The organism is Mesorhizobium sp. WSM4820 (assembly GCF_055811075.1).
Genome location: NZ_JBVVQN010000015.1, coordinates 108,531 through 165,220, shown reverse-complemented (window position 1 = coordinate 165,220; position 56,690 = coordinate 108,531). Strand labels below are relative to the sequence as shown.

The window sequence follows — 56,690 nt, the reverse complement described above, 5'->3', positions numbered from 1 at the left end:
CTTCTCCCACAGGGGGAAGGAGGCGTCCTTCTACTGCAAACTCGAGCCGAAATCCTCGTTCTCGCGTGCCAGCGCCATTTCGGTGATGGCGATCAGCGTTTCGGCGCGTGTCTTCAGGTCCGCCGCTTCGAGCAGCGCCTGTTTCTCGGCCGGCCCGTAGGGCGCCATCATCGACAGCGCATTGACCAGCATGGCGTTTTCGGCGCGGCTAACGCTTTCCCAGTCGGCTTCAAGATCGTTGGCCTGCAAATAGGCGCGAAATGCCTTGAGCAGCGCCGGCCGGTCGATCTCGGCCTCGGCCTGATCTTCGTCGAGATCGGTGAGAAAGGGGGCAAACCGGCACTGGCGGAAGGGCGTCTTGACCACAAGCTCCTGCACGATGCGGAACCGGCACACACCTTGCAGCGAAATCAGGTAGCGGCCGTCGCCGCTCTCGGAAAGCGCGATGATACGGCCGGCGCAGCCGACATTGCAAAGCGCCGGCTCGCCGTCGGGACGCCGCGAGCCGTCGAGGCTGGGCTGTATGACGCCGATCAGCCGCGATCCGGCGATCGCCTCATCGACCATCTCCAGATAGCGCGGCTCGAAAATGTTGAGCGGCATGCGGCCGCCCGGCAGCAGCAAGGCGCCTTCAAGCGGGAAGATCGGCACCGTCGGCGGCAAATCCGTATCGAGCCGGTAATGCGCGTTTCCCGCCTGCACTTCAAACCTCCGCTCGCTCCCTCGAGAAGCGCATCAAGCCCGCCCATCCCTTCGCAACCTGACCCAAAATCGTCACCAGGCCCAAAATCGTCAACAGGCAAAGAACGGATCGGTCAGGCCTCCTAATCTGGCGCAGCCGTTGTCGACCGCAAGGCCATCAGGCAAAAACAGCTTGGTGCTGCGCTCAGGAAAACAGCAGCGACGACAATTTGCGCCGCGCCGCCAGCGTTGCCTCGTCGGTCATGCCCCAGGCCTCGAAGAACTGCAGCAACTGCGTCTTGGCGCCGTCGTCGTTCCACGAGCGATCGGCTTTGACGATCGCCAGCAGATTGTCGGCTGCGGCCATGCGCTCGCCGTTGGCGTTCTGGATCATGGCAAGCTCGAAACGTGCCTGATGATCGCCGGGGTTCTCAGCCAAGCGCCGCTCGAGCTCGGCCGGATTGCCAAGTGCTTGTGCCTGCGCGGCGAGCGCCATCTTGGCGCGCACCGCGGCGAGCGGCGGCGCATCCTTTTTTGCTTCCGGCGCCCGCGCCAGCACGGCTTCGGCACCCTCGGCATCGCCGGCTTCGAACAGCAGATCGCCCAGCCCGGCAATCGCCTCGATCGTCTCCGGCGCCTGTTCCAGGATCGCGTCGAAAATGTCCGCCGCGGTCTGCACATCGCCGGCGGCGCGCGCCTCCGCGGCCGCGGCAAGCGCCTCGGCCACCTGCGGCGCACCATTGCCCTTGCCGCCGACCTTCTGGATGAAGGCGGCGATCTGGCTCTCGGGAATGGCCCCCATAAAACCGTCGACCGGCTGGCCATCCCTGAATGCGATGACTGCCGGTATCGACTGGATGCCGAGCTGTCCGGCGATCGAAGGATGGTCGTCGATGTTCATCTTGACCAGCTTGACCTTGCCGCCGGCGGCGGTGACCGCCTTTTCCAGCAGCGGCGTCAGCTGCTTGCAGGGCCCGCACCATGGCGCCCAGAAATCGACCAGCACCGGCTGACGGCGCGATTCCTGGATGACGTCGGCGGCAAATGTGGCGGTCGTCGTCTCCTTGATGACGTCGACAGCGACAGGCGGGTCGCCAAGCGCGACTTTCGCAGGCGCAGCCTCAGTGCCGCCATACTGCACAGTGGTGGCATACTGTCCGGCATTGCTGCCAAACGGGCCGCCAAATTGATTGTTGTCGCTCATCTCGTGCCCTTTCGGTCGCCGCCCGGCCGCCTGCCCGGCGCAACATCCTTAATTCTCGCTCAGAAGTCGGTTTATCGTCATCCATGTGGCGATCATGCCGTGACTTTCAAGATAGCAGCATCATGCCCGGTTGCCTCGACGAATTTGACCAGGTCGGCGGCGGCGATCGATGTCGTTGCCTCGTTGGTCAGCGGATGGGCGTTGATGACGGCATGGTGCATCAACTCCTGGTCGAGAACGACCTTGACCCGCAACTGCGTATCGTTGATCAAGCCGAACACGGTGACCGCCCCCGGAACGACGCCGAGAAGCTCCATCAGCATCTCCGGCTTGCCGAAGGACACGCGCCCGGCGGCGCCGATGATTTGGTGGATCTGCTTGAGATCGACCACCGCCTCCTCATCGACGCTGACCAGGAAGAAATTGTCCTTCCTGTCCTTGAGGAACAGGTTCTTGGTGTGCCCGCCGGCGATTTCCCCGCGCAGCGCCTGCGAATCGGCGACCGTGAACAGCGGCGGATGGCGCAGGGTCGAGACCTCGATCCCGAGATCGGCAAGAAAGGCGAAAAGCTCGGCTTCGGTTTTCGGCATGTCGTTTCTGTCGGACTTTCTTGTTGTCGCGCGTCTGGATCATGCCGTTTACGGCCAATGACGCCGCCGAGACAAGACCGTTGCGCAGCAAGGCTGCCGATTGCGTTGCTGTCCGGGCCAGGGAAGCCTGGTTTACGTCGCCGGGTGCGGCCCAAAAAACCTGCGATTTCCCTGTTGCAATCGCCGCGCCCTTCAGCCATATAGGCTCGGCTTGCGGCCCAAAAGCCGCGCGAGCGGGTGTAGCTCAGGGGTAGAGCACAACCTTGCCAAGGTTGGGGTCGAGCGTTCGAATCGCTTCACCCGCTCCAGTTTCCCGAAAGGGAATCAAGCATCGAAAAGCCGCGGTTTGCCGCGGCTTTTTCGCGTTTGGGCTGCACGGCATCAGCCGGCAGACGGAGGCGAGCCTGGACGACACTCCGGGCGAAATTGCTGACGCAGCCGAATAAAATCGCAAATCTTGTGTGCGCGGCGGCGCATCGTAGCGTCGAGATTCTTGGTCGGTTGGCGGGCTGCTTCATCTGTTCGGCCGATGTCGTGGGCCAAGAAAAAGCCGACATTCGAGTCCGATCCTAAGGGATCCCCTGGAACGGTCCTGCCCCTACAGACGGTCCAGAGAGCACCACCGGCCTCAGGGCCGGTGGTGCATTGTTGCGTGGGCGCCAAACCAAACCGTGACCGCCTTGGTGTTCGGCGCCCGGGTCCCGGCCATGTCCTGTGCATCGACTATCGGGCGCCCGCGCCTCTGCGAAAATCCGACGGCGACATGCCGGCCAGCTTGCGGAACGACTTGTTGAAGGCGCTGAGCGAGCCGAAGCCGGAGTCCATGGCGACGCGCAGCACATTGGCGTCCTGGTGCATCAGCAGCGCCTGGGCGTAGCTGAGCCGCAACAAATTGACATACTCGTTGAGCGTCATGCCGGTCGACTTCTTGAAAACGCTCATGGCGTATTTGGGATGGATGTCGGCCGACGCCGCGATGTCGACGCAGTCGATGTCGTAGAGGAAATTCTCGGCGATGAAGTCGCACATGCGCCCGACATTGCGCAGCGATTGCTGGTCGAAGGGGCTGCCTGCTTCCTGCTCGATCGGCGTTTCGGGGACCAGCCGGTAAGGTTCGAAGCGCACCCGCTCCAGCCGCAGCAAGAGTTCGTTGACGGCGTGCTCGGCCTTGCCCGCATCGCCCGAGCGGACATAGCGGTTCCAGCGCTCGAAATTGTCGCTGTCGGACCGGTCGGTGGCATTGGTCACCAAGGTCGCGCCGGTCATCAGCCGGTTGCGGACGTCGGCGGGCAGGTGCAGCCGGAAGAAGTGCACCAGCGGCAGATGCGCGCCGGCATAGACGGCATCGTCCGACGCATCGTCCATCTGGTGGGGCAGGCCGCCCCAAAACAGGCACATGTCGCCGGCCGAAAGCGCGATCTCGTGCTCGTCCATGCGGTAGTGCACGGCGCCGCGGACGATGAAATTCACCTCGACCTGGGCATGCCAATGCGGCTTCAGCATCACCAGGGGCTGGGTGTGAAACATCTGCAACAGCAGCGGCAGGCCCTCCACGCTGCTGGCGCCAGGCTGGTAAAACGGCCTTTCCGGCATCTTACTTTCCGCCCATTCTTTATTCCCTTTGTCGCGGACAAGCCTTCGCCAGCGCCTAGTCTAGCCATGCTCGCGAAGAGAGAGCAAATGAAATGGGAGGATTTCAATGCGCATCACACTGACCTGCGCCGCGTTCGCGCTTGCCCTGGGCTCAGCCCCGGCCTTTGCGCAATCCGGCGAAATCACGATCTGGAGCTGGAACGTCGCCGCTTCGTCGCTGAAGGCCACCATAGAAGGTTTTAACAAGCAGTTCCCCGACATCAAGGTCACGGTCCAGGATCTCGGCAACCAGCCGACCTATGACAAGTCGATCGCCGGCTGCGCCGCCGGCGGAGAGGGGCTGCCGGACATCGTGACGATCGAGAACGGTGAGGCCGAGAACTACTGGAGCCAGTTCCCGGACTGCTTCGTCGACCTCCATACGCTCGGCTATACCGCCGAAGACCAGGCAAAATTCCCCGATTTCAAGCGCACCGAGCTCGAAGTGGAAGACAAGGCCTATGCGATGCCGTGGGATTCCGGCCCGGTGGCGATGTACTATCGCCGCGACTTCTATGAGAAGGCCGGCGTCGACCCGACCTCGATCAAGACCTGGGACGATTTCATTGCCGCCGGCAAGAAGATCCAGGAGGCCAATCCCGGCGTGACGATGACCAACGCCGATTTCAACGGCGACTCCGAATTCTTCCGCATGATCGCCAACGAGCAGGGCTGCGCCTATTTCGCCGCCGACGGGCAGTCGATCACCGTCAACCAGCCGGGCTGCGTGGCGTCGATGACCAAGATCAAGGAGATGAAGGACGCCGGCATCATCACCTCGGCCGATTGGGGCACCAAGATCACCAACAACACCGCCGACAAAGTCGCCAGCCAGATGTATGGCGGCTGGTACGAGGGCACCATACGCACCGAGTCGCCCGACGGCAGCGGCAAATGGGGCGTCTACCTGATGCCGAGCCTCACCGCCGACGGCCCGCGCGCCGCCAATCTCGGCGGTTCCTCGCTCGCCATCACCTCGGTGTCGAACAACAAGGAAGCCGCCTACGCCTACCTGAAATACGCGCTCGCGACCAATGAGGGCCAGATAGCGATGCTGAAGGGTTTTGGCCTGGTGCCGTCGCTGATCTCGGCGCTCGACGACCCCTATGTCTCCGAAGGCCAGCCCTATTGGGGCGGCCAGGCGGTGTGGAAGGACATTCTTGGCACCTTGCCGAAAGTCGTCCCCAGCCGCGGCACGCCATTCCAGAGCGACGCGGAAATCATCGTCCGCGCAGTGCAGACCAAATATCTCGGCGGCGGCTACCCCGACGCCAAGGCGGCGCTCGACGATGCCGCAAGCCAGATCGCATCGGCGACCGGCCTGCCGGTCGAGGAGTGATCTGAACGCGACTCCCCTTCTCCCCTTGTGGGAGAAGGTGGCCTCGCGAAGCGAGGTCGGATGAGGGGTGTTCCAGGGAACACCAACGTCTCATTCCGTCCAGCACCCCTCATCCGTCTTGGCGCTGCGCGCCAATCCACCTTCTCCCGCAAGGGGAGAAGGCAAGGCAGGCCGGTAAACCTAGAAACGGGAAGCGAAGGAGGCAACGATGCGCTATCAGAACGCCACGGCGTACCGCTTCCTCGCGCCCTATCTGCTGATCTTCTCGATCTTCTGGCTGTGGCCGATCATCAACTCCTTCCTGATCTCCTTCCAGGCGACGCGCACCGTGCCGTGGCGGTTCGCGCCGACCTTCAACTGGGGCCGGCTGATCGGCGACCCGGCCTTCTTCAACGCCTTGAAGAACACGCTGCTCATCCTCGTCATCCAGGTGCCGGTGATGATCACTTTGGCGATCGTCATGGCGGTGCTGCTCAATTCGCCGCTGCTCAAGGCCCGTGGCCTGTTCCGCTTCGCCTTCTTCGCTCCGGTCGTGGTCGGCGAAGTCGCCTATTCGGCGGTGTTCCGGCTGATGTTCAATCTCGACTACGGCATCATCAACAAGCTGCTGAACAGCGTCGGCCTGCCGCGTATCGACTGGTTTTCCAACGTTACCCCGGCGATGGCGGTGATCATGATCGCGGTGACCTGGCGCTGGGCCGGCTACAACGCCATCATCCTGCTCGCCGGCTTGCAGTCCATCCCCCAGGATGTCTACGAGGCGGCGACGCTGGACCGCGTCAGCAAGCTCAAGCAGTTCTTCTACATCACCCTGCCGCTGCTCAAGCCGATCATCGTGTTCTGCGCCGTGCTGTCGATCATCGGCACCATGCAGCTGTTCACCGAACCGTTCCTGATCACCGAGCGCGGCGGGCCGGGCGGCGGCACCGAAACGCTCGGGCTGCTGCTTTACCGCCAGGGTTTCAGGTCGCTCAATTTCGGCTACGCCTCGGCCATCGCCTACACCATGGCCGGGCTGGCGATCGCCATCTCGCTGGTGCAACTGTGGCTGACGAGGGAGCCGAAATGAGCTCACGTTCCGCTTCGAGCCGTTCCTCCTCCAGCCGCTCCTCCTCCAGATTGGGACGCAGCATCGCGCTGCATCTCTTCCTGACGCCGCTGGCGCTGATCTGGCTGTTTCCGCTGTGGATGATGGTGATCTTCTCGACCATGCCCGACAGGGGCATTTTCAGCCCCAGCATCGAGCTTTTGCCGCACGGCAGCTTCCTCGACAACGTCAACAACCTGCAGCGCGACACCAATTTCATCGGCGCCATCGGCATCTCGATCTCGGTGGCGGTGACCTATACGTTCCTGTCGGTGCTGCTCACCTCGATGGCCGGCTGGGCGCTGGCGCGCTACCAGTTCTTCGGCAAGGGCGTCGTCGTCGCGATCATCCTCGGCACCATCACGCTGCCCTATGCTGTCGTGCTGATCCCGCAATTCATCATGGTGGCGCGCGACTTCAAGCTCGCCAACACCTGGGTGGCGCTGATCGTGCCGCCGCTGTTCAATTCGCTCGGCGTGCTGTTCATGCGGCAGAGCTTCTCGATGATGCCGGGCGATCTGTTCGACGCCGCACGCGTCGAGGGGGTCAAGGAATGGCGGATCTTCCTGTTCGTAGCGCTGCCGCTGGCGCGGCCGATGCTGGCGGCGCTCGCCATCATCCTGTTCCTTGCCTCCTGGAACAATTATCTCTGGCCGCTGCTGATCAATTCCAAGCCCGGCGCGATGACGGCGCCGGTGGCGCTCGGCACGCTGATCGGCCTCACCAAAGTGTCGTGGGGCGGCATCATGGCGGGCGCCGTGATGCTCACCGTGCCGATGCTCGTCGTGTTCGTGCTCTTGCAGCGCCATTTCGTCGCCGGCATTGCCGCCGGCGCCATCAAATAGGATCAGCATGGCAGCGGTCACACTCAAAAATGTCGTCAAGCGCTTCGGCGTCTTCGAGATCGTTCACGGCGCGAACATCGACGTCGAGGACGGCGAATTCGTCGTCTTCGTCGGCCCCTCCGGCTGCGGCAAGTCCACGCTGCTCAGGATGATCGCCGGGCTCGAGGACATCAGCGGCGGCGAGATCGCCATCGGCGGCAAGGTAGTGAACAATGTCGAGCCGGCCGACCGCGGCATCGCCATGGTGTTCCAGTCCTACGCGCTCTATCCGCATATGAGCGTCGAGCAGAATCTGAGCTTCGGGCTGAGAATGAACGGCAACCCGAAAGCTGACACCGAGCGGCGGGTGAAGCGGGCCGCCGAGATCCTGCGCATCGCCGAGCTGATGAAGCGGCGCCCGCGGCAATTGTCGGGCGGCCAGCGCCAGCGCGTCGCCATCGGCCGCGCCATCGTGCGCGAGCCGCAAGTGTTCCTGTTCGACGAGCCGCTGAGCAATCTCGACGCCGAGCTCAGGGTGCAGATGCGAGTCGAGATCTCGCGCCTGCACAAGGAGCTCGGCGTCACCATGATCTATGTGACGCACGACCAGACCGAAGCAATGACGCTGGCCGACAGAATTGTCGTGCTCAACGCCGGCAATATCGAGCAGATCGGCGCGCCGCTCGATCTCTATGACGACCCCGCCAACCGCTTCGTCGCCGGTTTCGTCGGCTCGCCGAAGATGAATTTTCTGGCGGCACAAGTGGTCGGCAACGACGGCAATGCAACGCTCCTCGAACTCGCCAACCATGGCGGCGCTCGGCTGCAGAAACCGCTGTCGGGCGCCCCGCCTGCGGTCGGCGCCGAGGTCGTGCTCGGTGTGCGGCCGGAGCATTTCTTCGAGGCCGGCGAAGGCGATTGCGACATCGCCGTCAAGGCCGATGTCGCCGAGCACCTCGGATCGGTGAGCTACGTCTATGCCAATGCCGGACCAGAGGAACTGATCATCGAGCGCGAGGCGTCGCGGCAGCGGGCGACTGGCGACCACATGGTGGTGTCGATCAAGGCTGGCCAATCGCTTCTCTTTGACAAGTCAGGTGCTCGCATTCGCTAGTGCCCAAAAGCATGCCCTCGGGCGTGAACCGCGCAGCGGTTTGGGACAACGCCATGCACACCAGGACACGAAGTTTTTCTTTCACCAACTCGCGACGCCGAGGCGACCCCAAGGAGATCCAGGAATGACGTCCGAACCACAAAAGATCCGCTGGGGCATTCTCGGGCCCGGCACCATCGCCAAGGCCTTTGCCGGCGGCGTCGCCCATTCGCGCACCGGCACATTGGTCGCCATTGGTGCGCGCAATCCCGGCAAACCAGGCTTCGCTGAAAACTTCCCCGGTGCCCGCATCCTCGACGGCTACGAGGCTCTGCTCACCGATCCGGACGTCGACGCAGTCTACATTTCGACGCCGCATCCCAGCCACGCCGAATGGGCGATCAGGGCGGCCGAGGCCGGAAAACATGTGCTTTGCGAAAAGCCGATGGGGCTCACCGCTTTCGAGGCCGACGCGATGATCCATGCAGCGCGCAGGGCCGGCACCTTTCTCGGCGAGGCCTTCATGTACCGGCTGCATCCGCAGACGGCAAAGCTGGTCGACCTCGTCAGGTCCGGCGCAATCGGCGAGGTGCGCATGGTGAAATCGAGCTTCGGCTTCGCCATGCCTGGCTTCATGCCGGAGCACCGGCTTTATGCCAACGATCTCGCCGGCGGCGGCATTCTCGACGTCGGCGGCTACCCCGTTTCGATGGCGCGGCTGATTGCCGGGGCCGCATCGGGAAAGCTTTTCGCCGAGCCGGACAAGGTGGCGGGTGCGGCGCATCTCGGCCAGTCCGGCGTCGACGAATGGGCTTCGGCGCTGCTGCATTTTCCCAACGGCATCGTCGCCGAAGTCTCCTGCGGAATCTCGCTCGCCCAGGACAATGTCCTGCGCATCCTTGGTACCAAAGGCCGCATCGAGGTCGCGGATTTCTGGTATGCGAGCGGCAGGGAAGGCGGCACCGGCGAGATCCGCATCATCCGTTCAGGCGGTGAGGAGGTGGTCGAGGTCAGGGAAAACCGCTGGCTCTACGCTTTCGAGGTCGACGCCGCCGGCGAGGCGATCCTGGCCGGAAAGCAGGAGTTTGCCTGGCCGGGCATGGGCTGGGCCGACAGTCTCGGCAATCTGCGTGTGCTCGACAAATGGCGTGCCGCCATCGGCCTCGAATACGAAATCGAGAAGCCGGAAAAACGCGTCAACACCATCTCCGGCCGGCGGCTGCGCTCCGGCGGCACCACCATCCGCAAGCGCGAAATTCCGGGCCTGCCGCGGCCGGCCTCGTGCCTGGCGCTCGGCTTCGAGGATTTTCGCACCTTCTCCTCCGGCATGATCCTGCTCGATGCCTATTTCGAAGCCGGCGGCAACGTCTTCGACACCGCCTTCATCTATGGCAGCGGCTACACCGAAACGCTGCTCGGCCAATGGCTGAAAAACCGCGGTGTGCGTGAGCACTCGGTGGTCATCGGCAAGGGCGCGCACACTCCGCTCTGCTATCCCGATGTGATCGGCAAGCAGCTCACCCAGTCGCTCGACCGGCTGCAGACCGATCATGTCGACGTCTATTTCATGCACCGCGACGATCCCGACGTGCCGGTCGACGAATTCGTCGACGCGATGGATCAAGAGGTCAGGGCTGGCCGCATTCGCGGTCCGTTCGGCGGCTCGAACTGGACGAGGGAACGCATGGACGAGGCGATTGCCTATGCCGAGCGGACCGGCAAGCAGAAGCCTGGCGCGCTTTCGAACAATTTTTCGCTGGCCGAAATGCTGGTGCCGATCTGGCCGGGCTGCGTCACCTCGTCCAGCGATGACTGGAAGGCCTGGCTGACCGCCCGGCAGATGCCCAATTTCGCCTGGTCGAGCCAGGGAAGGGGTTTCTTCACCGGCCGCGCCGGGCGTGACCAGCGTGACAATGAAGAGCTGGTCCGGGTCTGGTACTCCGAGAAGAATTTCGGCCGCCGCGACCGCGCGATCGAGCTCGCCAACAGGCTGGGCAAGAGCCCGATCCATGTCGCGCTCGCCTACGTCCTGGCCCAGCCGTTCCCGTCCGTCCCGCTGATCGGACCGCGCACGCTCGACGAACTGGAGGACAGCCTGCAGGCGCTCGACATTGCGCTTTCACCCGACGACATCGCGTGGCTGGATGGCGGTTCGGATCAGCACCGACGCACGGGCTGAGGGGGGCATCGCTGCCCTTTCCTTCTCCCCTTGTTGTAGAAGAAGGGGAGGCGCGCGTCCTGTAACTCTCCGACTTGCGATCGAACGGCGACCACGGCTCTAATCATCGGGATCGTTTGCACCGCGACTACACTGTTGTTTGAATTAGCTTTTCTATTTCTTGAAAAGCTTGTTGCTTTCCTACATACTTCGCAAACCGGCCACGCAAGCATGATAGAGGTCGAGCTCCACAAACGGGGGATGAGTCATGACCGAAGCTGAAGGCCATGTACGATTGACCTCGGGCGACGAAGCCGATGGACGCGATCATGTCAGGCGCATCCCCGACATCATTTCGCTGGTGAAGGACTCTTACGGTGAATTGCGCCCGGCGGAGCGGCGCGTCGCCGATGTCGTGCTCGACGACGTCAAATTCGCGGTCGACGCCTCCAATGCCGTGCTCGCCCAGCGCGCCCAGGTCAGCGAACCCACGGTAACCCGGTTCTGCCGCGCCATCGGCTGCGAAGGGGTTCGCGATTTCAAGCTGAAGCTGGCGCAGAGCCTGGTCGTCGGCGCGCTCTATCTGAGCAAACCGCCGCCGGTGAGCAGCGACAATGGCATGCCGTTCTGGAATGCCGTGTTCGGCGAGGCACGCCGGGCGCTGCAGGAGGCCGAACGGCAGCTTGATCCGGCGCAGCTGGTGAAAGCCGCCGAGCTCATCGCCAAGGCGCGCCAGGTCACGGTGTTCGGCCTCGGCGGCAGCTCTTCGGCGCTGGCGCAGGAGACCCAGTACCGGCTGTTCCGCTATGGCATCACCGTCAGCGCCCAGTGCGACCCCTATCTGATGCGGATGACCGCCTCGACCCTGAAACCCGGCGACCTGGTGATCGCCATTTCGGCCACCGGACGCACCCGCGAAGTGATCGAGGCCGTCGAGCTCGCCAAGCATTACCGCGCCAACGCGATTGGCGTGACCGCGCCCGACACCGAGCTTGCCCGCGCCTGCGACGTCAGGCTGACGGTGGCGGTGCCCGAATATCCCGACACGCTGAAGCCGACCGCCTCGCGCTTCGCCTTTCTGGCCGCGATCGACCTGATGGCGGTGGCGGCCGCATACAAGCTCGACGGCTCGGCCCGCGAAACGGTCCGCCGCATCAAATACAACGCCCAGATCCACAGGACGGGCAAGGAGATGGAGCCGCTGGGAGATTGAGCAGCGCGATCTTCCTTCTCCCCTTGTGGGAGAAGGTGGCCGAGCGAAGCTCGGTCGGACGAGGGGTGCTCCAGCTTGGCACCGATGGCATTCCGTCCACCACCCCTCAACCGTCTTGGCGCTGCGCGCCAATCCACCTTCTCCCACAAGGGGGGAAGGACAGAAGCGGCGGCGACTCGAAGGAGAAAAAAATGCTCGACATGGCACCCTCAAAACAGGCGGCCAGCTGGCTTTCCTCTCTCTCCCGCGCCCTCGAGGCGGGGGACGCCGCGGCCGCGACCGATCTGTTCGTCGAGGATTGCTACTGGCGTGACCTGCTGACCTTCACCTGGAACATCAAGACGATGGAAGGCCGCGCGGCGATCCGCAACATGCTGGACGCCACTCTGGCGGCGACCAAGCCGACTGCCTGGCAGCTCACTGGCGAAGCAAGCTCGCACGAAGGCACGATAGAAGCCTGGTTCAGCTTCGAGACGTCATCGGCGTGGGGCCATGGCAACATGCGCCTGCAGGACGGCAGATGCCGGACGCTGTTCACGGCGATGAGCGACCTCAAGGGTTTTGAGGAGCGCAAGGGACCGGCGCGGCCGCTGGGTGTCCGCCACCAGGCCGATCCGGACCGCGAGACCTGGGCCGAGGCGAGGGCGCGCGAGGCGCGTGATCTCGGTGCCATTGAGCAGCCCTATTGCCTGGTCATCGGCGGCGGCCAGGGCGGCATCATGCTGGGCGCGCGGCTGCGGCAACTCGGCGTGCCGGCCATCGTCATCGAGAAGAATGCGCAGGCCGGCGATTCCTGGCGCAACCGCTATCGCTCGCTCGTGCTGCACGATCCGGTCTGGTACGACCATCTGCCCTACATCCCGTTTCCGGAAAACTGGCCGGTGTTCACGCCCAAGGACAAGATGGGCGACTGGCTGGAAATGTACATGCGCGTCATGGAGCTCAATTACTGGACCTCCACAGAATGCATCAGCGCGTCCTACGACGAAGCCAAAAAAATCTGGACGGTCGAGGTCGACCGCGCCGGCGAGCGCATCACGCTGATGCCAAAGCACATCGTCTTCGCAACCGGCGCCTATGGCCCGCCGCGGCCGATCGACCTGCCGGGCGCCGCTGCGTTCCAGGGCGAGATCCTGCATTCCAGCCAGTATTTTAGCGGCGAGACATTCCGCGGCAGGCGCGTCGCGGTCATCGGCGCGGCAAGCTCGGGGCACGATGTCGCCGTCGACCTCTGGGAGAGCGGCGCTGCGGTGACCATGATCCAGCGCTCGCCGACGACGGTGGTGAAGTCAGACACGCTGATGGAGGTCGGCTTCGAGATCTTTTCGGAAAAGGCGCTGGCCCGCGGCATCACCACCGAAAAGGCCGACATGATCGTCGCCTCGACGCCGTTCGCGCTGCTGCCGCAAAGCCAGCAGGCGCTGTACGACATCATCAAGGCCCGCGACGCGGCCTTCTACGACCGCTTGCGCGGTGCCGGCTTCGCCATCGATTTCGGCGACGACGAGACCGGGCTGCTGATGAAGGCCTACCGCACCGGCTCGGGCTACTATATCGACGTCGGCGCGTCCGATCTGATCATCGACGGCGCGATCGGCATCCGCAGCGGTGTCGAGATCAAGTCGCTGACGCCGACCGGAATCCTGTTCGACGACGGCAGCGAATTGGCGGCCGACGCGATCATCTCCTGCACCGGCTATCAGTCGATGAACGAAACCGTGGCTGCGATCGTCTCGCGCGAGGTCGCCGACAAGGTCGGGCCGTGCTGGGGGATTGGCTCGGGCGTGAAAGGCGACCCCGGACCATGGCAAGGCGAATTGCGCAACATGTGGAAGCCGACGGCGCAGGAAGCGCTATGGTTCCACGGCGGCAATCTGGCTCTGTCGCGCTTTTACTCGAAATATGTGGCGCTGCAGATCAAGGCGCGGATGGAAGGTATGGCGACGCCGGTCTATGGGGCGCCAGGGCGAAACTGTAATCTCCCCCCTTGAGGGGGAGATGGCCGGCAGGCCAGAGGGGGTCGCCGCGCGTCGAGCGCCAACCTCTGTCCGTTGCGGGAAGGCGAACCCGGTCGAACGACCCCCTCTGTCGCCTTCGGCGACATCTCCCCCTCAAGGAGGGAGATCACTCTGGAGATCACCCACGCCCGAAATGCCGGCTCACCACATCGACATGCGTCTCATGCGCATGCGCTTCGAAGCGCTCGGTATCGCCAAAATCGTTAGCCGCCTCGTTCGGCCACCAGGTGCCGCCAATCACGATGCCGTCCGAGACCAGCCGCTGCTCGGCGATCAGCGACGCGCCGACCGCGTCGACAAAGGTAAAACGGCCCGGACGCAGCCGCAGCACCGCGATGTCGCCGACGGCGCCGACCTTAAGCGTGCCAAGCTCGGGCCTTGCGATCGCCTCGGCCGGCCGTTGCGTCGCCGCGCGCAGCACCTCGACCAGCGGCATGCCGAGCGCCAGCAATTTCGACATGCAGACCAGAATGTCGAAGGCCGGACCGTCGACGCAGTAGAGATGGACGTCGCTGCTGATCACGTTCGGCGCCAGCCCTTCGCTGAGCATCGCCCTGGCGACCGCGAAATCGAACGAGCCCATGCCGTGGCCGATGTCGAAGATGACGCCGCGCTCGCGCGCCAGCCGCATGTCGGGGCGCACCACGCCCGAGGCGAAGACCGGCGCGTTGGGAAACGGCCTGAAGCAGTGGGTGAGGATATCGCCCTTGCGCAGCCGCGGCAGCACTTCCGAGCGGCCGGGCGGCGGCTCGTCGATATGCGCCATCAGCGGCAGGCCGGCCTGGTCGGCGGCCTCGAGCGCCAGATCGACCGGCGCGATGCCGCTGCTGCCGCCGGCATGGCGGCCCGAGCGCACTTTTACGCCGACGACCACGTCTGCGTGCTCGCGCGCCGCCGCCACCGTCTCGCGCGGTTCGCAGAGCCTGAGATCGCTGCACTCGCCGACCGAAACGGTCTGCGAGAAGCCGAAAATGCCGGCAAAGGAAATGTTGACATAGGCCAGGATGCGGACCTTTGAGCGCTCGATAACGTGGCGGCGAAAGCCGAGGAAGTTGCCGGCGCCAGCGCTTCCGGCGTCGATGAAGGTTGTGGTGCCGCTTTTTGCAGCGAGGCGGTCGGCATCGACGCCAAGCGAGGTGCCGCCCCAATAGACGTGGCTGTGCAGGTCGATGAGGCCGGGTGCGACGATGGACCCCGTCGCATCGATGACGCGCGCGGCGCGCTCGAAGGGAATGTCGGCATCGATCGCGGCGATGCGGCCGTTGGCGATCGCCAGATCGCGTTGCGCATCGAGGCCGGATGCCGGATCGATGAGGCGGCCACCCTTCAGCAGGAGATCAAATTGCATCTGCGTCCGGCTCCTGTCTGTTCTCATTCAACCGGCCTGTCCGCGCAAGTCTCATACAGACCATGTCGGAAAGCAACATTTTTTCGGACTTCATGTTGCTTTATTACAGGAGCGTCGTAAGCGTAAGCGTAGCGCCACCGATCTCCCCCCAAGCGGGGGAGATGTCCGGCAGGACAGAGGGGGGCGCTGTCCCGCCGAGTTTCCGCAAGGTTCTGCCCGGCAGCAGCATTTTGGAAGGAGGGAAGCGGTGCCATGCTCCGCCAAGCCACTCACCGGTCGATCCGCGTCGACAGGATGATCGACGACGATGTCCGCTCGACCCCGTCCATCGCGCCGATCTCATCGAGAAGCGTATCGAGGTCCTTGATCGACGGCGCGTCGACGACGACGATCATGTCGAAATTGCCGCTCACCGAATGCAGCGTCCGCACCGGCGGCAGCGCCTGCAGGCTGCGCACCACCTTGTCGGCAAGCTTGGGCGTGACGGTGAGCAGGACATGCGCCCGCACCAGTCCCTGTTCGTAGTCGGGTGAAAGCCTGACGCCATAGCCGGTGATGATGCCGCGCTGTTCCAGCCGCTCGATCCGGCTTTGCACCGTCGTCCGCGACACGCCGAGCCGCCGCGCCAGCTCGGCCGTCGAGGCCCGCGCATTCGCGCGCAGCAGGGAGAGCAGGGCCTGTTCGGCGTTGCTAAGCACTTTAGACGAACCTCATCGGCATACTGTTCAATTTGGCACGTCGTTTCGAACAGTTCAACGCTTCCTTTCGACAGGCAAGCTGCGATTCTATCCGCTCTGTGAAAGGCAAAGCGAGGGAACTGTCATGAACAACATCATAATTGTCGGCGCCGGCAAGATCGGCTCGACCATCGCCGAGATGCTGGCTTCCACCGGCGACTATCACATCACCCTCGTCGACCGCTCGGCCGCACAGTTCGGCGCGGCCGAATTGCCCGAAACGGTCGAGACGCGGGAACTCGACATCGAGGCCGCCGGCACGCTCGAAACGGCCCTGGCCGGCAAGTTCGCGGTGCTCAGCGCCGCCCCCTTCCACCTGACCACGCGCATCGCCGAAGCGGCGGCCAGCGCCGGCGTCCACTATCTCGACCTGACCGAGGACGTCGTCGCGACGCGGCGCGTCAGGCAATTGGCGCGTACCGCCAACAGCGCCTTCATCCCGCAATGCGGGCTGGCGCCGGGCTTCATCTCGATCGTCGCCAACGATCTCGCCGGCCGCTTCGACACGCTGGAGAGCGTGCGCATGCGGGTCGGCGCGCTGCCGCAATACCCATCCAATGCGCTGAACTACAATCTGACCTGGAGCACGGACGGCGTCATCAACGAATATTGCGAGCCTTGCGAGGCGATCGTCGAAGGCGAGCTGATCGAGGTGCCGCCGCTGGAGGAGCGCGAGGAATTCTCGCTCGACGGCGTCACCTACGAGGCGTTCAACACCTCGGGTGGGCTCGGCACGCTGGCCGAAACCTTGAAGGGCAAGGTGCGCACGCTGAACTATCGCACCATCCGCTACCCCGGCCACGCCGCGATCATGAAGGCGCTGCTCAACGATCTCGGCCTGCGCCACCGCCGCGACGTGCTGAAAGACATTTTTGAGAGCGCCCTGCCGGCGACGCTGCAGGACGTGGTCATCGTCTTCGTCACCGTCAGCGGCCGCAAGAATGGCCGCCTGCTGCAGGAGACCTACGCCAACAAGATCTACGCCAGGCGCGTCGGCGACAAGGTGCGCAGCGCCATCCAGATCACCACCGCCTCCGCCATCTGCGCGGTGCTCGACATGCTGGCCGACGGCAGCTTGCCGGCGAAGGGTTTTGTCAAGCAGGAAGACATCGCGCTCGACGCCTTCCTCGCCAACCGCTTCGGCAGCGCCTACGCGCAGCACGAGATGGTTAGCCGGCTTGCGGGTTAGGTGTGTAATCTCCCCCCTCGAGGGGGAGATGTCGCCGAAGGCGACAGAGGGGGTCGCCTCGCGTAGAGCGCTAACCTCCATCTGTCACAAAGAGGTCGCATCCTGTCGAACCGACCCCCTCTGGCCTACCGGCCATCTCCCCCCTCAAGGGGGGAGATCACCCGCTCAGCCACCCCGCCTCTCAAACATGCAGCGCGTGCCCAAGCGCTTTCAGCGCCGCCTCCTGAAAACCTTCACCTTGGGTCGGGTGGGCATGGATGGTGCCGGCGATATCCTCCAGCCGCGCCCCCATCTCCAGCGCCAGGCCGAACGCCGTCGACAGTTCCGACACGCCCTGGCCGACCGCCTGGATGCCGAGCACCAGATGGTTGTCGGCGCGGGCGACGACCCGGACGAAGCCATCCTCACTCATCTTGGTCATCGCCCGGCCATTGGCGGCGAACGGAAACAGGCCGACCTTGATCTCGCCGCCAAGCCTCTTGGCCTCGTCCGGCGACAGGCCGGCGGTGACCAGCTCCGGATCGGTGAAGCAGATGGCGGGAATTGAGCGCTTGTCCCAGCTGCGCTTGTGGCCGGCGACGATCTCGGCGACCATTTCGCCTTGCGCCATCGCCCGGTGCGCCAGCATCGGCTCGCCGGTGACGTCGCCAATGGCAAAGATGCCGCGCATCGAGGTGCGGCACTGGTCGTCGATGCGGATGAATTTACCCGCCATATCGAGGTCAATCTGCTCCAGCCCCCAGTCTTCGACCACCGGCTTGCGCCCGACGGTGACCAGGATCCTGTCGGCAGCGATCTTGCCATTCTTGCCGGTCGCCGTTTCGACCAGCAAAGCATCGCCCTTGCTCGACAGGCCCTTGGCCTTGGCGTTCACGAGCACCTCGATGCCGAGCTCGGCGAGCCGCTTCACCACCGGCCGGGTCAGCTCGGCATCATACTGCGCCAGCACGCGCGGCAAGGCCTCGACCACGCTCACCTTCGCGCCCAGCTTGGCGAAGGCGATGCCGAGCTCGAGGCCGATATAGCCGCCGCCGACGACGGCAAGCATTTCCGGCACTTCGCTCAGCGCCAGCGCTTCGGTGGACGAGATCACCGCGCCGCCAAACGGCAGGAACGGCAGCTCGACCGGCGCCGAGCCGGTCGCGATCACCACCATCTCGGCGCGGACGACCTGCATGCCGGTCTCGGTCTGGACCTCGACGGTCTTGCCGTCACGGAATTTCGCCCAGCCATGCACGGTCTTGACCCCGGCCTTCTTGAGCAGGCCGGCAACGCCGCTGTTCAGCCGGCTAACGATACCGTCTTTCCAGGCGAAGGTCGCTTCGAGATCCATCGACGGTGTGGCGATTGAAATGCCGAGCGGGCTCTTGCCGCTCGCCATGTGCGAGATTTTCTCGAACTCCTCGGCCGCATGGATCAGCGCCTTGGACGGAATGCAGCCGACATTGAGGCAGGTGCCGCCCGGCTTGCCGAACTCTACGATCACCGTATCGATGCCGAGCTGCCCGGCGCGGATGGCGCAGACATAGCCGCCCGGACCGGCGCCGATGACGAGCAGCTTGCAGGATATTTCCTTCATGTCGACACGCTCTTTTTGGCGAAGAAGGGCCCCCTCATCCGGCCGCTGCGCGGCCACCTTTCTCCCCGGCGGGGAGAAGAGGCTTGCACCAGCCTTGGAGACCTCCTCTCCCCTCGGGGAGAGGGTGGCCGTAGCGAAGCGGAGGCCGGGTGAGGGGGCCTTTGCGACCGTTCTCATCATCTCAATCCACGAAAATCAGCGCCGGGGTCTCCAGCAGCGTCTTGATCCGCTGGATAAACACCGCTGCGTCCCAGCCGTCGATGACGCGGTGGTCGAAGCTGGAGGACAGGTTCATCATCTTGCGCGGCATGAACTGGGTGCCGTCCCACACCGGCCGCATCATCATCTTGTTAACGCCGAGGATCGCCACTTCCGGATAATTGATCACCGGCGTCGTCGCCACGCCGCCCATGGCGCCGAGCGAGGTGATGGTGATCGTCGATCCCGACAGCTCGTCGCGCGCCGCCGTGCCTGATCTGGCCGCCTCGGCGAGCCGGAAAACCTCGGCGGCGCAATCCCAGATGTCGCGTGCCTCGGCGTGCTTGACCACCGGCACCACCAGCCCCGAAGGCGTCTGCGCGGCAATGCCGATATGGACGCCGCCATGCTGGTGGACGATGCCGGCCTCGTCGTCGAACAGCGCGTTGATATTGGGCTGGTCGGCGATCGCCTTGACCATCGCCCGCATCAGGAACGGCAGCAGCGTCAGCTTCGGCCGCTCCACGCCGCTGCGCTTCTCCTTGTTGAGCGCCGCGCGCAATTCCTCCAATGCCGTAACGTCGATCTCCTCGACATAGGTGATGTGCGGGATGCGCGACTTGGCCAGCGCCATCTTCTCGGCGATCTTGCGCCTGAGCCCGATGATCTTGATGTCCTCGACGGCCTCGTTGCGGGCGAGGCCGGAGACCTTCGCAAGCTGCGGTCCGCGCGCCAGGAAGGCGTCGATGTCCTCATGGAGAATACGGCCGGCCGGCCCGCTTCCCCTGACCTGTCGGAGATCGACGCCGGCCTCCTTTGCCCTGAGGCGGACGGCCGGCGACGCCAGCGGCTTTTCACCTTCGGGGCGCGGCGCGGCGACGGGCGCAGGACCCCCACCCCTAACCCCTCCCCACAAGGGGGAGGGGGATTCCGTCGCCGATGCAACCTCACGCTCAGAGACTTTTCCGGGCGGGGACGGGTGCGGTGCCGCTTTGACACTGGCTTCGGCGGCCCGGGCGCGTCCCCCTCCCCCTTGTGGGGAGGGGGCAGGGGTGGGGGTACTGCGGTCGGTGCTCTTGGCGGCCGCCTCGCCGCCCGGCTCCGCAGCTGCCTTCACATTGCCCTCGCCGGCCACTTTCAGGCGTACAATGGGCGAGCCGATCGCCACCGTGTCGCCGATCTCCGCACCCAGCCAGACGATCTCGCCGTCGACTGGCGAAGGAATCTCGACCGTCGCCTTGTCTGTCATGACGGCGGCCAGCACCGCGTCCTCGCGCACCAGATCGCCGACCTTGACCTGCCACTCGACCAGCTCGGCCTCGGCGACGCCTTCGCCGACATCGGGCAGCTTGATCACATATTCGCCCATCGTCGTCTGGCCTCCCCTTTTAGGCTTCCATCGTTTCGACGAGTGCGCGGCCGAGCCTGGCCGGACCGGGAAAATAGTCCCACTCCTGCGCATGCGGATAGGGCGTGTCCCAGCCGGCGACCCGCACCACGGGCGCTTCCAGATGGTAGAAGCAGTTTTCCTGCACCAGCGCCGACAGCTCGGCGCCGAAACCGGATGTCAGCGTCGCCTCGTGCACGATCACGCAGCGGCCTGTCCTGTTGACCGAGTCGACGATCGTCTCGAGATCGAGTGGCAGCAGCGTCCTCAGATCGATGATCTCGGCGTCGATGCCGGTCTCCTCGGCCGCCGCCTGCGCGACATAGACCATCGTGCCGTAGGCCAGCACGGTGACCGCGGCGCCCGGCCGGCGGATCACCGCTTTGCCGAGCGGGACCGTGTAATGCCCGTCGGCGACCTCGCCGAGCTCATGCTTCGACCACGGCGTCACCGGGCGCTCGTGATGGCCATCGAACGGGCCGTTGTAGAGCCGCTTCGGCTCCAGGAAGATCACCGGATCGGGATCCTCTATCGCCGCGATCAGAAGACCCTTGGCGTCATGCGGATTGGACGGCACAACGACCTTCAGGCCGGAGACATGCGTGAACAGCGCCTCCGGGCTCTGGCTGTGGGTCTGGCCGCCAAAAATGCCGCCGCCGGTCGGCATCCTGACCACGATCGGGCAGGTGAAATCGCCGTTCGAGCGGTAGCGCAGCCGCGCCGCCTCCGAGACGATCTGGTCATAGGCCGGATAAACATAGTCGGCAAACTGCACCTCGACGCAAGGTTTCAGGCCGTAGGCGGCCATGCCGATGGCCGAGCCGACGATGCCCGCTTCGCTGATCGGCGTGTCGAAGCAGCGGCTCTTGCCGTATTTCGCCTGCAGGCCTTGCGTGCAGCGAAACACGCCGCCGAAAAAACCGACATCCTCGCCGAACACGATGACGCGTTCGTCTCGCCCCATCGAGACGTCCATGGCGTCGCGGATCGCCTCGATCATGGTCCGTCTTGGCATGGTCAGACCCCCGCCTGCTGACGCTGGCGTCTGAGATGCGGCGGCATCTCGCCATAAACGCCCTCGAACATGTCGCGCGTCGAAGGCTTGCCGCCGGCATGCAGCGTGCCGTGGCGCTCGGCATCCCTTTGCGCCGCGATCACCGTTTCGAGGATTTCCGCCTCGGCCTGGGTGTGGCGCTCGTCCGACCAGACGCCGCGCTGGATGAGGTGGTTCTTCAGCCTGACGATCGGATCGCCGAGCGGCCAGGCGTCGGATTCGGCCTTCGGCCGGTAGGCCGACGGATCGTCGGAGCTTGAATGCGCGCCGACCCGATAGGTGACATATTCCACCAGCGTCGGCCCAAGATTTTTCCGCGCCCGCTCCGCCGCCCATTTGGCCACCGCGTGGACGGCGAGATAATCGTTGCCGTCGACCCGCAGCGACGGAATGCCGAAGCCGAGGCCGCGGGCGGCAAAGGTGCCGGAACCGCCGCGGGCGATGCCCTGAAAAGTCGAGATCGCCCACTGGTTGTTGACGACGTTGAGCACGACCGGCGCCTTGTAGGTCGAGGCGAAAACCAGCGCCGAATGAAAGTCGGACTCGGCGGTCGAACCATCGCCGATCCAGGCGGCGGCGATCTTCGAATCATTGCTGATCGCCGAAGCCATCGCCCAGCCGACCGCCTGGATATATTGCGTCGCCAGATTGCCGGAGATCGAGAAGAAGCCGTGCTCCTTCGACGAATACATGATCGGCAGTTGCCGGCCCTTCAGCGGATCGGCCTCGTTCGAATAGATCTGGTTCATCATCGTGACCATCGGATAGCCGTCGGCGATGAGCAGGCCGGCCTGCCGATAGGTCGGAAAGTTCATGTCGCCCGGCGCCAGCGCCTTGCGAAAGGCGCAGCTCACCGCCTCTTCGCCGAGGTGCTGCATGTAGAACGAGGTCTTGCCCTGGCGCTGCGCCATCTGCATGCGCGCGTCGAAGTTGCGCAGCGTCATCATATGGCGCAGGCCTTCCAGCAACTCGTCGTCGGAAAGCAGGCCGGCCCACGGCCCGACGGCTTCGCCGGCGCGATTGAGCACGCGGATGATCGAAAACGCCAGATCGCGGATATCACGCGGATCGACATCGATCTCGGGACGCGGCACCGAGCCGGCCTTGGGAATGGTCACATCAGAAAAATCCGGCGTCCCGCCCGGCCGCACCTCGGGCTCCGGCACATGGAAGCGCAACATTCCCGCATCGGCCATGACCTTCGTCCTCCCATGTTGCCCGGCCAAGATACTTGCACACCGGCGCACCAGTGCCAATTCGTCGGGCAAGGCTTCCGGCCAACCACCGCGCCGCCGGCAGTACTCGTCAGGATGAAGATATGTCAGCGAAATTTCTTGTCGATCTTCCGGCTCTGCGCGCAATTTGGCGTATGATTGCGCCGGGTTTCCCGCCAGATTGGACAATGATTAGGGATTGCGGCCTAGCGCGGCGGCGGAGCTGCCAATCTCCCCCTTGTGGGGAGATGCTCGGCAGGGCAGAGGGGGGCGTGAAGGAACGCCACCTTGATCATTTGCGATCAGCCGGGAACCATGCCTGAGGGCGTGATTTGCGATCGATTGAGAGGTCGGCGGGACAGCGCCCCCCTCTGTCCTGCCTTCTTTGCCAACACTTGGCATCTCCCCCACAAGGGGGGAGATCACGCTCCTCATCGTTTGTCCGCAGCGATTGCCCACCTATCGTTTCACCCGCGCCCACATCATGCTAACCCATAATCCATGGCACAGAAGAAAGGTTACGAGGTCGATTCGTGGTTGGCGCGGCCGGACCCGCGTGTCTCGATCGTCCTGCTCTACGGGCCCGACCGCGGGCTGGTCGCCGAGCGCGCCCGTGCCTTTGCCGGCAAGACCGGCCTGCCGCTCGACGATCCGTTCTCGGTGGTCAGGCTGGACGGTTCGGAAGTCGATCGCGACGAGGGCCGCCTGCTCGACGAGGCCCGCACCGTGCCGATGTTTTCGGACCGGCGCCTGCTCTGGGTGCGCAATGCGTCCGGCCAGAAGGCGCTTGCCGACGACGTCAAGGCGCTGACCGTTGAGCCGCCGCGTGACGCCATCATCCTGATCGAGGCCGGCGACCTGAAGAAGGGCGTCGGGCTGCGCGCGATCGTCGAGGCGGCGGACATTGCCATGGCGCTGCCGTGCTACGCCGACGAGGCGCGGGACATCGATACGGTCATCGATGACGAATTGCGCAAGGCCGGCATGTCGATGACGCTGGAGGCCCGCCAGGCGCTGCGCCGCAATCTCGGTGGTGACCGGCTGGCCTCGCGCGGCGAGATCGAAAAGCTGGTGCTTTATGCCCACGGCCAGAGCGAAATCGGCCTCGACGACGTCAAGGGGACGTCGGGCGACGTCTCCGGCCTGTCCTTCGATGACGCCGTCGATGCCTTGCTCGACGGCAAGGTTGGCGACTTCGACATCGCCTTCACCCGTCACTGCCAATCCGGCGGCCAGGCTTTTCTGGTGCTGTCGTCGGCGATGCGGCAGCTGCAGGCGATCCAGGCAATGCGCGGCCTGATGGACGCCGGCGGCCGCAACGCCGCTTCGGTCGTTGCCGCGGCGCGCCCGCCGGTTTTTTTCACGCGGCGCAAGCTGGTCGAAAAAGCCCTCGAACGCTGGAGCAGCGACGCGCTCGGCCGCGCGCTCAACCGCTTGCAGACGGCGGTCCTGCAGACCCGCCGCCGGCCGGACCTCGCGGTCGCGCTGGCCCGGCAGGCGCTGCTCGGCATTGCCGTGGAAAGCGCAAGACTGGCGCAAAGGCAATTTTTTTGAGGAGAGAGTTCCGCTTGGCGGAGCAAGCTATTCCTGGTCGGCGCCGCCCCTCATTGCCCTGCCGGGCATTTCTCCCCGTAAACGGGGAGAAAGAAGCTGACCGCAGCCTCGGCACCTTTTCTGCGACGTTGGTGATTGGCGAAGCCGTCGATGACAGCCCCTCTCCCCGTCACTATACGGGGAGAGGATGCCGGCAGGCAGGTGAGGGGCGGCGCAAACGTTGGAGCAGGTAGGATCTTAGGGCGCTTGCCCTCGAAGCAGATTCTCGGTATACTTTGCCGGCTAATCAACCCTCGTTCTTCAGCCGCCGGCAAAGCTCGTCGAGCTGCTCCAGCGTCCGATATGCGACGCTGATCACGCCGCCGCGCTCGTTGTGCTCGATCGTGACGAACATGCCGAGCGTGCCGGTCATCAGCTTCTCCAGCGCGAGGGTATCGACATCCTTCTGTGCCGGTGCTGCTGCAGGCTGTCGCTTCACCGTCGGCGCACCCGCCGGCATCTGCGCCAGCGCTTCGGCCTGGCGCACCGAAAGCCCGTCCTCAACGATGCGCTTGGCCAGGCCCGCCGGATCCTGCGCCGTCACCAATGTACGGGCATGGCCGGCCGACAGCGCGCCGTCGACCAGCATGTCACGGATCACGTCCGGCAGCTTCAACAGCCGCAGCGTGTTGGCGACATGGCTGCGGCTCTTGCCGATCACCTGGCCGAGATCGGCCTGGGTGTAGCCGTGATCGTCGATCAGCTGCTGGTAGCCCATCGCCTCCTCGACCGGATTGAGGTCGGTGCGCTGGACGTTTTCGATGATCGCCAGTTCGAGCGCGGTGCGATCGTTGACATCGCGCACGATGATCGGGATCTCGCTCAGCCCGGCGCGCTGCGCCGCGCGCCAGCGCCGCTCGCCGGCGATGATCTCGTAGCGGCCAGCCTGCGTCGGCGATGGCCGTGCCACCACCGGCTGCACCACGCCATGCTCGCGGATGGACTGGGCAAGATCGGTCAGGTCGGCGTCGCCAAAATGCCGGCGCGGATTCTTTGGGTTCGGGCTCAGGAACTCGATCGGCACCTTGCCGTCGGCATTCATGCCCGGCTTTTCCACTGCTGCCGGACGATCGATTTCGCCGATCAGCGCCGCCAGTCCCCGGCCCAGTCTTTTTCTCGAAAGGTCTTCGCTCATCGTCTGTCCAGATCGTTTCGGTATCAATTCAGCTTCTAAGCGGCGCGCAATTTGCGCTCGCGGCGGATCACCTCGGAGGCAAGCTGCAGATAGGCCTGGCTGCCGGAGCATTTGAGGTCGTAGAGGATCGCCGGCTTGCCGTAGGACGGCGCCTCGGAGACGCGCACATTGCGCGGGATGACGGTTTCATAGACCTTGTCGCCCATATGCGCCCGCACGTCCTGCACCACCTGGTTGGCGAGGTTGTTGCGCCCGTCGAACATGGTCAGCACGATGCCCTGGATGGTCAGCTCGGGATTGATCGAGCGGCGGACCTGCTCAACCGTTTCCAGCAACTGGCTCAGGCCCTCGAGCGCGAAGAATTCGCATTGCAGCGGCACCAGCACCGAATCGGCTGCCGCCATCGAGTTCAGCGTCAGCAGATTGAGCGACGGCGGGCAATCGATCAGCACATAGCCAAAATTCGCCGAGCGCTCGGCCGAGGCACGCAAGGCGTTGCGCAGCCGCAGCACCCGGTCCGGCGCCGAGGCGATCTCCATTTCGATGCCGAGCAGGTCGAGCGTCGACGGCACGATAGACAGTCCCGGCACCGCCGTCGGGATCGCCGCCGCCTCCAGATCGAGCTCGCCGGTCAGCACGTCATAGGAGGAAACGGTGCGGTCGCGCCGGTCGATGCCGAGACCGGTGCTGGCATTGCCTTGCGGGTCGAGGTCGACGATCAGCACCTGCTCGCCGATCGCCGCCAGCGCCGTCGCCAGATTGATGGCCGTCGTCGTCTTGCCGACGCCGCCCTTCTGGTTGGCTACGGTGATGATTCGGGGGCCATTTTTCATCATGGGTCTATGCCAGAAATTCATGCCGAGGTCGCCGATCTAAGTCAGTTGGCGCAAATCAGACAGTTCGAGGATGACGCCATGAGCGTCGGTCGCGCTGGCATGTTCTACCAGATCGAACGACCATCGTTGAGCGCTTTCTGCCAGTTCGGTGCGGTAATCCCGGCCTTTGTGGAACAGGCCATAGGCGCCAGCCGTCAGCCACGGCGCCGACAGTTCGAGCAACATAGGAAGCGACGCCAGCGCTCTGGCAGTGACGATTTGCGGTGTTGAAACAAACGCATAGGCGTCGTCGATGCGCCGCGCGAAGACCCTGGCGGGCAGGTTGAACTGGCCGACGACCGCTTGCAGGAACGATGCCTTTTTTCGATTGCTTTCAACCAGGTCGATGCTGGCGCCGTCGCGCTCGGCAAGCATGAACGCCAGCACCAGGCCGGGAAAACCGCCACCGGAGCCGAGATCGAGCCAGCGCTTCGCGTCTGGTTTGATTCGCGCCAGCTGCGCGCTGTCGAGGATGTGGCGGCGCCAGACGTCGCCCTGCGTCGACTGCGCCGCCAGGTTTATCCGGCGGTTCCATTTCTGAAAGACCGTCTCGAACTCTACCAGGCGTTCGAATGTTTCACGTGAAACCGGACCGGCAGCCGATTGCAGGCCCGCCCATGAGGCAGCGCTCACGCAACATTCCTTCGCGTCGCAGCCTCGGCGTTGCGGACATGCGCGACAATGATTGCCAGTGCCGCCGGCGTCATGCCTTCCATACGCTGTGCGTCGGCGATCGAGCGCGGCTGGCGCGCCAGCATCTTTTGCTTCAACTCGTTGGACAGCCCCGGAACGGAAGCAAAATCGAGCGACGCCGGGATCAATCGGCTCTCCTCTTGCCTGATCTGCGTGACGTCGGCTTGCTGGCGGTCGAGATAGACCGAATATTTCGCTTCCGTTTCAAGGCGCTCTGCCGTTTTGCTGTCAATGCCCGCAAACTGCGGGGCGATCCGGGCCAACCGGGCGACGTCGACGCCGGGATAGGCCAGCAATTCATAGGCCGAGCGGCGCACCCCGTCCCGGTTGATCTCCAGCCCATGACGCGCCGCTTCGTTCGGGGTCATGGTCGTGCCAAGCGCAAGGTCCCTCGCCTTTTCAAGGTTCTGCACGATATCGCTAAACCGTTGCATCCGCTCCTGCGAGGCAATCCCGAGCTTCATCGCCAACGGCGTCAGCCGCTCATCGGCGTTGTCGGCGCGCAGCGACAGCCGGAACTCGGCCCGCGAAGTGAACATCCGATACGGTTCGGCGATGCCGCGGCTGGTCAGGTCGTCGACCATCACCCCGATATAGGCCTCGGTGCGGCTGAGCACGATCTGGTCGCTTGCCGACGTTTTGCGCGCGGCGTTGAGGCCGGCCAACAACCCTTGCGCTCCCGCCTCCTCGTAACCGGTGGTGCCGTTGATCTGCCCGGCCAGGAAAAGACCGGAGATCCGCTTGGTTTCCAGCGTCGGCTTGAGCTCGCGCGGGTCGACATGGTCGTACTCGATGGCATAGCCGGGCTGCAGCATGGTGGCGCGTTCAAGGCCCGGAATGGTTTTTAGAATGTCGAGCTGCACGTCTTCCGGCAGCGAGGTCGAAATACCGTTCGGGTAGACCGTGTCGTCATCAAGCCCTTCCGGCTCGAGAAATATCTGGTGGCCTTCGCGGTCGCCGAACTTGACGATCTTGTCCTCGATCGACGGGCAGTAACGCGGTCCCACCCCTTCGATCGATCCGGAATACATCGCCGAACGGCCCAGATTGGCGCGGATCAGCTCATGTGTCGCGGCCGTCGTGCGCGTGATGCCGCAATGGATCTGCGGATTGTCGATGCGGTCGGTCATCAACGAGAACGGCACCGGGTCGTCATCCGCCGCCTGGCTCTCCAGCGACGCCCAATCGATCGTGCGTCCGTCCAACCGCGGCGGCGTGCCGGTCTTCAGCCGACCGAGCCTGAAGCCGGCGCGGCTCATCGTCGCCGACAGGCCGAGGCTGGCCTGCTCGTTCATGCGGCCGGCAACGATCTTCTTCTCGCCGATATGGATCAGCCCGCGCAGGAAAGTGCCGGTGGTCAGCACCACGGCGCCGCAGCTAAGCCGGCGGCCATCCGCCAGCAGCACCGCCGCCAGGCGCCCATTGGCGATTTCGAAATCCAGGACCTCGCCCTCGACCACGTCTAGGCCCGCCTGTTCGCGAATCGCCGCTTGCATGGCGAGCCGATAGAGTTTTCTGTCGGCTTGCGTCCGCGGCCCACGAACTGCCGGGCCCTTGCGGCGGTTGAGCAGACGGAACTGGATGCCGGCCGCATCGGCGACGCGCCCCATCAGCCCGTCCATGGCATCGATCTCGCGAACCAGATGGCCCTTGCCGAGCCCACCGATCGCCGGATTGCACGACATGACGCCGATCGTCTCGAAGCGCAGCGTCACCAGGGCAGTCTTCGCGCCAGCGCGCGCGGCAGCACTGGCCGCCTCGCAACCAGCATGGCCGCCGCCCACCACAACCACATCATAGTGATCGGTCATTTTTAGTGTTCCAGATTCAGGTTGACCGACACATGTCCCCGTCAGGACGTGGTGTCAAGCCGGCACCTTCTCCCCGTATAGTGACGGGGAGAAGCGGGCTAGCCGCAGCAACGACGGGTCTTTTGCAACGCGGGTGATTGGGTAAACCGTCGACGGTTTTGTCTTCCCCGTCCCTATACGGGGAGAAATGCCCGGCAGGGCAATGAGGGGCAGCGCCAAGTCTGAAATTCGATCCCGTCTCGGGGACCGCGGATCGTTTCACGTGAAACAATGCCTTCGAGCTAGTCGCGTGGTGTTTCACGTGAATCACCCAGAGCTGGCCGGCCCGCAATGTTTCACGTGAGTCATTTGCCGATGCAGAACTGCGCAAAGATGACGTCGAGCATGTCCTCGACATCGACCGCCCCGACGATGCGGCCAAGCCGATCCGCCGCCAGCCGCAATTCCTCTGCCCGCAGTTCCTGCCCGCGTCCATCCTCTGCCGCTGCCGCCAGCAGGAAGCGCTTCGTCTCGTTGAGCAGTTCGACGTGCCGCAGCCGCGATGGCAGGATATCGCCGGCCTGGCCGACCTGCGCTGTGGCGCGACGGCCGATCTCGGCCAGCACTTCCGCCAACCCGGTGCCGTTCTTGGTTGAGATTGCCAAGTCATAGCGCGCCACAAGCGATGCATCCTCTAGCAGATCGACCTTCGTCCCAACCCGCAATCGAGGGATCCCGGCAGGTATTGCGCCGATCGCCACCGGCTCCGCCATATCCTCGAGCACCAGCAACAGATCGGCAGTGCCGGCCTTGCTCCTCGCCCTTTCGATACCGATCGCCTCGATCTTGCCGGGCGTTTCACGCAAACCGGCGGTATCCGTCACTCTTACCCGCATCCCCTCCAGATCCAGCACCACTTCGAGCAGATCGCGGGTGGTGCCGGGCTCTTCGGTGACGATCGCCGCCTCGCGCCGGGCCAAGGCGTTGAACAGGCTCGATTTGCCGGCATTCGGCGCACCAAGAATGACGACCTCGAAGCCGTCGCGGATGATTTCGGCCGCCCGGAAGCCTTGGACATGGCGCTCGATCTCGCCGATCATCGCGCGGACGTCCGACCAGACCGTCTCTGCAACGGAACCGGGCACATCGTCTTCGTCGGCAAAATCGATTTCTGCCTCGATCATCGCCCGCGCATGAATCAGCCGACGGCGCCAGTTGAGGTAGAGTTCGCTCTGCACGCCTTCGGCATTCTGGACGGCAAAGCGCCGCTGCGCCTCGGTCTCGGCATTGACGAGATCGGCCAGCGCCTCGGTCTCGACCAGATCGACCTTGCCATTGAGAAAGGCGCGGCGGGTGAACTCGCCCGGCTCGGCATGTCTGACGCCGTCGAAGCCGGCGATCACCTCCAGCATCTTCGCCACCACGGCCCGCCCGCCATGGACGTGGAATTCGGCGACATCCTCTCCGGTAAAGCTGTTTGGGCCGGCAAAGAAAACGACCAGCCCGCTGTCGAGCACGGATCCGTCCGGCGCCCTGAACTGGCGATAGGCGGCAACACGGTTCTTAACCTTGGGACCAGCAATCGTTTCTACGACGAATCGACTTTGCGGGCCGGAAATGCGGATCACGGCAACCCCGGCGGGCAGGCGGCCGCTCGACAGGGCAACAATGGAATTACCTGAAATCATTTGCCGACCCAGCACAACCGCCCTAGCTTCGCTTATTCATCGACAAAATTGCCGAGTGCCCATCCGTGACATTACCCGCGAAAAACCTGCTTGCCGAAGAGGCCAGCCCCTATCTGCAGCAGCACAGCGGCAACCCGGTGCATTGGCGGGCGTGGTCGCCAGCGTCTCTCGCCGAAGCCAAGGCGCTCGAGCGGCCGATCCTGCTCTCAGTCGGCTACGCCGCCTGCCACTGGTGCCATGTCATGGCGCACGAAAGTTTTGAGAACGGCGACGTCGCCGCCGTCATGAACCGCCTGTTCGTCAATATCAAGGTCGATCGCGAAGAGCGGCCGGACATCGACCAGATCTATATGGCCGCATTGTCTGCGATGGGCGAGCAGGGCGGATGGCCGCTGACCATGTTTTTGACGCCGGACGGAAAGCCTTTTTGGGGCGGCACCTATTTTCCGCGCGAGGCCCGCTACGGCCGCCCGGGTTTCGTCCAGGTGCTGGAGGCGGTCGACAAGGCGTGGCGGGAGAAGAAAGAAAGCGTTAACCAAAGCGCCGACGGCCTGACCACGCATGTCGAGGCGCGGCTGGCCGGCAGCCATGCCAAGGCGGTGCTCGACCGCGACACGCTCGCGACGCTCGCCAACGGCGTCGACGGCATGATCGACAGGGATCTGGGCGGCCTGCGCGGCGCGCCCAAATTCCCCAATGCGCCGTTCATGCAGACGCTGTGGCTGTCCTGGCTGCGCGACGGCGCCACAGCCCACCGCGACGCTGTCCTGCTCAGCCTCGAAAAGATGCTGGCGGGCGGCATCTATGACCATGTCGGCGGCGGTCTTAGCCGCTATTCGACCGATGCCGAGTGGCTGGTGCCGCATTTCGAAAAGATGCTCTACGACAACGCGCAACTCATCCGGCTGTGCAACTGGGCTTTTGCGGCGACCGACAATGAATCGTTCCGGATACGAATCGAAGAGACCATCGACTGGCTGCTGCGCGAGATGCGCACCGATGGCGGTGCTTTCGCCGCCAGCCTCGACGCCGACAGCGAGGGTGAGGAGGGGCTGTTCTACACCTGGAGCAGGGATGAGATCGAAACTGCTCTCGGTGACGAATCGGCGTTGTTTTTCCAATACTTCACGCTTTCCAGCCCGCACGGCTGGGAGGGCAAGCCGATCATCCACCAGACTGCGGCCCAGCAAATACAAAGCGTCGCCGATCGCGACCGGCTCATTCCGCTCACAGAAAAACTGCTGGCGGCCAGGGAGCAGCGCGTCAGGCCCGGGCGTGACGGAAAAATCCTGACCGACTGGAACGGTCTGGTGATCGCGGCTCTCGCCGAAGCCGGGCGCGCCCTGAAACGGATCGACTGGATCGAGGCGGCGGAACAGGCCTTTGCTGCCATTGCCAGCGCTGGCCGAGACGGCCGCCTGCCGCATTCGATGCTTGGCGCAAGGAAGCTGTTTCCGGCGCTGTCGAGCGACTACGCCGCCATGGCCAACGCCGCGATCTCGCTATTCGAGGCCACCGGCACATCGACTTATGCCGAACTGGCTGGCCAATTCATCGCGCAGCTCGACCAATGGCATAGCGATGAGAACAACACCGGCTACTACCTGACCGCGTCGGACAGCAGCGACGTGCCGATCCGCATCAGGGGCGATGCCGACGAGGCCATTCCTTCAGCCACCGGCCAGGTCATCGAGGCCATGGTTCGATTGTCGTCGCTTTCCGGCGATCTCGAATTGCAGGAAAAGACCTGGAGGATCGCCGAACACGCGGCCGGCCGGGCGGCGCGTCAAGCCTATGGCCAGGCGGGAATCGTCAACGCCTGTGCCTTGGCGCTCGAGCCGTTGAAGCTGGTGCTGGTGGATAGCCCAGAGAATCCGGGGCTTGTTCCGGTTGCGAATCGAAATCCTGACCCGCGTCGGATCGACACGATCGTGCCGGTCGGATCGGCGACAAACCTGCCGATGCTGCCAGGCGGCGTTCTGCCGCCAACGAGCAAGCCCGGCGCCTGGCTGTGCACGGGGCAGGCCTGCTTGCCGGTGATAACTGACGCCGAGGAACTCGAGCGTCGGTTGCGGCGCGGATAGGAGAGGGATGCTGCGCCGATCCACCTTCTCCCACAGGGCGAGAAGGCAAGAGGCGCCAGCCCCTTACGTATTCATCGAATCGAAGAAATCCGCGTTGGTCTTGGTCTGCTTGAGCTTGTCGATGAGGAACTCGATGGCGTCGGTGGTGCCCATCGGCGCCAGGATGCGGCGCAGCACGAAGATTTTTTGCAGGTCCTGGCGGGCGACCAAAAGATCTTCCTTGCGGGTGCCGGACTTGAGGATGTCCATGGCCGGATAGATGCGCTTGTCCGCCACCTTGCGGTCGAGCACGATTTCCGAGTTGCCGGTGCCCTTGAACTCTTCGAAGATGACCTCGTCCATGCGGCTGCCGGTGTCGATCAGCGCGGTGGCGATGATGGTCAGCGAGCCGCCTTCCTCGATGTTGCGGGCGGCGCCGAAGAAGCGCTTCGGCCGCTGCAGCGCATTGGCGTCGACGCCGCCGGTCAGCACCTTGCCGGACGACGGCACCACGGTGTTGTAGGCGCGGCCGAGGCGGGTGATCGAATCCAGCAGGATGACGACGTCGCGCCCGTGCTCGACCAGGCGCTTGGCCTTCTCGATCACCATTTCGGCGACCTGGACGTGGCGCACCGCCGGCTCGTCGAAGGTCGAGGAGACGACCTCGCCCTTCACCGAGCGCTGCATGTCGGTGACTTCTTCCGGCCGCTCGTCGATCAACAGCACGATCAGGTAGCATTCGGGATGATTCGTGGTGATCGAATGGGCAATGTTCTGCAACAGCACCGTCTTGCCGGTGCGCGGCTGCGCCACGATCAGGGCGCGCTGGCCCTTGCCGAGCGGCGCCACCAGGTCGATGACGCGGGCCGAGATGTCCTTCGAGGTCGGAACGTCCATTTCCATCTTCAGCCGCGAGGTCGGGTAAAGCGGCGTCAGATTGTCGAAATGGATCTTGTGGCGGATCTTTTCCGGGTCGTCGAAATTGATCGTGTTGACCTTGAGCAGCGCGAAATAGCGCTCGCCCTCCTTCGGGCTGCGGATCGGGCCTTCGACGGTGTCGCCGGTCTTCAGCGAGAACCGGCGGATCTGCGACGGCGAGATGTAGATATCGTCCGGACCCGGTAGATAATTGGCATTGGCCGAGCGCAGGAAGCCAAAACCGTCCTGCAGCACTTCGACGACCCCGTCACCGATGATCTCGATATCCTGGGTCGCCAGCCGCTTCAGGATCGCGAACATCAGCTCCTGCTTCCGCATCACACTGGCGTTCTCGACCTCGAGCGATTCGGCATAAGCGATCAGCTCTGGCGGTTTCTTGTTCTTGAACTCTGTGAGTTTCATTTCTTGCATCATTAGACGGACTCTGAGTGAGTAAGTATGGGGAAAATATCGGCGGGATGCGACAAATGCCGGGCGCGGCCGAAGCGATGAATGGGGCGGCGCATGACGGGAAGGAAGACCCGTCTTTTATCGTTGGTCGACTGAAAGAGCAAGCCGCTTGGAAGCGATCAATTGCGAATCTCGGCACCGCCCCTCAACCCCCTGCCGGGACCTTCTCCCCGTCACTATACGGGGAGAGGATGCCGGCAGGCAGGTGAGGGGCAGCGCAAACGCCCGAAACAGACACAAATCGTCAAAATGGCTTCACGATGACCAGCACGACGATGACGATCATCAGCAATGTGGGGATCTCATTGACGAGCCGCCAGTGCCGAGCCGGCTTTTCGTTGCGGTCCTCGGCGAATCTGCGTACCGCGCCGGCCAGATAGCCATGAACCGCCGAGAGCCCGAGCACCGCGGCGATCTTGGCATGCAGCCAGCCACCCTGAAAACCAAAGCCTTTCCAGGCCAGCCAGAGGCCGAACGCCCAGGTGATGATGATGGCCGGATTGATGATGCCGCGCAGCAGCCGGCGCTCCATCACCTTGAAGGTCTCCGACTGGACGGAGCCTTTTTCCGCATCGGCATGATAAACCAGAAGCCGCGGCAGATAGAGCATGCCCGCCATCCAGGAGATGACGGCGATGACATGGATCGCCTTTGCCCAGGGATAGAAATCATCCGGCCCGAACAGGAACAGAAGCGCCGCCAGGACGAGGAAGATGACGATGGCGATCGCTGCTCGACGCATCGCTGCACCACCGCTGCTGCCCGCACCACTGTTGGCGTTGTTCATGTCGGTCATCGACGCGCCCGCACCAGTTTCACCATCGCCTCGACATGCGCGATCGGCGTTTCCGGCGTGATGCCGTGGCCGAGATTGAAGACCAGCGGCCCATCGCCCAGTGCTTTCAGGATTGCGTAGACACCGTCAGAAAGCGCCTTGCCGCCGGCCACCAGCCGCAACGGATCGAGATTGCCCTGCACAGCGCCGTCGCGCTGCAGTTCCTTCGCCGTCGTCAACGGCACGGTCCAGTCGAGCCCCAGCCCGGTCACGCCGGTTTTTTGGCGATAGCTGCGGTAATGGGCGCCGGCGCCCTTGGGAAAGCCGATGATCGGAATGTCGGGATGGACGGCCCGGACCTGCCTGACGATCTCCGCCACCGGCCTGACGCAAAACGCCTCGAAAGAAACTTCGTCGAGCACGCCGGACCACGAGTCAAATATCTGCACCACATCGGCGCCGGCTTCGATCTGTCGGATCAGATAGGCAGCCGAGTGATCGGCAAGCACTTTCAGCAATTGCAGGAAAGCCGCCGGCTCGCGATAGGCAAACAGCCGTGCTGGCGCCTGGTCCGAGGTGCCGTGGCCGGCGATCATATAGGTCGCCACCGTCCACGGCGCGCCGCAGAAGCCGATCAGCGTCGTTTGATCCGGCAGTTTTGCCCGCAATCGCCTGACCGTCTCGTAGACCGGTTCGAGATTCACGTGAAACGTTTCGCCGTCGAGAGCTGCAATCTCCGTCGCCGAGATCGGCGTCAACAGCGGCCCACGGCCCTCCTCGAAGCGCACGTCGCGGCCCAGCGCATGCGGCACGACAAGGATATCGGAAAACAGGATCGAAGCATCGAAGCCGAAACGTTCGATCGGCTGCAGCGTCACTTCCATGGCAAGATCGGGATTATAGCAAAGGTCGAGGAACGATCCGGCCCGCCTGCGTGTCTCGCGATACTCCGGCAGATAGCGGCCGGCCTGACGCATCATCCAGAGCGGCGGCGGAGACAGAGCCTTGCCCTTCAACACGTCCAGCATGATGCGGTTTTCAGGCATTCAGCGCTCGCCTCTCCAGGCTTCTCTATAATTAAATATTCTATTTCTAGGAATCTTATGATTCTAAGAGTCTGTTGGTATCGGTGGTTGTCTCCTGTCCCGCCTTGCCCCGGAAAAGGCCAGCCAGCATATTGTCGCGTGCTTCTTTTGCCGGATAGGAGGAGTTTGGGGACAGTTGGAAATTCCCGACTGGGAACAATGCGTTACCGTCCGCCTGGAGAAAATGACCCTGTGGATGAGACCGAGTCAAAAAAGGCCGTCCCCGGACTTGTCCCCAGCCGCCCGACGAAGCCGGCAGCGCATCGAATTGTGGACAAACCGGCATCTGATACAGTCGCCCCGAACCGGCCGATCTTTCCGACCGACCTTATCCACATCGGCCCACAAGTTGGAACGTACCCCTGTGAACAAACCCCAGAGCTTCTTTCACCTTCACCTGATTTCCGATGCCACCGGTGAAACGCTGCTGGCGGCCGGGCGCGCGGCTTCGGCGCAATACAAGGATGCGCGCGCCATCGAGCATATCTACCCGCTCATCCGCACCGAAAAGCAGGTGACGAAAGTGTTCGAGGACATCGAGGAGGAGCCGGGCATCATCCTTTATACGGTCGTCGACCAGAAGCTCGCCCGCGGCATCGACGAACGCTGCGCCGCCATGGGCCTGCCTTGCGTCTCCGTGCTGGAACCGGTGCTGACCGTGTTCCAGTCCTATCTCGGCACGCCGGCCGGCCGCCGCGTCGGCGCCCAGCATGTGCTGGACGCCGAATATTTCCGCCGCATCGACGCACTCAACTTCACCATGGAGCATGATGACGGCCAGCTGCCTGCCAATATGGATGATGCCGACATTGTGCTGGTCGGCATTTCGCGCACCTCGAAGACGCCGACCAGCATCTATCTCGCCAATCGCGGCATCAAGACCGCCAACATCCCGATCGTGATCGGCGTGCCGGTGCCGGAAAGCCTGGTCAACGCCACGAAGCCGCTGATCGTCGGGCTGATCGCCACCGCCGAGCGCATCTCGCAGGTGCGCCAGAACCGCATCCTCGGCAACACCAGCGCCTACGAGCCGACCGACTATGTCGACCGCGCGGCGATCAGCGAGGAACTCGCCTACGCCCGCCAGATCTGCACGCGGCATGGCTGGCCGATGATCGACGTCAGCCGCCGCTCGATCGAGGAGACGGCGGCGGCGATCGTTGCCCTGCGCGGAAAGACGCGCTAGGCTTCGGGCGATTGTGCTGTGGGCGGTCCTTTCCTTCTCCCCTTGTGGGAGAAGGTGGCCTCGCGAAGCGAGGTCGGATGAGGGTGTTCCAGCTTGGCACCGACGGCGATCTTTCCAACACCCCTCAACCGTCTTGGCGCTGCGCGCCAATCCACCTTCTCCCACAAGGGGAGAGGAAAGATCAGGCGATAAAAATGGCCGAAAAAATCATCCTTGCCTCGGGCAGCCCGTTCCGCAAAGCGTTGCTTGTCCATGCCGGCGTGCCCATCGAGGCGGTTCCGGCGGCAGTCGACGAGCGCGCCCTCGAAGCACCCTTGCAGGGCAGCGGTATCTCGCCAGAGGACGTCGCCCTGGTGCTGGCCGAGGCCAAGGCCACCGAGGTCAGCGAACGAAAGCCCGGCGCCCTGGTGCTCGGCTGCGACCAGACGCTGTCGCTCGGCGACGAAGTGTTTCATAAGCCGGCCGACATGGAAGCCGCCCGCCGCCATCTCCTGGCGCTGTCGGGCAGGACCCATCAACTCAACAGCGCCGTAGTGCTGGCCCGCGACGGCGCAGTTCTGTGGCGGCATGTCGGCGTCGCCAGCCTGACCATGCGAAAGCTCGATCCGGCCTTCATCGGCCGCCATCTGGCGCGGGTCGGCGCCAAGGCGCTGTCCAGCGTCGGCGCGTACCAGATCGAAGGCGAGGGCATCCAGCTGTTCGAAAGAGTAGAGGGCGACTATTTCACCATTGTCGGCCTGCCGCTTCTGCCTGTCCTGGCCAAGCTGCGCGAGTTCGGAGCCATCGATGGCTGAGGCCGCGAAAAAGGCCTTCGTCACCGGTCATCCGGTCGCGCATTCGCGGTCGCCGAAGATCCACGGCTACTGGCTGGCGAAATACGGCATCGACGGCAGCTACCGGGCGATCGACGTTGCGCCGGAGGCTTTTGCCGAATTCGTCGAAACACTCGAGGCGAATGGCTATTGTGGCGGCAACGTCACCATCCCGCACAAGGAGGCCGCCTTCGCGTTGGCGGCGCGCCGCGACGACGCGGCCGAACAGATCGGCGCCGTCAACACGCTTTGGCTCGAGGGCGGAATTTTGTGCGGCGGCAACACCGACGCCCATGGCTTTTCCGCCAATCTCGACGAGCATGCGACGGGCTGGGCCGCAAACGGCCCAGCGGTGGTGCTTGGCGCCGGCGGCGCCGCCCGCGCGGTCATCCATGCGCTCAAGCAGCGCGGCATCAGTGACATCCGCATCGTCAACCGGACGCTCGCCCGAGCCGAGGAGCTGCGCCACCGCTTCGGCGCCGGGGTCTCGGCCCACGGCACGGCGGCGACCCGCGAGCTGCTTGCCGATGCCGGCCTGCTGGTCAACACGTCAGCGCTTGGCATGCATGGCAATGAAGGCCTGTCTGCCGATCCGGCCAGACTGCCGGACCATGCCGTCGTCACCGACATTGTCTATGTGCCGCTGGAAACGCCGTTGCTGGCCGCCGCCAAGGCGCGCGGCCTGAAAGCCGTCGACGGGCTCGGCATGCTGCTGCACCAGGCGGTGCCCGGCTTCGAGCGCTGGTTCGGCATCAGGCCTGAGGTCACTGCCGAATTGCGGCAGATGATCGTCGCCGATCTCGGCGCCAGGGAGTAAAAAAACATGATCGTGCTCGGCCTCACCGGATCGATCGGCATGGGCAAGTCGACGACGGCCAGGATGTTTGCCGAGGCCGGCGTGCCTGTCCACGATTCGGACGAGGCGGTGCATCGCCTCTACGCCGGCAAGGCGGCTCCGCTGGTCGAGGCGGCGTTTCCCGGCACGACGAAATCCGGCTCGGTCGATCGCGCCAAGCTGGCCGAGCGGGTGCTCGGCGATGCAGCCGCACTGAAACGGCTGGAAGCGATCATCCACCCGCTGGTCCGCGCCGATGCCGACGCCTTCCTGGCCAGACACCGGGCCGCCGGCGCGCCGCTTGTCGTTCTCGATATCCCGCTGCTGTTCGAAACCGGCGGCCGCGACCGCGTCGACAAGGTCGTGGTGGTCACCGCGTCGCCCGACATCCAGCGCGCCCGCGTGCTGGCGCGGCCGGGCATGAGCGAGGAGAAACTGGCGTCGATCCTGGCCAGGCAGGTTCCCGACGCCGAAAAGCGTGAGCGCGCCGATTTCGTCATCGACACCGGACAGGGTTTTGATGCGGCGCGCGCGGCGGTCAATGCGATCGTCGCGAAACTGGTCGGGGATAAAGCCGGCAAGCCTGCTTAACGGCGCTTGCGCCCGGCGTAATATGTTGCCAATTTGTTCCCATCATGATTCGGCTGGACTAACGCCGGACCCAACGGACTGATTCGATGCGCGAGATCATCTTCGATACGGAAACCACCGGCCTCGATTTCCGCGACGATCGCGTGATCGAGCTTGGCTGCATCGAGCTGGTCAACCGTTTCCCGACCGGCCGCACCTTCCACCACTATATCAATCCGCAGGGACGACCGATCCATGCCGAGGCACAGGCCGTTCATGGCATCAGCGCCGCCGACCTGATGGGCAAGCCGACCTTCAGCGACATCGCCGAGGAGTTCCTTGCCTTCATCGACGGCGCCAAGCTGGTCGCCCACAATGCGACTTTCGACATCGCTTTCCTCAATGTCGAATTCGGCCGGCTTGGCCACCCGGTCGTTGACCCCGGACTTGTCGTCGACACGCTGGCGCTGGCGCGCCGCAAGCATCCGATGGGGCCCAATTCGCTGGACGCGCTGTGCCGGCGCTACGGCATCGACAATGCCCGCCGCACCAAGCACGGCGCGCTGCTCGATTCGGAATTGCTGGCCGAGGTCTATATCGAGCTCATCGGCGGCAAGCAGGCGGCGCTCATCCTCGACAGCGCCACGGCGCCGGCCGGCGGCAGGAGAAACGTCGACGACATCGACATCAGCATCGCCGCGCGGCCGATAGCGCTGCCGTCTCGCCTGACCGAAGCACAGCGCGCCGCGCACGCGAGCATGGTCGGCACATTAGGCGAAAAGGCGCTCTGGCTGCGCGTCGCTCGGGAAGCGAGTTCTGCGGCATAGCGATTTTGGCGGGGCGCTGTCCCGCCGGCGTCCCAAAGAAAAAAACCCGGCTTCGCGCCGGGTTTTTCAATGTCTGCTCTGCAGCCTTCTCAGCTCGCCTTGACCTTGCTGGCGGCCTGGTCCTCGGCCAGCTTCTGCTGGAACATCTGCGCGAAATCGATCGGATCGAGCATCAGCGGCGGGAAGCCGCCATTGCGCGTCGCCTCGGCGATGATCTGCCTGGCGAACGGGAACAGCAGCCGCGGGCATTCGATGAACAGCAACGGCAGCATGTGCTCCTGCGGGAAGCCGCTGATGGCGAACACACCGCCATAGACCAGCTCGACGTTGAACAGCACTTCCTTGTCGAAGGACGCCTTGGCGTTCAGCGTCAGATTGACGTCGAACTGCTTGTCCGAAAGCGGGTTGGCGTTGACATTGACGTTGATGGCGATGCCGGGAGCCTTGTCGCGGCCGCGCAGCGAATTCGGCGCGCCGGGGCTTTCGAAGGAAAGGTCCTTCACATATTGGGCAAGCACGTTGAGCGAAGGCTGCGTCGCGTCGCCGTTGCCACTGGCCGCGCCGGTCGGCGCGTCGTCTTTGCTGGCCATAAGCCTTTGTCCTTTTGCCTCGGCAGCGTTGCTGACCGGATTGAAATCGGGCGTTCGCTACCATGGCCGGCATGACAAGACAAGGTTTGCGCGCTTTGCTTTCCCTTCTCCCACAAGGGGAGAAGGGAGAGCTGCGCCGGGCTACTCGTCCTTGAGGCGGCGCCAGGGGGAATTGTGATCCGGGCCGTGCTCGTTGCCGCGCGAATAGTCGCTGTCGTCGAGGTCGATGGTCTTGTCGCGTTGCCGGGCCCGGAATCCACCGGTGCCGAAACTGGTCGCCATCACGATGCGGCCTTTCAGCCGGCGCCAGGCGAGGTCGCGGACCGGCGGCAGCAACAGCAGAATGGCTAAAATGTCAGTGATGAAGCCGGGAATGATGAGCAGGATCGCCGCCAGCACGATCATGGCGCCATGCGCGAGCTGACGGCTTGGATCACGTCCGGCGTCCATTTCAGCACGGACCCGGGTCATGACGCCGAACCCCTGGTATCGCAACAACAGCCCGCCGGCGATGCTCGAAGCCAGCACCAGGCCGACCGTCGCCAGGGCGCCGACCTGGCGGCCGACAACGACGAAACCGGCGATCTCCAACAGCGGAAGCGCGAGGATGAACAGGGGAAGCAGCGGAATGCGCAAATCTTGACCGATCGTTTCGATGTTTTGCCGGCAGGCGGGCAATCGCCGCTGGCACTGAACCTTTTAGATAGGTATGGCTGCCTTTAATTTGAATGATTGCAGCTTGCGTTCTATATGCTTTGGATGTTGAACGCTATGCGACCGCAGCCATTGCCTGGCCGGGCGGTCCGGCCGGAGTAGGGATTGATTGGCGGAAGATATGGGATTCTTCGACTTCGGCACGATTTTCTTTCTGGTTGCGGCGGTTGTGATCTTTTTCCAGCTGCGCAATGTGCTCGGCCGCCGCACCGGCAGCGAGCGCCCGCCGTTCGATCCCTATACGGCGGGCCGCACCCGCGACGACGCCCAAAAGCCCGAGAATGTGGTCTCGCTGCCGCGCAAGCGAGCGCCGGGAGAGCCGGCAATTGACGCCTATGCGGCGATCGACGCCTTCGCCAAGCCTGACACCGATCTCAACAAGGGCCTGCGCACGATCAAGGACAATGATCCGGCATTCGACCCCAAGACCTTCGTCGACGGCGCCAAGATGGCCTATGAGATGATCGTCATGGCCTATGCCGATGGCGATCGCAAGACGCTGAAGAACCTGTTGTCGCGCGAGGTCTATGACGGCTTTGTCGCGGCGATCGGCGACCGCGAGGCGAAGTCGGAAAAGATCCAGTCCTCCTTCGTCGGCATCGACAAGGCCGACATCGTTTCCGCCGAGATGAAGGGCAGCGAGGCGCATATCACGCTGCGCATCGTCAGCGAACTGATTTCGGCAACGCGGGACAAGGCCGGCGCCGTCATCGACGGCGATCCCGAAACCGTCGCCGAGGTCAAGGACGTCTGGACCTTCGCCCGCGATACGCGCTCGCGCGACCCGAACTGGAAGCTCGTCGCCACCGAAGAAGAAGACTGAGCCCGGACCACGGCGGGGTCTGTCGTGTCGCTTTCTCAGGCGTTCCGCGAAAAATCCTTTGACGATCTGCCCGGCTGGGACAAGGACGACCATCTGGCTGCGTTCGCCGCTTTCCGGCGCTCGGCTTTTCATGTCCTGGCGAAACCCTATCGCTCCGGCGGGCTCGGTGTCGACTTCAACGCCTTCACCGAGGCCTATGCTGCAGCCCGCACCGTGTCGCCAACCGACCGGCGCGAAGCCCGCGCCTTCTTCGAGCGGCATTTCATCCCGGCGCACATAGCGGCGGAAAGCGGCGGCGCCGGCCTCGTCACCGGCTTCTATGAACCGGTGGTCGACGCTTCGCCGGTGCGAACCGAACGATTTAAGGTGCCGCTGCTGTCACGTCCGGCCGATCTCGTCGACATCGACGACGCCAACCGGCCGGTCGGTATGGATCCCTATCTCGCCTTCGGCCGCGCCACGCCGGACGGACCGGTCGAGTATTTCGACCGCGGCGAGATCGAGCGCGGCGCGCTCGTCAAGGGTTTGGCTGGCAAGGGGTTGGAAATCGCCTGGCTCGCCGACAAGGTCGATGCCTTCTTCATCCACGTACAGGGTTCTGCGCGGCTCACCATGACCGACGGCCGGCTTTGCCGCGTCACCTATGCCGCCAAATCCGGCCAGCGCTTTACCGGACCGGGCAAGATCCTGAGTGAGCTAGGCGAAATCCCGCTGGAAGCGGTGACCATGCAGTCGGTCCGCGCCTGGTTCAAGGCGCATCCGCAACGCATCGACGAGATCCTGTGGCGCAACCGCTCCTATATTTTTTTCCGCGAGATTTCCGCCAGCGAGGCGGCGGCGGCCGACGACCCGGAACTAGGGCCGATCGCTGCCGCAAAGGTGCCGCTGACGCCGGGCCGCTCCGTCGCTGTCGACCGTCTGCTGCATACATTCGGCACGCCGTTCTACATCGATGGGCCGTCGCTGACCGCTTTCGACAACAAGCCGTTTCGGCGGCTGATGATCGCGCAGGACACCGGCTCGGCGATCACCGGCCAGGCGCGTGGCGATTTGTTCACTGGTACGGGAGATGCGGCCGGCGAGATCGCCGGCGTTGTCCGCAACCCCGCCGATTTCTACGCGCTGATCCCGCGTCGGCTTGTGCCGGGAGCGGGGCGATGACCCGGCGCATCGACAGGCTGAGCGAGGACGATCGGATCCTGTGGAACCTGGTGGCGCGCACCGCCAAGCCGCTGAAGGGCAAGGCCGCCGTCGACATCCCGGATATTGGCCCGGACATCGCTGATGACACCAAGCCAATGCTGCGTGACCAGGCGATGGCTCCTGCTGCGGCCACGAAAGCCAGGATGCAGCATGTTTCGCATGCGCTCGACGAGCCGACGCTGGAAAAACTGTCGAAGGGCCGGCTGCCGATCGAAGGCCGCGTCGATCTGCACGGCCTGAGCCAGGACGAAGCCTATTCGCTTTTGTTCTCCTTCCTGCACCGGGCGCATGCCGGCGGCATCCGCTATGTGCTGGTGATCACCGGCAAGGGCTCCTCGTCCGGCGGCGACGGCATCTTGCGGCGCGCCGTGCCGGCCTGGCTGTCGACACCCGCATTCAGACCGCTGGTCTCCAGCCACGACCACGCCGCCCGCAAGCATGGCGGCTCGGGCGCGCTCTATATCCGCCTGCGGCGCACGCGCTGATGCGGATGCGCGCATGAGGGTGCACCCGACGAGGATGGACTTGTGACCCCGTTCGGCGAAAAGCTTCGCGCCCTGCGGAGCGAACGCGGCGTCAGCCAAAAGGCCATGGCCAGGGCGATCGGCGTCAGCGCCGCCTATCTGTCGGCGCTGGAGCACGGCCGCCGCGGCGCGCCGACCTGGACGCTGATCCAGAAGATCATCGGCTATTTCAATGTCATCTGGGACGATGCCGAAGAACTGGCGCGGCTGGCCGAGACCTCGCACCCGCGGGTAAAACTCGACACGTCGGGCCTCAGCCCCGCCGCCACCGAGCTTGCCAATGTCCTGGCCGAAAACATCGAAAAACTAGACGAGGCGGAGCTTCGCCGCATCACCGCATCGATCCGCGCCGCGCTGGGGCGGACGTAGAGTTTGCCCGACTCGTGTGGAGGCGATCAATTGTCGATGTTGGCGCCGCCCCTCATTGCCCTGCCGGGCATTTCTCCCCGTAAACGGGGAGAAAGAGGCTGATCGCGAACGTGGCCTGCAACGCCGGCGATTGGCGAAATCGTCAATGACAGCACCCCTCTCCCCGTCCCTATACGGGGGAGAGGATGCCGGCAGGCAGGTGAGGGGCAGCGCAAACGCCTGGAACAGGTAACGCGAAACGCAGCGATCCAGTGGTCGCTTGCAAAAACCTTACTGGACCGCGCCGACCAGAACCGGCTGGCCATCACGGATCGATACCCAGCGACCGGTATTGTCGATCGCCTGCCGCTTGAGGAAGCGGTAGCCGGTCCGGTCCCATGAGCGGACCTTTCCGTCGAGATTGTCGAGGACGTAGTCGCCCTTGCTCGTGCGCACCGTCAGCACGGCATGGCCCTCGCCGTCCGGCTTGCGCACGACGGTCATCAGAAGATTGGCATAGGACACGCCCAAGCGGTTCAATTCGCGGCGCTTTTCCAGGACATAGTCCTCACAGTCGCCAACGCCCCTGACGGGGTAGGCCCAGACCTCGTCCTTGCCGTAAATATCGATGTCGCTTATCGGCTTGACGGCGTTGTTGACCCTGGCGTTGACGCTGAGAATCTTGCGCCAGAGCGCGCCTGTCATGGTGGCGGGGGCGAGATTGCCCGAGTGGATCGAGCATTCGGCCGGACTGGTCTTGCAGAAATCGTAATGGCCGATCGGCTGCGATGTCGGGCCGCCGGTTGCCATTGGCCCGGCCGCCGAAGCCGCCGTAGACCAGCCTGTCGCAAGTGCCAGCCCTAACAGGGCGCACACGCGCAGCCCTCTCGCCATTGGTGAGGAAATCATTGTCCCCCTCGTCCCTTGTTGTTAATGAAACGTTAAGGGCGATCTACAGTCCCTGTCAATTATACCAACGGCCAGTTTTGCGATATGGTTACCCGCGCCGCCGAAAGCGCGGCTATTGTGCAACAGGTCGACTTGAACGGCGGCTGCCATCCGGGACATCTTTACTTTTTGGCGGTGCGAACCAGCTTCGGCCTCACCGCAACGCGGGTCTGGCGGCCATAGCTGGTGATGAAGTCGACGATGCGCGGCACGATTTCGGAGCGGAAGCGCGAGCCGTTGAAGACGCCGTAATGACCGACCGCCGGCTGCATGTAGTGGGCGTGCCTGTCCGCGGGGATGTTGATGCAGAGGTCGTGCGCGGCCTGGGTCTGGCCGAGGCCGGAAATGTCGTCGTTCTCGCCCTCGACCGTGAACAGCGCAACATTGCGGATATCGGCGGGATCGATGGCGATGCCGCGATGCATCATTTCGCCCTTGGGCAGAGCATGGCGTACGAACACGGTGTCTACCGTCTGCAGGTAGAACTCCGCTGTCAGATCCATCACCGCCATATACTCGTCGTAGAAGTCGCGGTGCTTCTCGGCACTGTCGCCGTCATGCTTCACCAGATGCATGAAGAAGTCCTTGTGGGCGATGATGTGGCGGTCGAGGTTCATGCTCATGAAGCCCGAAAGTTGCAGGAAGCCGGGATAGACCTCGCGGCCGAAGCCCGGCACCGGCCATGGCGCCTGCATGGTGACGTTGTCGCGGAACCAGTCGGTGCCCTTTTCCTCGGCCAGAAGGTTGACCGCAGTCGGATTGCGGCGGGTGTCGATCGGCCCGCCCATCAGCGTCATCGTCGAAGGAACGAACGGGTCGCCCCGCGTTTCCATCAGCGCCACCGCCGCCAGCACCGGTACCGACGGCTGGCACACCGCCATGACATGGGTGTCGGGGCCCAGCGCATGCAGCATGTCGACGATGTAGTCGATGTAGTCGTCGAGGTCGAAGCTGCCCTCGCTGATCGGCACCATGCGGGCGTCGACCCAATCGGTGATGTGAACGTCGGCATGCGGCAGCATCGCCTCGACCGTGCCGCGCAGCAGCGTTGCGTAGTGGCCGGACATCGGCGCCACGATCAGCAGCTTCGGATCAGGCCGGCGGCCGGCGGGAACCGCCCGCTCGAAACGGAGCAGATTGCAGAACGGCCGCGACCACACCGTCTTTTCGGTGACAGCGACGCTTTTCCAGTCGACGACGGTCCTGGTCAGGCCGAACTGCGGCTTGCTGTAGCGGCGCGTTGTGCGCTCGAACAATTCGGCCGTCGCCGCGACCGAGCGGCCCCAGGACGTGTGCGCAAACGGATTGAGCGGATTGGTGTAGAACATCCGCACCGCATCGGCATAGACGCGGGCCGGCTGAACGGCGGCGTGGTTCAATTCGTAGAGCTGGTAGAACATCGAGAACTCCGCTGCTGCGACCGAAGGGACGACAGCAGTGCCGAGCCTTGAATCTCTCGCGCAAAGGTTAACAACAAACTGCTGCGATGCAATACGTCAATTGAATTGATTTATGCTTATACTTTTGTCTAAGGCGTTGAAAATCGGTTTTGAACGGCGGCAGCCGGCTTATTGTGCAACTGCGAAAGATGCCGGAGAGAGCATGGGCAATCGCTTCAGGTTTGCGCTGCCCCTCATCCGCCTGGCCGCAAAGCGGCGCGGCCATTCACACGCGGTCGGTGCACACAGCAGCATGGCCAGAGCTGATGAAGCCGAGCCGCCCCGCGGCGCCCTTCGACAGGTCGATCACCCGACCCTTGATAAACGGGCCGCGGTCGTTGATGCGCACGACGACGCTGCGGCCGTTTTTGCGGTTGGTGACCTTCAGCCTAGTGCCAAACGGCAAGGTGCGGTGCGCGGCGGTCAGCGCCGACGGGTTCATCCGCTCGCCGGAAGCGGTCTTCGAGGTCAGCGCGTACCAGGAGGCGCGGCCGCATTGCGCGGCGGCAGGGGAGGTGGATGCGCCGACCATCAGGCCAGCCGCTATCGCCGCCGCGACAAGCGCGGTCCGGTTGGGTTTCTTCATCTGCGGCAAGGGGCTCCGTTTGACAGACCCGGCCGTTACGGATGGAATGTGGCACCAAATGCGGCAGTCGTCTGGCGGTTCCATGACAATAGTACACGTTTGGAGTCGGCGCGAAACAGTCTGTCATGGAATGTCGGGATTGCGCCGATGTATGTCTGGTGGTCTTCGCACCAGCACCGGGGCGTTTCCGGCAAGACCCCGGCTTTATTATGCAAGTAGATGTGACAGCGATCGGGTCGCTTCCTTTCGACCTTGCCATCGCGATCATGGCGGCCTTGACGATCGACTTGGGAAAGGAATTCCGACGATGAGATTGATCAAAAATCTGCTGGCGCTGATTGTGCTCGCCATCGGTGCGCTGTGGTCGCTGCAGGGCATCGGCCTCGTCGGCGGCAGCTTCTGACCGGCCAGTCGCTATGGCTCTATCGGCATCGTCACCGCGCTGGTTGGCCTGGGCGGCCTGGTGTGGGCGAACCGTTCGCTCCCCTGACACTCGAACGGCCCTGACGGCGTTTCGGTCGACCGGCGAATGCGGGGCGCGCCGCAAACACGCATTTCCTGTTTTGCGCGCAGCTTCGGCAAATGAATGCTGCGAATGGCCGACGATTTGAAAACCGGTTCCTGTATCGCGGCTAAGTATAGTAGTCTTATCGACATTACAGGAATTGGAGAACGATGGGCGATGTCCATATCGCGGCGATCACCCGCATGAGTGCCGAGCGCCGGCTGTCGCCATTGGCGTGCCTCGTGGCTTCAGGAGGAAAGAGCGTCCGGCAAGTCGTCGCAGCGGCTTGAAAATCAAGCAAAATCAATGGTGCCCGTCTTGTATATCATGTCACTAGAATTTATGTGTCTTGAAAGCCTGGACGCGGACGCGGTGGGGACGCGCGCCAGGCGTTTCGCAACCGGTGGCCCTTCGCCATCGCATGACAGAGAAACGTTCGGTCAATGCTCACAAAAAAGGGCAAGTACGGCCTCAAGGCGCTCGTCCATCTGGCGCGGCTGCCGGTTGGTCAGCTCGCCTTCGTCGGCGATATCGCCGCCGGAAACAACATCCCGAAGAAATTTCTCGACGCCATCCTCGGCGAACTGCGCAATGCCGGTTTTGTCCAGAGCCGCAAGGGCAAGGAGGGCGGTTACCGCCTGGGGCGGCCGGCGGATGAAATCAAGATCGGCCACGTCGTGCGCGTGCTCGACGGGCCGCTTGCCCCAATTCCCTGCGCCAGCCGCACCCGGTATCAGCGCTGTGAAGACTGCAACGAGGCGACATGCCAAGTCCGACGTCTGATGCTGGAGGTCCGGCAAGCGATCGCCGAGGTGCTGGATCAGCGCAGCCTCGCCGAGATGCGCGATATCGCCGGCGACGACGACCTTTCGGCTGCGTTGAAAATCCAGGCCTGAGCCGGAACGGACGGCTCCTCAGGCAATTGGTGCGCGCATGACCGGCCGCGCAAATTCGATTGTCCCAAGTTCGATCATTATCGTCGGCGGCGGCGCCAGCGGCGTCGTCCTTGCCGCGCATCTGTTGAAGTCGCCCAATCCCGATCTGCGTGTCACGCTGATCGAAAAGCGCCCGCATTTCGGCCAGGGCATCGCCTATTCCACGCTGCTGTCGGCGCATGTGCTGAATGTCAGCGCGGCCGGCATGAGCGCCCACGCCGACGACCCCGGCAATTTTTGGCGCTGGCTGCTTGAGCGCGGCCTGGCAACGCCAGAGCAGGCGCCGGTCTACGCACCGCGCAGCGTCTACGCCCGCTATCTGAAGGAACTGCTGGACGAGCTCGAGGCCCGCGAGACGGGGCGTCTTCGCCTGATCCGCGAGGAGAGCCTGTCGATCTCGCCGACCGGGTCCGGGGTCGAGGTGGCGCTGGCCAACGGTACCAGCGTCGTCGCCCACCTTGCCGTGCTGGCGACCGGACACGACGAGGAGCCAGGTGCCGGCCACGGCCATGCGATCAGGATGGGATCGGAGGCCGACACCGGGCTCGACGGGGAAGCCCGGGTCCTGGTGCTGGGCACGGGGTTGAGCATGGTCGATGCCTTCCTGTCGCTCGAACAACGCGGCCATCGCGGCGAGATTATTGCGGTGTCGCGGCGCGGCCTGCTGCCTTCGCCGCATCGCAAGGGCAATCCGATCAAGCTCGACGTCGCCGACATTCCGCTCGGCACCCAGCTCTCCTATTTCGTCGGCTGGTTTCGCGACCTGATCCGGGAAAACCAGAAGGCCGGCATCGACTGGCGCGACGTCGTCGACGGTCTCAGGCCGTTCAACCAGAAGATCTGGCAGAACTGGCCGTCTTCGGCCAAGCGCCGCTTCGTCGAGCACACCAAGGCGTGGTGGGACATCCACCGCCATCGCATGGCGCCGGAAGTCCATGGCCGTGTCACCGAGGCGGTGCAGTCGGGCCGCATCCGGCTTGTCGCCGGGCGCGTCGTCGGCATCACGGCGGGCGACGAATTCAGCGTGCAGGTCCAGTCGCGCCACACGCAAAACATCGAGACGTTCGACGTCGCCCGCATCTACGATTGCACCGGCATCGCCAGGGACATCTCGACAACGTCGAACGGCGTGGTGCGGTCGCTGGTCGACCGCGGGCTGGCCCGGCCGGATCCGCTGCGCCTTGGCCTCGACGTATCGGACAATTGCGAGGTCATCGCCAGCGACGGCACCGTCTCGGCCAAGATCCTGGCGGTCGGGCCACTGACCCGCGGCACCTTCTTCGAGATCGACGCCATACCGGATATTCGCGTGCAATGTGCAAGGCTGGGGAAGCGGTTGCTGGGGTGAGGTCGGCGCTCTACGGCGGGGCTGTCCCGCGACCTTGTCGTGATTGGCGTGACGGAGCGGCCCCACCGGAATCCCATTCCCCGTCTGGCCAATGGATTGGCACGATCTATCTTCTTTCAGACTGCAAACGGCTGGAAAAGAAGATAGGCTGACAGCCTGCCCAAGGCGGTCGCTTGACCATGGAGCATCAGCATGAGCGTGCACAAGATCGCCCTCCCGGACAGGGAAATGTCCCGCCTGCGTCCGCCCTGTGCATCGGTTCTCGACCTGATCGGACAGACGCCGGTTGTCGAGCTGACCAAATTCGACATCGGCAAGTGCCGGCTGTTCATCAAGCTCGAAAGCCAGAATCCCGGCGGCTCGATCAAGGACCGAATTGCGCTGTCGATGATCGCCGACGCCGAAAAACAGGGCAAGCTGAAGCGCGGCGGCACCATTGTCGAGGCGACCGCCGGCAACACCGGCCTTGGCCTCGCCCAGGTCGGCATCCCCAAAGGCTACCGCATCGTCCTGGTCGTGCCCGACAAGATGTCGCGCGAAAAGATCCAGCATCTGCGGGCGCTCGGCGCAGAAGTGCGCATGACCCGTTCCGATGTCGGCAAGGGCCACGCCGAATATTATCAGGACATGGCCGAAAGGATCGCCGCCGAACTGCCCGACGCCTTCTATGCCAACCAGTTCGCCAATCCGGCCAATCCGGACGCCCATGAAACCACGACCGGTCCGGAGATCTATTCGCAGCTCGGCGGCGACGTCGATGCAGTGGTCGTCGGCGTCGGCTCCGGCGGCACGCTGACCGGGCTTGGCCGCTATTTCGCAAAAACCTCGCCGAAGACCGAGATGATCCTCGCCGATCCGGTCGGTTCGGTGCTGGCGCCCCTGATCAAGACCGGCAAGATGCAAGAGGCCGGCAGCTGGACGGTGGAGGGCATCGGCGAGGATTTCGTCCCGCCCAATGCCGATCTGTCGCTGGTCAAGAAGGCCTACTCGATCCCCGACAAGCAGAGCATGCTGGCGGTGCGCGACCTGCTCTCCAAGGAGGGCATCCTCGCCGGCTCGTCCTCCGGCACGCTGCTTTCGACAGCGCTGCGCTATTGCCGCGAGCAGACCGTGCCGAAGCGGGTCGTCACCTTCGTCTGCGACAGCGGCAACAAATATCTGTCGAAAGTATTCGACGATTTCTGGCTGATCGAGCAGGGCCTCGCCGAGCACGAGCAGCATGGCGATTTGCGCGACCTGGTGATGCGCACGCACCGCACCGGGGACATCGTGTCTGTCGGCCCGGACGAAAGCCTGCTCAACGCCTATGGCCGCATGCGCCGTTCGGATGTCTCGCAGCTGCCGGTGCTGGACGACGGCAAGCTGGTCGGCATCGTCGACGAAAGCGATATCCTCGCCCACGTCGAAGGCCCCTATGACAGCCGCTGGGACCGTTTCAAGGCCCCGGTGCGCACGGCGATGACTTCCAATCTGCACACGCTGCAGGCCAGCCAGACGCTGGACGCGCTGCTGCCGGTGTTCGACCGCAACGAGGTCGCCATCGTCTTCGACGGCGACGAATTCATCGGCCTGATTACCCGCATCGACCTGATCAACCATCTGAGGCGCCGCGCAAGATGACCATCAAAGCCACCGTATCGGGCAGCAACCGCCTGGCCTTCTCGACGCGCACCATCCATGGCGGCCAGAGCCACGACCCGACGACCGGCGCGGTGATGGTGCCGATCTATGCGACCTCGACCTATGGCCAGCAGAGCCCGGGCGTGCACAAGGGTTTTGAATATGCCCGCAGCCAGAACCCGACCCGCTTTGCCTTCGAGCGCGCGGTGGCCGATCTCGAAAGCGGCGCAGCCGCCTTCGCTTTCGCCTCGGGGCTGGCGGCGATCGCCACCATCTTCGAACTGCTCGATTCCGGCGCCCATGTCGTCGCCACCGACGATATCTATGGCGGCACGTTCCGGCTGCTGGAGCGGGTGCGCAAGCGCTCGGCCAATTTGCAGGTCGACTTCGTCGACTTCACCGATCTGGCCGCGGTCGAAGCGGCGATCCGCCCGGAAACCAAGCTGCTCTGGGTCGAGACGCCGACAAATCCGCTGCTGCGCGTCGTCGATCTCGAAGCGGTCGCAGCCCTGGCCAGGCGCAAAGGCGTGCTCTCGGTCGCCGACAACACCTTTTGCAGCCCCTACCTGCAGCGGCCGCTGGAGCTCGGCATCGACATATCGGTGCATTCGACGACGAAATACCTCAACGGCCATTCCGACATGGTCGGCGGCGTCGCCGTGGTCGGCGACAACAAGGATCTCGCCGACCGGCTGAAATTCCTGCAGAACGCCATCGGCGCCATTTCCGGACCGTTCGACAGTTTTCTGGCGCTGCGCGGCCTCAAGACGCTGGCGCTGAGGATGGAGCGCCATTCGTCGAACGGCCAGAAGATCGCGCACTGGCTGGAAAGCCGTCCCGACATCCGCCGCGTCATCTATCCCGGTCTCCCCAGCCACCCGCAGCACGCCATCGCCAGGCGGCAGATGCACGCCTTCGGCGGCATGATCACGGTCGAGCTCGACCGCGACCTCGCCGGCACCAAACGCTTCCTCGAACACACGCAACTGTTCACGCTGGCCGAAAGCCTCGGCGGCGTCGAAAGCCTGATCGAGCACCCGGCGCTGATGACACATGGCTCGATCCCGGCCGGGAAGCGCGCCGAGATCGGAATTTCCGATTCGCTGGTGCGGTTGTCGGCCGGGATCGAGGACGGCGATGATCTGATCGCCGATCTGGATCAGGCGCTGGGGGGGTGAGGGGAGCTTGGGGCACTCGCTTTTGCAATCGAAAACCGTTCAACCGATGTTGAGGCGATCAATCATCGATGCCGGGAGCGCAAACCTGAAGCGGTTGTTCTGGGACCTGTATGATAGCCGTTGACCTCCGCTGCATCTGGCGAAATTGTAACTTCCTGCAATTGCCGACAGGCCGGTTGAAGCCATGACCATTCGCGAGCGCCACCAGCCGATTGCTACCGACACTCCGCTCACCTTCGCGGTCCTGGTCTTCCCCGGCTTTCCGATGATGGCGTTCAGTTCGGTGATCGAGCCGTTGCGCGCGGCCAACGTGCTGGCCAAGAAAGAATGCTACCGCTGGATCATCGTCGGCGCCGCCGAGGGCCCGGTCGCAGCCTCGAACGGGGTCGTCATCCAGCCCGGCTTTTTTGCCGGTGATGCGCCGAAGGTCGACCGCATCGTCGTCTGCTCGGGCGGCGATGCCGATCATCTCGTGGCCGAGGACGCGGTGAGCTGGATCCGCAGGAGCCTGCGCGGCGGCGCCCATATCGGCGCGGTGGCGGATGCTGCCTTCTTCCTGGCGCGGGCCGGCCTGCTCGACGGCCATGCCTGCACCTTGCACTGGACCAGCCAGGCGGCGTTCACCGAGGCATTTCCGGAGATTGAACTCAGGCGCGATCTCTATGTCATCGACCGCAAGCGCTTCACTTCGGCCGGCGGCGTCGGCAGCCTCGACATGATGCTGGAGATCATCACATCAGATTATGGCGCCGAACTCGCGGCTGGCGTCGCCGAATGGTTCGTGCACAGCCCGCTGCGCTCCAGCGTCGACCGCAAGCTGATGCCGCTGCGGCTGCGCACCGGCGTCCAGAACGAGCTGGTGCTGGCGGCCATCGCCATCATGGAGGATGCGGTGGAGGAGCGACTCGGCATGGCGGCGCTGGCGGAAAAGCTCGGCGTCTCCTCCGACAAGCTCGAACGAAACTTTCGCTCCGAGCTCAGCATCTCGCCCAACGGCTATTACCGCCGCCTGCGGCTGAAGCGCGCCGCCGACCTTTTGGCGCATTCGACGCTGATGGTGCGCGACGTGGCACTCGCCTGCGGTTTTGCTTCGATGTCGAGCTTTGCGCGGGCGTTCCGGGAAGAGCATGGGCATGCGCCGAAGGTGATGCGGCGGCATTAGGTCCTTTTTGGACGTTGGCGGGACAGCGCCCCCTCTGGCCTGCCGGCCATCTCCCCCACTTGGGGGGAGATCGGCTGTCACCGCTGATTTCGCCAATCGCCAACGTTGCAGGAATGAGCGGAACGCCGAAGCCGCCAATCTCCCCCCTTGAGGGGGAGATGTCCGGCAGGACAGAGGGGGGCGCCGTAGAGCGCCGCGGAATGACTTCAAGCGGTATTTCGCACAACATCTGCGGTATCCCGCACAAGCTCATCGCGGCGCACCGCTATGCTCAGGGCTTCTTCCAGGAGGCACCCCATGAGCATCGTCGTGTTCGACCCCGACAGCACTGAGGACGTCGACTTCAAGGACCGTATGCGCCACCCGGCGGCGGCCGATCCGGCCGGCGGCATGTGGCTGTCCGACACCGAGCCGTCCTTCATCGATGCGGACGCGCTGCGCAAAGGCCGGCTGGCGAAGCTGCGTGCCTGGATGCGCGAGGCCGGCTATGGCGGCGTCGTACTGTTCGACCCCTACAACCAGCGCTACGCCACCGGCTCGCGCAACATGTTCGGCTACTTTCTGCGCAACTCGACGCGCTACTTCTTCATCCCGACCGAAGGGCCGATCGTGCTGTTCGAATATCCGCAGAGCTATCATGTCTCGATGGTGCTCGACACGATCGACGAGGCGCGGCCGTCCAGGCTGGTGTGGTCTTCGGTGTCGGGCCGCGACGACGAGACCGCCGGCCCGTTCGCCGACGAAATCACGGAGCTGCTCAAGGCGCATGGCGGCGGCTCGATGAAGCTCGGCCTCGACCGCTGCGGCCATCTGCAGGCGCTGGCGCTGGAAAAGCGCGGCTGCGAGGTCCGGGATTGCCAGGGCGAGATCCTCGCCGTGCGGGCGGTCAAGACGCCCGAAGAGGTAAAATGCCTGCAGGTATCGATGGCCGGCGCCGAGGCGGCCGTCTATGCGGTGCGCGAGGCGATCAAGCCCGGCGTGTCCGAGAACGACCTGTTCGCCATCATGTATCACGAGGTGATCCGCCAGGGCGGCGAGTTCATCGAAACCCGGCTCTTGACCTCGGGCCAGCGCACCAATCCGTGGTTCAACGAAGCCAGCGGCCGCAAGATCAGGCCCGGCGAACTCTTGGCGCTGGATACCGATACGATCGGCTGCTACGGCTATTATTCGGACTTCTCGCGCACCTTCCGCTGCGGCCCGGGCAAGCCGACGGATTATCAGAAATCGCTCTACCGCATGGCCCACGACCAGGTTCAGCACAACATCTCGATCGTCAGGCCGGGCATGGCGTTTCGCGAGATCGCCGAAAAGGCCTGGAAGATCCCCGACCGCTTCGTCGACCAGCGCTATACGTCTGTCATGCACGGCGTCGGCATGCATGGCGAGACGCCGTTCATCGCGCACGCCATGGACTACGAGACCTATGGCCGCGACGGTTTTGTCGTGCCCGGCATGGTGGTCAGCGTCGAGAGCTATATCGGCGAGAAAGGCGGACGCGAGGGCGTCAAGCTCGAGGACGAGATCCTGGTCACCGAGACCGGCACCGAGCTTTTGTCGCGCTTTCCCTATGAGGACGACTTTCTGGAGAAAGAAGTTTGATCCCAGCATCCACCACCAATCGAGGTGCGGTATCGCAAACCTTCGGGAGTAGCCGCAGAGCCCATGCTCTCGTCATCCTAGGGTCTTCGCGACGCCGCTTCGCGGCTGCTTCGCCCTGGAATGACGAAGTTCAGGTGTCCGCATGAAGGGCCCGGTCTCGATCAAACGCGGCACGGTGGCCGCAGTGTTCGTCGACCTCCAGGAGGAGCATCGGCAGGACAAGCGTTACCTGGTCGAGGGTTTCGCCGACATCCTCGCCAACGTCCAGCGCCTGCAGGCAACGGCGCGGGCCAACGATGTGCTGCTCTATCATTCGGCCTATATCGTCGATCTCACCAGGGAGGCGCGGCGGTTCCATCCGGTCGATGCCAATGGCAGGTCGGCCTTCTCCGACAAGGATGATCCGCTGACGGCGATCTGTCCGGAAGTGGCGCCGGTCGCCGGCGAGATGATGCTGGTCAAAACCGAGGCCAGCGCCTTCGGTGCGGGCCCTGCCGCCGGCCGGCTCAAGGCCGAAGGCATCGAGTGGCTGGTCGTTGCCGGCGTATGGACCGAGGCCTGCATCGACGCCACCGTCAGGGATGCGGTGTCATCGGGCTTTCGGGTGCTGCTGGTCAAGGACGCCTGCGGCAGCGGCAGCACGGCGATGCACCAGACCGCCATCCTCAACCTTGCCAACCGGCTCTATGGTGGCGCCGTGACAACCACCGACGGTGCCTGCCGGCTGATGGCAGGCGAGACGGTCGATGCATGGCAGGTCGTGGGCTCGGTGCCTTTGCGCTTCACCTATGAAAACGCCGCCCGGCTATATGACGAACTCTGACGCTTTGCCGCGCCTGGTGGTACGAGGAGCCGCGCCCCGTCCACAGTTTCCTGCGCGCCCGCAATACCTTGCCGCGGGCCGGCGAAGCCTTCACCCGCATCGTCGCCGCCATCGCCACGCTCGGCAAGGGCGATTGGTTGTAGGGAACCCGCGAATGCCCCCTCATCCGGCCGCTTCGCGGCCACCTTCTCCCCGAGGGGAGAAGAGATCGCCACGCCGGTGCCAGCCTCTTCTCCCCGCCGGGGAGAAGGTGGCCCGAAGGGCCGGATGAGGGGGCCTTACAAGCACCCCGCTTCCACCTCTGCGGAACAGCGCACAACGCCTGCGGAAACCCGAACACTTCCCCGCTGAATCCCGCACTATCATCGCCTATGGCCAAGGGGGGCCCCCCGCCCCCCCCCCCCCCCCCCCCGGGGGGGCCCCCCCCCCCCCCGGGGGGTTAGGACGAGAAATTTTTTGTGGCCCGCCACCCGCGGGCGAC

Annotated in this window: 49 protein-coding genes, 1 tRNA gene and 1 pseudogene; 28 read left to right on the top strand and 23 right to left on the bottom strand. The window is 64.1% G+C overall.

Annotation, left to right across the window (positions count from 1 at the left end):
* Nucleotides 1-30 precede the first annotated feature (30 nt).
* The 3 genes from AC0L2R_RS23650 to AC0L2R_RS23640 form a co-directional block, all read right to left on the bottom strand.
* A complete protein-coding gene (locus AC0L2R_RS23650) occupies nt 31-702 on the bottom strand; it encodes an LON peptidase substrate-binding domain-containing protein (RefSeq protein ID WP_091592106.1) in 672 nt (223 codons plus the stop codon).
* Nucleotides 703-886: 184 nt separating this feature from the next.
* The gene (gene trxA / locus AC0L2R_RS23645; RefSeq protein WP_473511859.1) at nt 887-1,885 is read right to left on the bottom strand and encodes a thioredoxin; all 999 of its coding nucleotides are present in this window, start codon (nt 1,883-1,885) and stop codon (nt 887-889) included.
* Nucleotides 1,886-1,977: 92 nt separating this feature from the next.
* Nucleotides 1,978-2,475: a prolyl-tRNA synthetase associated domain-containing protein gene (locus AC0L2R_RS23640; RefSeq protein WP_473511857.1), complete on the bottom strand. Its 498-nt coding sequence runs from the start codon at nt 2,473-2,475 to the stop codon at nt 1,978-1,980.
* Nucleotides 2,476-2,708: 233 nt separating this feature from the next.
* Here AC0L2R_RS23640 and AC0L2R_RS23635 point away from each other — a divergent pair.
* Nucleotides 2,709-2,783: transfer RNA gene (locus AC0L2R_RS23635), tRNA-Gly, on the top strand.
* 415 nt (nt 2,784-3,198) lie between these two features.
* Here AC0L2R_RS23635 and AC0L2R_RS23630 read toward each other — a convergent pair.
* Entirely contained in the window at nt 3,199-4,068 is an 870-nt protein-coding gene (locus AC0L2R_RS23630; protein ID WP_473511856.1) for a helix-turn-helix domain-containing protein, read from the bottom strand.
* Between the two features lie 106 nt (nt 4,069-4,174).
* On the opposite strand from AC0L2R_RS23630, the gene AC0L2R_RS23625 reads away from it, so the two are divergent.
* The 7 genes from AC0L2R_RS23625 (at nt 4,175) to AC0L2R_RS23595 (ending at nt 13,812) form a co-directional block, all read left to right on the top strand.
* Nucleotides 4,175-5,446, top strand: coding sequence for an ABC transporter substrate-binding protein (locus AC0L2R_RS23625; RefSeq protein WP_287222627.1), 1,272 nt, complete (start codon nt 4,175-4,177; stop codon nt 5,444-5,446).
* A gap of 208 nt (nt 5,447-5,654) precedes the next feature.
* Nucleotides 5,655-6,515 (top strand): carbohydrate ABC transporter permease, encoded by an 861-nt coding sequence (locus AC0L2R_RS23620; RefSeq protein ID WP_023802709.1) that lies wholly within the window; start codon nt 5,655-5,657, stop codon nt 6,513-6,515.
* Nucleotides 6,512-7,378, top strand: a complete 867-nt coding sequence (locus AC0L2R_RS23615) for a carbohydrate ABC transporter permease (RefSeq protein WP_473511854.1) — start codon at nt 6,512-6,514, stop codon at nt 7,376-7,378. Before AC0L2R_RS23620 ends, AC0L2R_RS23615 begins: the two co-directional genes overlap by 4 nt.
* A gap of 7 nt (nt 7,379-7,385) precedes the next feature.
* A complete protein-coding gene (locus AC0L2R_RS23610) occupies nt 7,386-8,471 on the top strand; it encodes an ABC transporter ATP-binding protein (RefSeq protein WP_473511852.1) in 1,086 nt (361 codons plus the stop codon).
* Between the two features lie 124 nt (nt 8,472-8,595).
* Nucleotides 8,596-10,629: an aldo/keto reductase gene (locus AC0L2R_RS23605; RefSeq protein ID WP_473511850.1), complete on the top strand. Its 2,034-nt coding sequence runs from the start codon at nt 8,596-8,598 to the stop codon at nt 10,627-10,629.
* A 247-nt stretch (nt 10,630-10,876) separates the two neighbouring features.
* Entirely contained in the window at nt 10,877-11,821 is a 945-nt protein-coding gene (locus AC0L2R_RS23600; protein WP_287307616.1) for a MurR/RpiR family transcriptional regulator, read from the top strand.
* 191 nt (nt 11,822-12,012) lie between these two features.
* Nucleotides 12,013-13,812: a flavin-containing monooxygenase gene (locus AC0L2R_RS23595; protein WP_473511848.1), complete on the top strand. Its 1,800-nt coding sequence runs from the start codon at nt 12,013-12,015 to the stop codon at nt 13,810-13,812.
* Between the two features lie 145 nt (nt 13,813-13,957).
* On the opposite strand, the gene AC0L2R_RS23590 is transcribed toward AC0L2R_RS23595, so the two are convergent.
* On the bottom strand, nt 13,958-15,187 hold the full coding sequence (locus AC0L2R_RS23590) for an amidohydrolase/deacetylase family metallohydrolase (protein WP_473511846.1): 1,230 nt from the start codon (nt 15,185-15,187) through the stop codon (nt 13,958-13,960).
* A 269-nt stretch (nt 15,188-15,456) separates the two neighbouring features.
* Nucleotides 15,457-15,885 (bottom strand): Lrp/AsnC family transcriptional regulator, encoded by a 429-nt coding sequence (locus AC0L2R_RS23585; protein ID WP_128175259.1) that lies wholly within the window; start codon nt 15,883-15,885, stop codon nt 15,457-15,459.
* Nucleotides 15,886-16,009: 124 nt separating this feature from the next.
* Here AC0L2R_RS23585 and AC0L2R_RS23580 point away from each other — a divergent pair, with 124 nt between their 5' ends.
* Entirely contained in the window at nt 16,010-17,113 is a 1,104-nt protein-coding gene (locus AC0L2R_RS23580; protein ID WP_473511844.1) for a saccharopine dehydrogenase family protein, read from the top strand.
* A 181-nt stretch (nt 17,114-17,294) separates the two neighbouring features.
* Here AC0L2R_RS23580 and lpdA read toward each other — a convergent pair whose 3' ends face one another.
* The 4 genes from lpdA to AC0L2R_RS23560 all read right to left on the bottom strand — a co-directional run bounded on the left by lpdA (nt 17,295) and on the right by AC0L2R_RS23560 (nt 22,527).
* Entirely contained in the window at nt 17,295-18,692 is a 1,398-nt protein-coding gene (lpdA, locus tag AC0L2R_RS23575) for a dihydrolipoyl dehydrogenase (RefSeq protein ID WP_473511842.1), read from the bottom strand.
* Between the two features lie 181 nt (nt 18,693-18,873).
* Nucleotides 18,874-20,259: a dihydrolipoamide acetyltransferase family protein gene (locus AC0L2R_RS23570; RefSeq protein ID WP_473511841.1), complete on the bottom strand. Its 1,386-nt coding sequence runs from the start codon at nt 20,257-20,259 to the stop codon at nt 18,874-18,876.
* A gap of 19 nt (nt 20,260-20,278) precedes the next feature.
* Entirely contained in the window at nt 20,279-21,292 is a 1,014-nt protein-coding gene (locus AC0L2R_RS23565; protein WP_023802698.1) for an alpha-ketoacid dehydrogenase subunit beta, read from the bottom strand.
* Nucleotides 21,293-21,294: 2 nt separating this feature from the next.
* On the bottom strand, nt 21,295-22,527 hold the full coding sequence (locus AC0L2R_RS23560; protein WP_473511840.1) for a thiamine pyrophosphate-dependent enzyme: 1,233 nt from the start codon (nt 22,525-22,527) through the stop codon (nt 21,295-21,297).
* 519 nt (nt 22,528-23,046) lie between these two features.
* Between AC0L2R_RS23560 and holA the strand changes: the two genes are divergently transcribed.
* Nucleotides 23,047-24,099, top strand: coding sequence for a DNA polymerase III subunit delta (gene holA / locus AC0L2R_RS23555; protein ID WP_473511838.1), 1,053 nt, complete (start codon nt 23,047-23,049; stop codon nt 24,097-24,099).
* 286 nt (nt 24,100-24,385) lie between these two features.
* On the opposite strand, the gene AC0L2R_RS23550 is transcribed toward holA, so the two are convergent.
* From AC0L2R_RS23550 to mnmE, 5 genes are all read right to left on the bottom strand, one after another.
* Complete coding sequence (locus AC0L2R_RS23550; protein WP_091592076.1) at nt 24,386-25,273, bottom strand: ParB/RepB/Spo0J family partition protein; 888 nt, start codon at nt 25,271-25,273, stop codon at nt 24,386-24,388.
* 35 nt (nt 25,274-25,308) lie between these two features.
* A complete protein-coding gene (locus AC0L2R_RS23545) occupies nt 25,309-26,109 on the bottom strand; it encodes a ParA family protein (protein ID WP_287141032.1) in 801 nt (266 codons plus the stop codon).
* Nucleotides 26,110-26,145: 36 nt separating this feature from the next.
* The gene (gene rsmG, locus AC0L2R_RS23540) at nt 26,146-26,781 is read right to left on the bottom strand and encodes a 16S rRNA (guanine(527)-N(7))-methyltransferase RsmG (RefSeq protein WP_473511836.1); all 636 of its coding nucleotides are present in this window, start codon (nt 26,779-26,781) and stop codon (nt 26,146-26,148) included.
* Nucleotides 26,778-28,652, bottom strand: coding sequence for a tRNA uridine-5-carboxymethylaminomethyl(34) synthesis enzyme MnmG (gene mnmG, locus AC0L2R_RS23535; RefSeq protein ID WP_473511835.1), 1,875 nt, complete (start codon nt 28,650-28,652; stop codon nt 26,778-26,780). Before mnmG ends, rsmG begins: the two co-directional genes overlap by 4 nt.
* A gap of 344 nt (nt 28,653-28,996) precedes the next feature.
* Complete coding sequence (mnmE, locus tag AC0L2R_RS23530) at nt 28,997-30,319, bottom strand: tRNA uridine-5-carboxymethylaminomethyl(34) synthesis GTPase MnmE (protein ID WP_473511833.1); 1,323 nt, start codon at nt 30,317-30,319, stop codon at nt 28,997-28,999.
* Between the two features lie 65 nt (nt 30,320-30,384).
* Between mnmE and AC0L2R_RS23525 the strand changes: the two genes are divergently transcribed.
* Complete coding sequence (locus AC0L2R_RS23525; RefSeq protein WP_473511832.1) at nt 30,385-32,403, top strand: thioredoxin domain-containing protein; 2,019 nt, start codon at nt 30,385-30,387, stop codon at nt 32,401-32,403.
* Between the two features lie 63 nt (nt 32,404-32,466).
* Here AC0L2R_RS23525 and rho read toward each other — a convergent pair whose 3' ends face one another.
* The 3 genes from rho to hemE all read right to left on the bottom strand — a co-directional run bounded on the left by rho (nt 32,467) and on the right by hemE (nt 35,592).
* Nucleotides 32,467-33,732 (bottom strand): transcription termination factor Rho, encoded by a 1,266-nt coding sequence (gene rho, locus AC0L2R_RS23520; RefSeq protein ID WP_027153631.1) that lies wholly within the window; start codon nt 33,730-33,732, stop codon nt 32,467-32,469.
* Between the two features lie 283 nt (nt 33,733-34,015).
* Nucleotides 34,016-34,567: a protoporphyrinogen oxidase HemJ gene (gene hemJ, locus AC0L2R_RS23515; RefSeq protein ID WP_473511830.1), complete on the bottom strand. Its 552-nt coding sequence runs from the start codon at nt 34,565-34,567 to the stop codon at nt 34,016-34,018.
* Nucleotides 34,564-35,592 carry a uroporphyrinogen decarboxylase gene (gene hemE, locus AC0L2R_RS23510; protein WP_473511829.1) on the bottom strand — a complete coding sequence of 343 codons (1,029 nt, stop codon included), beginning with the start codon at nt 35,590-35,592 and terminating at the stop codon, nt 34,564-34,566. The genes hemJ and hemE overlap by 4 nt, the downstream gene beginning before the upstream one ends.
* Nucleotides 35,593-35,995: 403 nt before the next feature.
* Between hemE and AC0L2R_RS23505 the strand changes: the two genes are divergently transcribed.
* From AC0L2R_RS23505 to dnaQ, 5 genes are all read left to right on the top strand, one after another.
* Complete coding sequence (locus tag AC0L2R_RS23505) at nt 35,996-36,817, top strand: pyruvate, water dikinase regulatory protein (protein WP_023802686.1); 822 nt, start codon at nt 35,996-35,998, stop codon at nt 36,815-36,817.
* 194 nt (nt 36,818-37,011) lie between these two features.
* Nucleotides 37,012-37,611 (top strand): Maf-like protein, encoded by a 600-nt coding sequence (locus AC0L2R_RS23500; protein ID WP_473511828.1) that lies wholly within the window; start codon nt 37,012-37,014, stop codon nt 37,609-37,611.
* Nucleotides 37,604-38,446, top strand: coding sequence for a shikimate dehydrogenase (locus tag AC0L2R_RS23495; protein WP_473511826.1), 843 nt, complete (start codon nt 37,604-37,606; stop codon nt 38,444-38,446). The genes AC0L2R_RS23500 and AC0L2R_RS23495 overlap by 8 nt, the downstream gene beginning before the upstream one ends.
* 6 nt (nt 38,447-38,452) lie before the next feature.
* Nucleotides 38,453-39,055 carry a dephospho-CoA kinase gene (coaE, locus tag AC0L2R_RS23490; RefSeq protein WP_473511825.1) on the top strand — a complete coding sequence of 201 codons (603 nt, stop codon included), beginning with the start codon at nt 38,453-38,455 and terminating at the stop codon, nt 39,053-39,055.
* Nucleotides 39,056-39,141: 86 nt separating this feature from the next.
* On the top strand, nt 39,142-39,861 hold the full coding sequence (gene dnaQ / locus AC0L2R_RS23485; RefSeq protein WP_473511824.1) for a DNA polymerase III subunit epsilon: 720 nt from the start codon (nt 39,142-39,144) through the stop codon (nt 39,859-39,861).
* Nucleotides 39,862-39,950: 89 nt separating this feature from the next.
* On the opposite strand, the gene secB is transcribed toward dnaQ, so the two are convergent.
* Complete coding sequence (gene secB, locus AC0L2R_RS23480; RefSeq protein WP_023802681.1) at nt 39,951-40,451, bottom strand: protein-export chaperone SecB; 501 nt, start codon at nt 40,449-40,451, stop codon at nt 39,951-39,953.
* Nucleotides 40,452-40,592: 141 nt separating this feature from the next.
* Nucleotides 40,593-41,087 (bottom strand): FxsA family protein, encoded by a 495-nt coding sequence (locus AC0L2R_RS23475; RefSeq protein WP_473511823.1) that lies wholly within the window; start codon nt 41,085-41,087, stop codon nt 40,593-40,595.
* 199 nt (nt 41,088-41,286) lie between these two features.
* Between AC0L2R_RS23475 and AC0L2R_RS23470 the strand changes: the two genes are divergently transcribed.
* The 4 genes from AC0L2R_RS23470 to AC0L2R_RS23455 are packed head-to-tail and all read left to right on the top strand — an operon-like array spanning nt 41,287 to nt 44,084.
* Nucleotides 41,287-41,988, top strand: coding sequence for a Tim44/TimA family putative adaptor protein (locus AC0L2R_RS23470; RefSeq protein WP_473511822.1), 702 nt, complete (start codon nt 41,287-41,289; stop codon nt 41,986-41,988).
* 24 nt (nt 41,989-42,012) lie between these two features.
* The gene (mltA, locus tag AC0L2R_RS23465; protein ID WP_473511820.1) at nt 42,013-43,149 is read left to right on the top strand and encodes a murein transglycosylase A; all 1,137 of its coding nucleotides are present in this window, start codon (nt 42,013-42,015) and stop codon (nt 43,147-43,149) included.
* Complete coding sequence (locus tag AC0L2R_RS23460; protein WP_473511818.1) at nt 43,146-43,676, top strand: Smr/MutS family protein; 531 nt, start codon at nt 43,146-43,148, stop codon at nt 43,674-43,676. The genes mltA and AC0L2R_RS23460 overlap by 4 nt, the downstream gene beginning before the upstream one ends.
* A 42-nt stretch (nt 43,677-43,718) precedes the next feature.
* Nucleotides 43,719-44,084, top strand: a complete 366-nt coding sequence (locus AC0L2R_RS23455; RefSeq protein ID WP_023802676.1) for a helix-turn-helix domain-containing protein — start codon at nt 43,719-43,721, stop codon at nt 44,082-44,084.
* Between the two features lie 270 nt (nt 44,085-44,354).
* Here the strand turns inward: AC0L2R_RS23455 and AC0L2R_RS23450 are convergent, their stop codons facing one another.
* The 3 genes from AC0L2R_RS23450 to AC0L2R_RS23440 all read right to left on the bottom strand — a co-directional run bounded on the left by AC0L2R_RS23450 (nt 44,355) and on the right by AC0L2R_RS23440 (nt 47,036).
* Nucleotides 44,355-44,972, bottom strand: coding sequence for a transglutaminase-like cysteine peptidase (locus tag AC0L2R_RS23450; protein ID WP_473511816.1), 618 nt, complete (start codon nt 44,970-44,972; stop codon nt 44,355-44,357).
* Nucleotides 44,973-45,133: 161 nt separating this feature from the next.
* Complete coding sequence (locus AC0L2R_RS23445) at nt 45,134-46,411, bottom strand: polyhydroxyalkanoate depolymerase (protein ID WP_473511815.1); 1,278 nt, start codon at nt 46,409-46,411, stop codon at nt 45,134-45,136.
* Between the two features lie 265 nt (nt 46,412-46,676).
* The gene (locus AC0L2R_RS23440; RefSeq protein WP_023802673.1) at nt 46,677-47,036 is read right to left on the bottom strand and encodes a septal ring lytic transglycosylase RlpA family protein; all 360 of its coding nucleotides are present in this window, start codon (nt 47,034-47,036) and stop codon (nt 46,677-46,679) included.
* A gap of 948 nt (nt 47,037-47,984) precedes the next feature.
* On the opposite strand from AC0L2R_RS23440, the gene AC0L2R_RS23435 reads away from it, so the two are divergent.
* The 8 genes and pseudogenes from AC0L2R_RS23435 to AC0L2R_RS23400 form a co-directional block, all read left to right on the top strand.
* On the top strand, nt 47,985-48,437 hold the full coding sequence (locus AC0L2R_RS23435) for an RrF2 family transcriptional regulator (RefSeq protein ID WP_473511814.1): 453 nt from the start codon (nt 47,985-47,987) through the stop codon (nt 48,435-48,437).
* A 37-nt stretch (nt 48,438-48,474) separates the two neighbouring features.
* Complete coding sequence (locus tag AC0L2R_RS23430; RefSeq protein WP_473511812.1) at nt 48,475-49,824, top strand: FAD/NAD(P)-binding protein; 1,350 nt, start codon at nt 48,475-48,477, stop codon at nt 49,822-49,824.
* Nucleotides 49,825-50,016: 192 nt separating this feature from the next.
* Complete coding sequence (locus AC0L2R_RS23425) at nt 50,017-51,444, top strand: pyridoxal-phosphate dependent enzyme (protein WP_473511810.1); 1,428 nt, start codon at nt 50,017-50,019, stop codon at nt 51,442-51,444.
* Nucleotides 51,441-52,622: a cystathionine gamma-synthase gene (locus AC0L2R_RS23420; RefSeq protein ID WP_254017567.1), complete on the top strand. Its 1,182-nt coding sequence runs from the start codon at nt 51,441-51,443 to the stop codon at nt 52,620-52,622. Before AC0L2R_RS23425 ends, AC0L2R_RS23420 begins: the two co-directional genes overlap by 4 nt.
* Before the next feature lie 184 nt (nt 52,623-52,806).
* Entirely contained in the window at nt 52,807-53,784 is a 978-nt protein-coding gene (locus AC0L2R_RS23415; protein WP_473511808.1) for a GlxA family transcriptional regulator, read from the top strand.
* A 297-nt stretch (nt 53,785-54,081) separates the two neighbouring features.
* Nucleotides 54,082-55,386: a M24 family metallopeptidase gene (locus AC0L2R_RS23410; RefSeq protein ID WP_473511807.1), complete on the top strand. Its 1,305-nt coding sequence runs from the start codon at nt 54,082-54,084 to the stop codon at nt 55,384-55,386.
* 142 nt (nt 55,387-55,528) lie between these two features.
* Complete coding sequence (locus AC0L2R_RS23405; RefSeq protein ID WP_473511806.1) at nt 55,529-56,209, top strand: isochorismatase family protein; 681 nt, start codon at nt 55,529-55,531, stop codon at nt 56,207-56,209.
* Nucleotides 56,210-56,217: 8 nt separating this feature from the next.
* Nucleotides 56,218-56,352: pseudogene (locus tag AC0L2R_RS23400) on the top strand (esterase); the annotation flags it as partial.
* Nucleotides 56,353-56,690 lie beyond the last annotated feature (338 nt).

What these genes read in the sequence shown, in the direction of transcription:
- AC0L2R_RS23550 (WP_091592076.1), bottom strand. Translation starts at nt 25,273, where the DNA reads ATGAGCGAAGACCTTTCGAGAAAAAGACTGGGCCGGGGACTGGCGGCG.
- AC0L2R_RS23600 (WP_287307616.1), top strand. Translation starts at nt 10,877, where the DNA reads ATGACCGAAGCTGAAGGCCATGTACGATTGACCTCGGGCGACGAAGCC.
- coaE (WP_473511825.1), top strand. Translation starts at nt 38,453, where the DNA reads ATGATCGTGCTCGGCCTCACCGGATCGATCGGCATGGGCAAGTCGACG.
- holA (WP_473511838.1), top strand. Translation starts at nt 23,047, where the DNA reads ATGGCACAGAAGAAAGGTTACGAGGTCGATTCGTGGTTGGCGCGGCCG.
- AC0L2R_RS23640 (WP_473511857.1), bottom strand. Translation starts at nt 2,475, where the DNA reads ATGCCGAAAACCGAAGCCGAGCTTTTCGCCTTTCTTGCCGATCTCGGG.
- AC0L2R_RS23570 (WP_473511841.1), bottom strand. Translation starts at nt 20,259, where the DNA reads ATGGGCGAATATGTGATCAAGCTGCCCGATGTCGGCGAAGGCGTCGCC.
- AC0L2R_RS23420 (WP_254017567.1), top strand. Translation starts at nt 51,441, where the DNA reads ATGACCATCAAAGCCACCGTATCGGGCAGCAACCGCCTGGCCTTCTCG.
- AC0L2R_RS23630 (WP_473511856.1), bottom strand. Translation starts at nt 4,068, where the DNA reads ATGCCGGAAAGGCCGTTTTACCAGCCTGGCGCCAGCAGCGTGGAGGGC.
- lpdA (WP_473511842.1), bottom strand. Translation starts at nt 18,692, where the DNA reads ATGAAGGAAATATCCTGCAAGCTGCTCGTCATCGGCGCCGGTCCGGGC.
- AC0L2R_RS23610 (WP_473511852.1), top strand. Translation starts at nt 7,386, where the DNA reads ATGGCAGCGGTCACACTCAAAAATGTCGTCAAGCGCTTCGGCGTCTTC.
- AC0L2R_RS23460 (WP_473511818.1), top strand. Translation starts at nt 43,146, where the DNA reads ATGACCCGGCGCATCGACAGGCTGAGCGAGGACGATCGGATCCTGTGG.
- AC0L2R_RS23580 (WP_473511844.1), top strand. Translation starts at nt 16,010, where the DNA reads ATGAACAACATCATAATTGTCGGCGCCGGCAAGATCGGCTCGACCATC.
- AC0L2R_RS23445 (WP_473511815.1), bottom strand. Translation starts at nt 46,411, where the DNA reads ATGTTCTACCAGCTCTACGAATTGAACCACGCCGCCGTTCAGCCGGCC.
- rho (WP_027153631.1), bottom strand. Translation starts at nt 33,732, where the DNA reads ATGCAAGAAATGAAACTCACAGAGTTCAAGAACAAGAAACCGCCAGAG.
- hemJ (WP_473511830.1), bottom strand. Translation starts at nt 34,567, where the DNA reads ATGACCGACATGAACAACGCCAACAGTGGTGCGGGCAGCAGCGGTGGT.
- AC0L2R_RS23625 (WP_287222627.1), top strand. Translation starts at nt 4,175, where the DNA reads ATGCGCATCACACTGACCTGCGCCGCGTTCGCGCTTGCCCTGGGCTCA.
- AC0L2R_RS23430 (WP_473511812.1), top strand. Translation starts at nt 48,475, where the DNA reads ATGACCGGCCGCGCAAATTCGATTGTCCCAAGTTCGATCATTATCGTC.
- AC0L2R_RS23470 (WP_473511822.1), top strand. Translation starts at nt 41,287, where the DNA reads ATGGGATTCTTCGACTTCGGCACGATTTTCTTTCTGGTTGCGGCGGTT.
- AC0L2R_RS23435 (WP_473511814.1), top strand. Translation starts at nt 47,985, where the DNA reads ATGCTCACAAAAAAGGGCAAGTACGGCCTCAAGGCGCTCGTCCATCTG.
- mnmG (WP_473511835.1), bottom strand. Translation starts at nt 28,652, where the DNA reads ATGACCGATCACTATGATGTGGTTGTGGTGGGCGGCGGCCATGCTGGT.
- AC0L2R_RS23590 (WP_473511846.1), bottom strand. Translation starts at nt 15,187, where the DNA reads ATGCAATTTGATCTCCTGCTGAAGGGTGGCCGCCTCATCGATCCGGCA.
- AC0L2R_RS23495 (WP_473511826.1), top strand. Translation starts at nt 37,604, where the DNA reads ATGGCTGAGGCCGCGAAAAAGGCCTTCGTCACCGGTCATCCGGTCGCG.
- dnaQ (WP_473511824.1), top strand. Translation starts at nt 39,142, where the DNA reads ATGCGCGAGATCATCTTCGATACGGAAACCACCGGCCTCGATTTCCGC.
- hemE (WP_473511829.1), bottom strand. Translation starts at nt 35,592, where the DNA reads ATGCCTGAAAACCGCATCATGCTGGACGTGTTGAAGGGCAAGGCTCTG.
- AC0L2R_RS23615 (WP_473511854.1), top strand. Translation starts at nt 6,512, where the DNA reads ATGAGCTCACGTTCCGCTTCGAGCCGTTCCTCCTCCAGCCGCTCCTCC.
- AC0L2R_RS23545 (WP_287141032.1), bottom strand. Translation starts at nt 26,109, where the DNA reads ATGATGAAAAATGGCCCCCGAATCATCACCGTAGCCAACCAGAAGGGC.
- AC0L2R_RS23415 (WP_473511808.1), top strand. Translation starts at nt 52,807, where the DNA reads ATGACCATTCGCGAGCGCCACCAGCCGATTGCTACCGACACTCCGCTC.
- AC0L2R_RS23450 (WP_473511816.1), bottom strand. Translation starts at nt 44,972, where the DNA reads ATGATTTCCTCACCAATGGCGAGAGGGCTGCGCGTGTGCGCCCTGTTA.
- trxA (WP_473511859.1), bottom strand. Translation starts at nt 1,885, where the DNA reads ATGAGCGACAACAATCAATTTGGCGGCCCGTTTGGCAGCAATGCCGGA.
- AC0L2R_RS23425 (WP_473511810.1), top strand. Translation starts at nt 50,017, where the DNA reads ATGAGCGTGCACAAGATCGCCCTCCCGGACAGGGAAATGTCCCGCCTG.
- mnmE (WP_473511833.1), bottom strand. Translation starts at nt 30,319, where the DNA reads ATGATTTCAGGTAATTCCATTGTTGCCCTGTCGAGCGGCCGCCTGCCC.
- AC0L2R_RS23620 (WP_023802709.1), top strand. Translation starts at nt 5,655, where the DNA reads ATGCGCTATCAGAACGCCACGGCGTACCGCTTCCTCGCGCCCTATCTG.
- secB (WP_023802681.1), bottom strand. Translation starts at nt 40,451, where the DNA reads ATGGCCAGCAAAGACGACGCGCCGACCGGCGCGGCCAGTGGCAACGGC.
- AC0L2R_RS23605 (WP_473511850.1), top strand. Translation starts at nt 8,596, where the DNA reads ATGACGTCCGAACCACAAAAGATCCGCTGGGGCATTCTCGGGCCCGGC.
- AC0L2R_RS23410 (WP_473511807.1), top strand. Translation starts at nt 54,082, where the DNA reads ATGAGCATCGTCGTGTTCGACCCCGACAGCACTGAGGACGTCGACTTC.
- AC0L2R_RS23560 (WP_473511840.1), bottom strand. Translation starts at nt 22,527, where the DNA reads ATGGCCGATGCGGGAATGTTGCGCTTCCATGTGCCGGAGCCCGAGGTG.
- AC0L2R_RS23440 (WP_023802673.1), bottom strand. Translation starts at nt 47,036, where the DNA reads ATGAAGAAACCCAACCGGACCGCGCTTGTCGCGGCGGCGATAGCGGCT.
- AC0L2R_RS23565 (WP_023802698.1), bottom strand. Translation starts at nt 21,292, where the DNA reads ATGCCAAGACGGACCATGATCGAGGCGATCCGCGACGCCATGGACGTC.
- AC0L2R_RS23405 (WP_473511806.1), top strand. Translation starts at nt 55,529, where the DNA reads ATGAAGGGCCCGGTCTCGATCAAACGCGGCACGGTGGCCGCAGTGTTC.
- AC0L2R_RS23500 (WP_473511828.1), top strand. Translation starts at nt 37,012, where the DNA reads ATGGCCGAAAAAATCATCCTTGCCTCGGGCAGCCCGTTCCGCAAAGCG.
- AC0L2R_RS23595 (WP_473511848.1), top strand. Translation starts at nt 12,013, where the DNA reads ATGCTCGACATGGCACCCTCAAAACAGGCGGCCAGCTGGCTTTCCTCT.